Genomic DNA, 57225 nt, shown 5'->3' with positions numbered 1-57225 from the left:
GCGGCGCGTGGCCCGAGACCGCGAGGTTCGAGAACTCGGCCGTGTACCGCGGCTGGGTCGCGCTCGAGATGAGCCGGGTCGACGCCTCCGTCTCGACGTTCATCGGCGTGCAGAACGGCCTGGTCGCCGGCACGATCGGCGTCACGGGGAGCCCTGAGCAGCGCGCCGAGTGGCTGCCGCGGGTCGCCGACTGCTCGGTCGTCGGCGCGTTCGGCCTCACCGAGCCGCTGTCGGGCTCGGACTCCGCGCAGGGGCTGCGCACCACGGCGCGCCGCGAGGGCGACGAGTGGGTGCTGGACGGCGCGAAGCGCTGGATCGGGAACGCCCCGCACGCCGACATGGTGATCATCTGGGCGAAGGACGCCGACGACGGCCGCGTGCTCGGCTTCATCGTGCCGACCGGGACGCCCGGCTTCACCGCCACGACGATCGAGCGCAAGATCTCGCTCCGCATGGTGCAGAACGCCGACATCGTGCTCGAGGGCGTGCGGGTGCCCGAGGCGCAGCGGCTGCAGGGCGCGAACAGCTTCCGCGACACCGCGCGCGTGCTGCGGCTCACCCGCGCGGAGGTCGCGTGGAGCGCCGTGGGCGTGATGATGGGCGCCTACGAGGCGGCGGTGCGCTACACGACCGAGCGCGTGCAGTTCGGCAAGCCGTTGGCGGGCCACCAGCTCGTGCAGGACCTGCTCGCGAAGTCGCTCGGCCACATCACCGCGTCGATCGCGCTGTGCGTGCAGGTCTCGCGGATGCTCGACGAGGGCCGGCAGGAGGACGCCCACTCGGCGCTCGCCAAGGCCTACGCGACGAGCCGGATGCGCGAGGTCGTCTCGTGGTGCCGCGAGGTGTGCGGGGGCAACGGCATCGTCACCGACTTCGAGGTCGCGCGCTTCTTCGCCGACGCCGAGGCGCTCTACACCTACGAGGGAACGGCGCAGATGAACGCGCTCATCGTCGGCCGGGCGATCACGGGCCAGTCGGCCTTCGCCTGAGGGTCAGCGCTCCCGGACGCCTTCGGAGCGGGGCTCCGGGGGCGCTGCCTCGGCGATCGCGAGCTCTCGCGTCAGCGCCGAGATCTGGCGGTCGACCCGGCGCAGGTGGGCCGACGTCGAGAGCGTGTAGCCGATGAAGACGATGATGAGCCCGTACAGCAGCAGGTCGGCACCGCGGCCGACCCCCACGAGCGCCGCGACCGAATCGGCGAGCGACGGGAACATGATCGCGATGATGCCCACGACGAGCACGAGCAGCAGGGTCAGCCGCCGGATCGCGAGGCTCCGCGCGCCCTTCGACGGCAGCAGCAGGATGACGGCCGGTACCGCCAGGCCGATGATGAGGATGATCTGGATGACGATCTTGTCGGTTCCCATGCCTGCCGCCTACTTGAAGATGAGTTCGCTGAGGATGTTGACCGAGTTCCAGAGCGACTGGCCCTTCGAGCGCGAGTACTCCGTGTAGATGACGTGCACCGGCTCCTCCGCGTAGCGCAGCTCGAGCGAGCCCAGCTGGTCGACGAGCTCTGAGGCGTGGGCCATGCGGTTCTGCGTGATGCGGATGCGCGCGGCGGTCTCGCGCGTCATGGCACGCAGGCCGTTGTGGGCGTCGGTGAGCTTCACCCCGCTCGTGATCCGCTGGAACACCACGGCCGCCCGCAGCACCGCGCGCTTCAGCAGGCCGGGCTTCGTGCGGCCGTCGAGGAACCGCGAGCCGATCACGATGTCGAGCGGCTCGTCCCGCAGCCGTTCGACCATCCGCAGCGCGTCCTCGATGCGGTGCTGGCCGTCGGCGTCGAAGGTGACGATCCAGCGCGCGCCCGGGTCGCGGAGCGCGTACCGCAGGCCCGTCTGGAGCGCGGCGCCCTGGCCGAGATTGATCGAGTGCCGCACGACGTGCGCACCGCCGGCGCGCGCCTGCGCGGCGGAGTCGTCGGCCGAGCCGTCGTCGACGCAGACCACATTGGGGAACGTCCGACGCGCGGCCTCGATGACCTCGCGGACCACGGGCGCCTCGTTGTACAGCGGCACGACGAGCCACGTGCCGCGAGCGATCTCCGGCGTCGCGGTCGGCGTGCTCTCCGAGACGCTTGGTGCTTCCACCCCGGCAGTCTACCCGCGACCCCCGCCGTGGGTCGGGAGCACCGCCGTCCGATCGGGATCCGGGACACGGCGGTCATAGGCTGATCGGCATGAGACCGCCCTGCACCCGCGTCCGCCGCCGCGCCGCGTGAGCGCCCCGGTCTCCGCTCGCGCTGGCCTCGGAGGGGTCGCCGCCGCCACCATCTTCTCCGCGGTCTCCGGCTACCTGGTGCTGTTCATCGCGGCACGGGGCCTCGGCGCCGAGCGGTACGACCTCTTCGCCGTCTACTGGTCGGCCTTCTTCGCGCTCACCGGCATCGTCAACGGCCTGATGCACGAGTCGACGCGAGCGGTGCACGGCGGCCTCGCGTCCGGCTCGCCAGGCGGCGCTCGGCCCGCGGCCGCGGCCGTCGGGCTCGGCGCGGTGGCCGCGGTGCTCATCCTCGCGACCTCTCCCGCCTGGGCGGGCACGCTCATCCCGGAGCACTCCGCGCTCGGCGCGAGCCTGCTGGCCGTCGCCATCGCGAGCTTCGCGATGCAGGCGGCGCTGAGCGGCGCCCTCTCCGGCGCGGCCCGGTGGGGGCTCTACGGCACGTTGCTCACCGTCGATGCGGCCCTGCGGCTCGTCGTCGCGCTCGCCGCGGCACTGCTCGGCGCGCCCGAGGTCGGGCTGCTGATCGCGACGGTCTGCGGATCGATCACCTGGATGCTCCTGGTGCTCCTCTCCCCCGAGTGCCGGGCGGCGCTGCGCCTGCGCGCGGATGTCGCCCTCCGACCGTTCATCGCCCGCGTCGTGCAGGCGATGGTCGCGGCCTCGGCGACCGCCATGCTCGTCGTCGGGTTCCCGGTGCTGCTGAAGGCCACCGCCGTCGGCGAGGATCCGCGGGTGCTCGGTGGACTGATCCTCGCGGTCACGCTGACGCGCGCCCCGCTGCTCGTGCCGCTGACGTCGTTCCAGAACGCGATCGTCGTCCACTTCGCGGACCGGCGTGCCGCGGGCGTGCGCGCCCTGCTGCTGCCCGTGCTCGCGGTGCTCGGGATCGCAGCCCTCGGCGCGGCCGCCGCCTGGGTCGTCGGCCCGCCGATCCTGGCGTTCATGGGCGAGGGCTTCGACGTCCCGGGCGCCGATCTCGCGGGCCTGACGCTCGCGTCCGGCTTCACCGCTGCGCTGTTCCTCTCGGGATCCGCGGCCCTCGCGCACGAGCGCCACGGCGGGTACGTGGTGGGCTGGTGGGTCGCGACGATCGCGGCGCTCGCCCTCCTGCTGCTGCCGCTCGACCTGACCGCTCGCACCGTGGTGGCGCTCATGGCCGGCCCGCTGCTCGGGATAGGCTGGCACGCTGCGGTGATCGCACGGACCGAGAGGACAGGCTGAATGGATGCGTGGCGGACCTCGGTGCTCATGGCCGTGTACCACCGCGTACAGCCCGACCACTTCGCGCAGGCGCTCGAGAGCATGTTCACGCAGACGCTCGCCCCTGACGAGATCATCGTGGTCGAGGACGGCCCGCTGGGCGCGCCGCTGCTCGAGGTGCTGGCCGGCTTCGAGGGCAGGGACATCCCGCTCGTGCGTGTCGCGCTGCCCGAGAACCGGGGCTCCGCGATCGCGGCGCAAGCGGGGCTCGAGGTGGCCAGGCATCCCTGGATCGTCCGGATGGACGCCGACGACATCTCCGTGCCGGAGCGCCTGCAGACGCAGATGACCGTGCTGCGTGAGGGCGGCATCGACGTGATCGGCTCGGCGATGCTGGAGTTCGACGGCGACGCGACGAACGTCGTCGGCACCCGCTCGCTCCCGCTCGAGCACGACGCCATCGTCCGGTACGCCCGGATCAACAGCCCGGTGAACAACCCGAGCGCCGTGATCCGCCGCGAGCACCTCCTCGCGGTGGGCGGCTATCGGCCCGTCCCCTTCATGGAGGACTACGACGTGTTCGCACGGCTGCTTGCCCACGGCTCCCGCTTCCGCAACCTCGCCGAGCCGCTGGTGCTGTTCCGCGCCGGCGCCGCGATGTTCCAGCGCCGGGCCGCCCCCGGCATGCTGCGCGCCGAGCGGCTCATGCAGCGCAACCTCGTCTCGTACCGCCTGGTCTCCCGCCCGCGGTCGTGGGGGAACGTGCTCGTGCGCTCGGCGTTCCGGGCGCTCCCGCGCCAGGCGCTGCAGCGCACCTACCGCTCGCTGTTCTATCGACGTCGAGACCACTCAGGGGAGTCACGTCCATGAATCCGTCCGTCTCCGTCGTCCCCGCGCGGCAGCGCTGGCGGACGTTCGCGCTCACCACCGTCATCGTCTGGCTGCTGACCGCGCTGTGGTCGCAGGCGACGCCGCTCATGTCGGTGACCGACGAGCCCTCGCACACGATCAGGGCCGCGGCCGCCGTGCGCGGCGAGCTCGTCGGGACCGCCGGCGCGTTCGCCGACACCGGCCGTGCCGAGTTCCAAGTGCCCGAGGGCATCGCCGACTCGTACGACCTGACGTGCACTGCGTGGCAGGCCTTCACCCCCGGCAGCTGCCAGCCCGACGTGGCGGACGACGTCGACCCGCTGACCACCGGCACCTCGAGCGCCTGGGTGAACCTCCCCACCTACTACGTGCTGGTGGGGTGGCCCTCGCTGCTGGTCGGCGGCGAGGCCGGCATGTGGCTCATGCGGCTGTGGAGCGCCTTCGTCTTCTCCGCGCTCGTCGGCGTCGCGGCGATGCAGCTGCGAACGCTCTCCCGCCACCGGTGGGCGCTGACGGGGCTCGCCGTCGCGGCCCTTCCCACCGCGATCTACATCGGCGGCACGATGAACCCGAACGGCTGGGAGTGGGCGGGCGCCGCGGCGGTGTTCGCGACGCTGCTGGCGCTCGGCCGCACGCCCAGCACCGATCGCGAGCTCGTCGAGCGAGGGGCACTCGTGGCCGTCAGCGCCGTGCTGCTCGTGTCGGCGCGAGGCGTGACGCCGCTGTGGCTGCTGTTCGCGATCGCCGCCGCGCTGCTGGCGGCCCGCCCCGAGATCCTCGGCGGCCTGCTGCGACGATGGCAGCTCTGGGTCGCCGTCGCCGCCTCGGCGGTCGCGATGGCGCTGAGCGCGCTCTGGATCCTGCGCCCGCCGGAGATCGGCATCGGCGGCATGCCCACCACCGGTCGGGGCGAGTCCGCGGGGCAGGGCGCCCGGCTCGCGTGGGACTACCTGCCGCTGCACTGGGACCAGCTCGTCAACTGGTACGGGTGGCAGGACACCGAGGGGCCGCCGTTCAGCAGGATGGTGCTGCTCGCGGTGCTCATCGTGTTCGCGCTCGCAGGGCTCGCGCTCGCTCGCCGCGGACTCGCGATCGCGATCGCGCTGCTCATCGTCGCCTTCGTGCTGACGCCGATCGCGCTCTCGGCGATGCTCATGAACGACGCGGGATACATCTGGCTCGGCCGGTACATGCTCGCGGTCGTCCCGCTCATCACGATCGCCGCGGGCGTCGCGATCGACGACCGCGGCGTCGGCTCCTCCGCGGTGGGCGAGCGGCTGCGGTGGTGGCTGCTCGGCACCGTCGGGGTGACGCAGGTCGTCAGCTTCGTCTACATCCTGCGGCGCTTCTCGGTCGGCCAGGACGACGCGCTGCTCACCATGCTGCTGCGACCGGAGTGGCAGCCCGCCCTGCTCGTGATCCCCTCGATCGGGCTCACCGCCGTCGTCGTCGCCGCGTGCGTGCTCCTGATCGGGCGCGCTCGCGACGCATCCGTCACCCCGGAGGCGGTCCCGCCGACGGCCGAGCCCGTCGCCGCGGAGCCCGAGGCCGTAGCCGCGGCGGCTCGCTAGGCTGACGGGATGGACGAGGCACTGGACGCGGACGACCTGCAGCGGGAGCTCGACCGGCTGCGCGCCGAGCTGACGCGCCTCGAGCGCGAGCGCGCGGTCGAGCAGGGCGAGCTGCGCTCCGCCGTCGCCCGGGCCGACGCCCTGCAGGCGGCCCTCGACCGTGCTCCTGGCCCGCTGGGCGCACCGGGCTCCATCGCGCGCCGCGCGGTCTCGAAGGGACGCCGCGTCGCCCGCCGGGTCGCTCGACGGATCATCGGCCGCTAGCCGTGCGGCTCGCGAACATCGAAGGCGTCCGCCGCCTCGGGATCTTCTTCTTCTACGACGCCGACGGTCACGCGGACGAGTACGTATTCACCCTGCTCGACAGCCTGGCGCCGCACTTCAGCCACCAGGTGATCGTCGTCAACGGGCGGCTCGACGACGCGAGCCGCGCCCGCTTCGAGTCCATGTCGGGCACCGAGCTCGTCGTGCGCGCGAACGAGGGCTTCGACTCGTGGGCGTACAAGACCGCGCTCGACCACCTCGGCTGGGACGTCGTCGACGACTTCGACGAGCTCGTCATGTACAACTTCACGATCATCGGCCCGGTGGCCTCCTTCGACGACATGTTCGCGCGCATGGACGACCGCGATCTCGACTTCTGGGGCATCACCGTCCACCACGGGGCGCCCTTCGATCCCTGGGGACTGCTCGAGACGCCCACCCTGCACGAGCACCTCCAGTCGCACTTCATCGCCGCGCGCCGCTCGCTCGTCTCGTCCGCGCTCTTCCACGCGTACTGGGACGACCTGCCGCCCATCCCCGACTACGCGCACGCGGTCGCGAAGCACGAGGCCCGGTTCACGCACCACTTCTCGTCGCTCGGCTTCCGCTGGGAGCCGTTCGTCGACACCGCCGACCTGCGGCAGACCACCTTCTACCCGCTCAACTCAATGCCCGTCGAGCTCATCCGGGACCGCGGGTGCCCGATCTTCAAGCGCAAGACGCTCTTCGCCGGCATCGACTCGGTCATCGACGAGCACGCGACGGGCAACGCACGCGAGCTGTACGAGTTCCTCGCCCGCTCGGGTCGCTTCGACATGCGCATGCTCGACCGCCACCTCGCGCGGACGGCCGACCAGCGCGACATGTTCGAGACGATGCACGAGTGGCGCGTGCTGGCGCCGGCGCTCGCATCCAAGCCCTCGACCGTCGCGCTCGTCGAGGCATCCGCCGGCTGGGAGGAGCGCGTCGGCGCCGTGCGCGGCGCCGACAGGATCGTGCTCGCCGGCGCCCCCGGCACCCTCGCCGCGCTCGAGGCGCGCGACCTCGCCGGTGTCGAGCTCGTCGGCGTGCGCGTGCACCCGCTCGAGGCGCTCGCCGGCGCCGACGAGGAGCTCGCGGTGCTCGCGCTCGCCGACGGCATCCCCGCCGAGCTGCCCGGCCTCGACCGCGACGACCGGCGCTCGGACGCCCGCGAGTCGCTCGGCCTGCCCGACCGGCTGGCGGATGCGGCCGCGGCGTTCGAGGACCCCTCGGTCGGCGCGCTCGTCACCGCGCCGGCGCTGCAGCGCGGATGGTTCGGCGAGCTCGGCCACGAGGCGGCCGGCGCAACCGCTCGGCTCGAGGTGGCCGCGAGCCGCCTGGGGATCCGCGCCCGCTCGAGCGCGCCGGTCGTCGCGCAGGCCGGGTTCGCGATCCTGCGCGGCGAGATCGCCGCGTCGCTCGGCGCCCGCGTGCGCGACGCCGCGGCGGAGCTGCCGCGGCTCTCGGTCGACGAGTGGGCGCGGCTCGTCGCGCTCGCCGTGCAGGACGAGGGGATGCGGCCGCGCGTCTCGATCTCGCCGCGCCTCGCGGAGCAGCGCCTCTCGGTCATGCAGCACCAGCTGCGCGGGCTCACGGGCGCACTCGGGCGCGGCAGCGGCGAGTCCTACACGCAGCTGCTCGGCAGGGTCCGCTAGCGGGGCAGGAGCGCACGCAGCTGCGCGGCGCGGCGCCCGATGCCCCAGCCGGTGACCTTCGTGAGCGCCTCGCCCACGATCGAACCCGACATCTTCGACTCCCCCGCCTCGCGGTCGCGGAACTCGATGGGCACCTCGCTGATGACGGCGCCCGCGTCATGCGCGCGCACCGTCATGTCGATCTGGAAGCAGTAGCCGCGGCTCTCGAGCGCGTCGAGGTCGAGCCGGCGCAGCAGGTCGGTGCTGTAGACGCGGTAGCCGGCGGTCATGTCGTGCACGGGCACGTCCAGCATCAGCCGGGCGTAGAGGTTGGCGCCGCGGCTGAGCGCCTCGCGGCGCTTCGGCCAGTCGACGACGCTGCCGCCCGGCATCCAGCGCGAGCCGATCACGAGCTCGTCGCCTGCGTCGGCGCGCTCCAGCATCGCGCGCAGCCGGCCTGGGGGATGCGAGCCGTCGGCGTCGATCTCGACGACGTGCGAGTAGCCCCGCTCCATCGCGAGCGCGAACCCGTCGAGGTAGGCCGCGCCGAGACCGAGCTTCGCCGCTCGGTGCCGGACGGTGATGCGCGGGTCCGCCTCCGCCATCCGGTCGGCGAGCTCGCCCGTGCCGTCGGGACTCGCGTCGTCCAGCACCAGCACGTCGAGCTCGGGCACCGCTGCCAGCAGCCGGTCGACGAGCACCGGAAGCGACTCGATCTCGTCGTACGTCGGGATGAGCGCGAGCGCCTTCAGCATGGGTGTCCCTTCACTGCGCACCAGTGATCGAGGGGCAGTCGAGCACCAGCTCTCGATTGTATGGGGCGATGAAGAGCACGCCCGGGTCCTGGCCGCGCTCGCACGCCGCGGCCTGGCGCGCGATCTGCTCGCTCCACGGCTCGACGCCCGACCGATGCGAGCCCGCGCCCGGCGACTGCCACGCCATCGCGCCGATGAAGGCCGCGAGCCCGAGTGCGAGCACCGGGCGAGCGAGCAGGAGCCACCGGCCGGAGAGCCGCTCGACCGAGACGGCGGCGGCGATGGGGACGATCGCGGCGAGCAGCATGCCGGCCGCGCCGCCGTACCGGAGATCGACGATCGCGGTCAGCCAGTCCTCGCCCTGCATCGAGGCGTACTGGAACTGCTCGATCGGCGATGCGAGCAGCGAGCCGCCGAACGATGAGGCGGATGCGAGCAGCACGACCGCGCCCGCGAGCCGCGCGCGCCAGGAGCCCCAGACGAGCACTACGAGTGCCGCGAGCGCGAACCCGGCGAGGATCGGCGCTGCCGCGAGCGGGCCCTGGGCGGCGAACGCCTCCCGGATGCCCTGCTCCTCCGGGCGCACCGTGGGCATGACGACGTTCGCGAGCCACCCCACCACGACGTCGGGGATGCCGATCGGCACCCCCTCGTAGCCCCTCCGCGGCGCGAGCAGCCACGACAGCGCCTGCCCGGCGAGCCCCAGCAGGAAGCCGCCGATGACGGGCCACAGCAGCGGCCGTCGCACATGGATGCGCAGCAGCAGCACGGGCAGCATCAGCAGCAGCTGCACCTCCGTCATGGCGGCGAGGAGCGCCGCGACCGCGATCAGCCAAGACTCGAGTCGCGAGGCCGGCATCGAGAGCGCGATCCAGACGCCGAGCCACAGCGCGAAGGTGTGCAGATCGGCGAGGTTGCCGATGATCTCGGGCGCCATGAGCGGCACGACGACCGGCACGAGCCCGAGGGCGACGCGAGCCGGCAGCCACGGCACCGCCCAGCGCGCGAGCGGGATCGTCCCGGCGCACACGAGCGCGGCGACCACGGCGCTCACCCAGAAGACCACCGCCGCGTAGCTGCCGATCGGCGCGAGCGCCACGACGGCGCCCGCGAGCAGGCGGGGCAGCACATGCTGGTAGCCCGCGTAGGGCGCGAGCATCGAGCCGACCGGGTCGTCCAGGGCGCCGCGCAGGAAGACCGCGCCGTCCTCGGCCCACACCACGTCGTGCTCGAGCGTCGGGATGCGCACCGCCTGGAACGCGAGCGCAGCGACGAGGACGGCGGCCGCGGCCGCACACGCGGGCCATCGGCGAGCGCCGCGGGCGGCCGCCGGCTGACGGTCCGACCCCTGCTGCATCCGGCTCCGCCCCTCCCGGAGCGCTTCCGCTCCGGCCCGAGACTACGACACGGCCCTCAGGAGCACGCGTGCGAGAATCGCCTCCATGCTCGTGCGCGCCCAGAATCGGTTGCTCGCGACGTTCATCGTCCTGCAGCTCGCGTGCGGCGACCTGGTGCGGAACCTGATCGGCTGGGGGCCCTGGGGCGCGCTCAGCGGCATCACCCTGCTGTGGGCGCTCTTCGCGCTGCGGCGCTCGGGTGCAAGCTGGCACTGGCTGCCGGCGCCGCTGCTCGCCTTCGTCGGCGTCGCGGCCGCGACCCTCATCGTCACGCCGCACCCGCTCGCGACGCTGCTGGGCGTCTCGCTGCTGCTCGTCCACGTGATGCTCGCCGTGCTGCTCGCCACGCTGCCGCTCGACGCGCTGCTCGACGTGCTGCACCGCTGCCTCCAGGGCCTGCTCATCGCGTCGCTCGCCTTCGAGATCGTGGTCGCGCTCTTCGTGCAGGGGCCTGTGTACCCCGTCTGGCTCGAGCACAGCAGCGGGCTGCCGATGATCCCGTGGTCGACCGGCGGCATCTTCTGGGGCCACCGCATCCAGGGCATCACGGGCAACCCGAACCTCACGGCGATGATCGCCCTGCTCGCCCTCATCGTCGCGATCGGACGGCAGCGCGCCGGGCTCGACCGGCGGCTCTGGTGGCTCTGGACGGCGCTCCCCGTGGTCGTGCTCGCGCTGACGCGCTCCATGACGGTGCTCGCGGCCGCGGTCGTCGTGCTGCTCTCGTTCTGGCTCGTCTACACCTGGCGGCGGCGCCCGCGCGGCGCGTTCCGCCCCGCCGTCATGATCTCGGCGGCGCTGCTCGCCGTGCTCGTCGCCTGGGCGGTCGGCAACTGGGACCGCGTCGTCGAGGCGCTCGGGCGCGAGGCGTCGATGGAGGACCGCTTCCAGATCTGGGCGGGGGCGCTCGAGTGGTGGCAGGGCTCCCCGCTGCTCGGCCGCGGCTGGATGGGCTACTGGATGCCGTGGGTCGAGCCGTACGACCGACTCGGGCTGCAGGACGGCATCGTCTACCTGCAGGCGCACAGCGTCTGGGTCGATGTGCTCATGCAGGCGGGCATCCTGGGCGTGCTCGCGTGGGCGTGGCTGCTCGCGTCGACGATCCGCGGCGCCGCGCGCGACCTGGCCGAGGCGCCGCGCGGCGCGGGTCCCATCGCCGCCGTGCCGCTGATGATCCTGATCGCGGAGGCCGTGCAGGGCATCGCCGAGTCGCGGCCCCTCATCGAGCTCGGCATCGTGCTGCTCGTGGTGTTCGCCGTGCGGCAGCAGCGAGCCAGGGTCGAGCTCGGCAGGCTGCAGACGATGGCCTTCCCGCTCCCCCTGCATCCCGGCGAGTAGCATCGACGGTGATGGAGAACACCCAGACTGCCCAGCACATCCTCGTCACCGGCGCGGGCGGCTACATCGGACGGCATGTCGTCGCGGCGCTGCTCGACCGGGGCGCGCGCGTCACGGCGGTCGTGCGCCACTTCCGCGCCTACCGCATCGACGAGCGCGCGACCGTGGTCGAGGCCGACCTGCTCGATCCCGGCACCGATCTCGACGCGCTCATCGAGGACCGGCCGGATGCGGTCGTGCACCTCGCCTGGGAGGCGGGCTTCGCGCACAACTCCCCCGTGCACATGCTGCGGCTCTCCGATCACTTCCGGGTGCTGAGCCACTTCGCGAAGGCCGGCATCACCCGCCTCGCGGTGCTCGGCACGATGCACGAGATCGGGCGCTTCGAGGGCGCGATCACGGCCGACACCCCGACCGCTCCCGCATCGCTCTACGGCATCGCGAAGGACGCCCTGCGCCGCGCGGTCTTCGCGGACTTCCGCGACACCACGGTGCAGTGGCTCCGCGCGTACTACATCTACGGCGACGACCGGAACAACCAGTCGATCTTCACGAAGCTCCTCGAGGCAGCCGAGCAGGGCAAGCGCACGTTCCCGTTCACGTCCGGCAAGAACGAGTTCGACTTCATCCACGTCGACGAGCTCGGCCGCCAGATCGCCGCCGTCGCGATGCAGGACGAGCTGGCCGGCGTCATCAACGTCTGCTCGGGCGAGCCGGTCGCCCTCGGCACGCAGGTCGAGCGCTTCATCGCCGACCACGGGCTCGAGATCGAGCTCGAGTACGGCGCGTTCCCCGACCGCCCGTACGACTCGAAGGTCGTGTACGGCGATGCCACGGCCATCCGGGCCCTGATGGCGAAGCAGGCATGACGGCAGCCGGCGACGCCGACCGCATCGAGCTGCAGCAGCAGATCGACAGCCTCCGAGCGCAGCTCGAGCAGGCGGAGGCGCGCGCGGAGCGGCCCGACGCCTGGGATCCGAAGGTGTGGGCGTCGCGCGCGAGCCGCATCGGCGCGATGGGCGCTCGAGCGGTGCGACGCGCGAGGGCCGCCTCGAGCGGTCCGAAGGCGAGGCGCGCGACCGACCGCTCCCGTCCCTCCTCGTTCCCCGCGTGGCAGCGCCGGCTCGAGGGCGCGCGCTTCGTCGGCTTCCCCACGCACTGGCGGGAGCGCTCCGGGCCGACGGCGCCCGCACGCATCGCGGTCGTGGTGCACTGCCACTACGCCGAGCTGCTCGACGAGCTGCTCGCCGCCCTGCCCGCGATCGGCGAGCCGTTCGACCTCTTCGTGACGAACTCCTCGGGCGAGGCGATCTCGGGATCGCGGCTCGCCGCCGCCCGCGCCGCGCACGCCGAGGTGCTCACCGTCGACAACCACGGCCGCGACATCTGGCCGCTCGTGCAGCTCGTGAACGCAGGCATCCTCGATCCGTACGACGTCGTGCTCAAGGTGCACACGAAGCGCAGCGAGTGGCGCGAGGGCCATGCCGAGCTGGCCGGCTCGGGCGACGAGTGGCGCGCGGCGCTCGTCGGCTCGCTGCTCGGCTCGCCCGAGCGCGTCGCCGCGATCGTCGAGGCCTTCCGGCGGGATCGCTCGATCGGGATCGTCACGGCCGATGGCAGCGTCGCGGGCGCGGAGCACTGGGGCTCCAACCTGGATCTCGTGCGCGGCTTCCTCGAGCGCCTGTCGATGCCGCTCGAGCCCGACGAGCTGCGCTTCGCGGCGGGCTCGATGTACTGGATCCGGGGCTTCCTGCTGCAGGCGCTGCGGGCGCTGCGCATCGACCGCGACGACTTCGAGGCCGAGGCCGGCCAGATCGACGGCACGGCCGCGCACGCCGTCGAGCGCATCATCGGCATCGGCGCCGTCGAGGCCGGCATGGACGTGCTCGAGCTCGCCCAGCTCGACGGCCGCGCAGACCGCGCGACCGCGGAGGGCCGGGTCATCGCCTTCTACCTGCCGCAGTTCCATCGCACGGCCGAGAACGACCGCTGGTGGGGCGCCGGGTTCACGGAGTGGGCGAACGTCGCGAAGGCGAAGCCGCTCTACCCCGGGCACCAGGTGCCGCTCATGCCCGGCGAGCTGGGCTTCTACGACCTCGCGCTCGACGAGGTGCGGCAACGGCAGCGCGATCTCGCGGCCGCGCACGGCGTCGCCGGCTTCATGTACTACCACTACTGGTTCGCGGGCCGTCGCGTGCTCGGGCTGCCGCTGCAGCGGCTCGCCGACGGCGACGTCGACCAGCCGTTCTGCATCATGTGGGCGAACGAGAACTGGACCAGGCGCTGGGACGGCCGCGACGCGGACGTGCTGATCGGTCAGGACTACGACCGGGTGCCGGCGACGGAGCTCATCGAGGACATCCTGCCGATGCTGCGCGACCCGCGGTGGCTGCGGGTCGACGGGGCAGCGGTCATCGCGGTCTACAAGATCGGCACGGTGCCGGATGCCGCTGCCACGATCGCGCACTGGCGCGAGCGGGCGCGACAGGAGGGCGCGGGCGAGCTGCACGTGCTCGCGGTCGACATCGGCGAGCAGATGGGCGGGCTGCCGCGCCCGGCGCTCGCGGGGCTCGCCGACGGCACCCTGACGTTCGCGCCGCACAACCTGCCGTGGATCCCGTCCGACCGCACCGGCGAGGTCGACGATCGCTTCGCTGGCAACCTCATGCAGTACCGCGGCACCGCCGACGCGGCGATCGCGCAGCTCGCCGCCCTCGACGAGCACCACTACCCCGGCGTGATGGTGACGTTCGACAACACCGCGCGGAAGCAGTGGACCCCGATGGCGTTCACGGGAGCGAACCCCTGGACGTTCCGCCGCTGGCTCGCCGCGGCCCTCGAGGCGCAGGCGGATCGCCCCGTCGAGCGCCGCATCGTCTTCGTGAACGCGTGGAACGAGTGGGCGGAGTCGGCCGTGCTCGAGCCCACCGAGCAGTTCGGCCAGACCTACCTGCTCGCGTGCCGGCAGGTCTCCCCGCCCCGCTGACCGCACCGACGAAGGGGGCCGACGGCGATGCCGTCGGCCCCCTTCGTCGCGCTCGCTCGGGTCAGTTCGACCAGGTCGGGCCCGCCGGGATGGCGCCGATGATCGTGCGGTCGACGTCGACGATGCGGTTCCAGCCGCCCAGGCGCGTCAGCGCCTGGCCGCCGAGCCAGTGGCGCACGCCTGCCGCGACGTAGTACACGCGGCCGTCGGCACTCCGGATGAACTGCGACATCGGCGTCGTCGAGACGCGCAGCCGCTCGCACAGGCCAGCGCTCAACTGCGTGAACGATGCCGCGGGGTACGCCGCGCGCACGTCGGCCGTCATCGGCCGGAGCGAGCCGCCGACCGCCGCGTAGGCGGTGTCCCCGCACAGCAGCAGCGATGCGGGCAGCCTGCCCGGGGCCGGGAAGGCCGCGATCGCCTGGTTCGGCACGGAGCTGCTCGCGGTGGTGAGGCCCATCGACACCGCGGTGGCGAAGTCGCCGAGGTGCACCAGCTGGTCGCCGTTCGCCATCCAGACCTCGCCGCGACCGGGCGTCGTGACGAGCGACCCGGGGGTGTACGCCGGTCGGACCCAAGCGCCCTCCGGGAACCGCTGCATGAGCGATGCGGGCAGCAGCAGCCGCGGCGTCGTGTTGCCGCCCACCGCTGCGAAGGTCGCGCCGGAGTCGATGTAGCGGCGCTGGCCGGCCTCGAGCAGGTAGGTGCGGCCCGCGGCGTCGTAGACGAGCTGGGTCGCGGCCTGCGGCGCGATCGCGAGCTTCGAGCCGAGACTCGTCAAGGGCACCTCGGGGAGGCCCCACGCCGTCCGCACGGCCGCCGAGGCGAAGGGGTGCAGCTTGCCGCCCACCGCGACGTACGACGTCTGGCCGATCTGCACGACGGGGGTGTTGAGCACGCCGCGACGGCTCGCGAGACCGTTGATGATGCCCGACGAGACCTCGGTGATGGTCGACGGCAGCCCGAGCGCGCTGATGTGCTCCATGCTCGCGACGTGGATGCCGTTGCCCGCGTCCATGAGGTACACCGCGCCCGAGGGGCCTCGCACGAGCGTGCCGTCGAGGAACGACGAGCGGGTCGGCACGGGTTCGATCGCGTTGCGCGAGACCTCCCAGACCTTCGTCGGGATGTTGAAGGTGCGCGCGTACCAGTCCATGGTCGAGGCGGACACCTGCTCGGCGTAGCCGTGGGACATGAGGTACGTCGTCGAGGAGCCGAACGGGCGGGTGAAGTGCGGACCCGTCGGCGCACCGGCCGCCGCGACGGTCGCGCCGAGCGCATCCGTCACCGGCGTGAAGTACGCGGGACCGCCGTAGTGCTGCGGGTCGACGCGCATGGCGCCGTCGGTCGTGAGCACCCACGAGCCGGCGCTGTCCTGGAACCGGTCGGGCAGCGCGCCCGCCGTCGCGGGGAGCAGCGCGATCGAGCGGTCCTCGAACTTCGGCGCGTTCCAGAGGAACCTGAGGCCGATGTGCGAGGGGTGCGAGAGGTAGACGCGGCCGTCGGTCGACACGACCCGGTTCTCGAGCCAGCTGCCGGCCCGCACGACGTCGCCGGCGCCCACGATGGGGTGGCCGATCGGCAGCGACGCGATCGTCGAGCTCCCCACTTCGCTCGGGGCGGCGCGGTAGCCGAACGGCGCGACGCGCGCCGGGTCGGTGAGCTGGCGGCGGGTGCCCGACTGCACGAGCCAGAAGGAGCCGTCGTCGGTGCGCACGAGGTCGTTGAGCGCGCCCATCTTCAGCAGCCGGCTCTCCTGGCCGGGGTCGATCGTGGGCATGTCGCCGCACGTGAGCTGCCAGGCGGTCAGCTGGTTGCACGACTGGAAGTGCAGCAGCCTGCTGTCCTCCACGAGGTACACGGCGCCGTTGGAGGCGCGCACGACGCGGCCGAGATCGGGGCCGGACGGGATCGCGGCGATCTGGGCGGCGGAGCGGTCCTCCGAGGCGCCGAGCTGCGCGTACTCGGAGAGGATCGCCGTGCTGGGCACGTAGTGCTTGCGGCTGCCGCTCACGAGGTAGATGCGGCCGTTCGAGGTGTCGCGCACGAAGGCGCCGCCCGCGACCGCGGTCGGGTCGCCGAACCAGTCGGTCCACATGCGCCACGTGTTGCGGTTGCCGTAGGCGGAGCAGGTGTCGCCCGTGCCGTAGAGGTTCGCGAGCGCGGCCGCGTTCGGCTGGTAGGGCGTGTAGTTGTACAGGCCGGCGGTCGCCGTGTTGCGGATCAGCACCGGGCTCGCGCCGCACGCGACGTTCGGGTTGTAGAGCACGTTGTTGACGACGCCCGCGCGGTGGTTGTAGTTGCCGGGATGCGCGGCGTAGCGCTGGAACTGCCGGGCGCCGTAGTAGATCTGGTAGAAGAAGCCGCCCACGCTCGCGTCGCACGGTGCGGTGTCAGGGCAGCCGAAGCCTGTCGCCTTCGCGTAGCGCGTGGCGTTCGGCGTGCGGTGGGTGACGAGCGACTGCTCCTTCTCGAGCAGCACGAGGAGGTAGCGCTGCGAGATGTCGCACGCGGCGCCGACCCGGGCGATGATGCTCGCGGCCGACTCGTTCGAGCGGCCGGGCAGCGCCGAGCAGTAGGCGTCGGCGGCCATCGAGGGCGTCGCCTGGCTGTAGCGGTCGAGGCACGTGTAGCCCGCGCTGCACCCGGGGTGCTTGGCGTCGATGAACGCCTGCACCTGCGCCGCGGTCATCGCGTCGCCGTCGAAGAACTGCTCGTCGGAGATGATGAAGCCGGGATCGAAGTTCGACGCGGTGGCGGCGGATGCCTCCTCGGCGACGCCGACCGGCGTGACGACGGTGAGCAGCGAGCCGACGAGGGCCGCGAGGACCGAGGCGACGACGAGTCGGGGGCGCAGACGCATCCTTCAACCGTTCATAGAGAGTTAGGGATGCTCTCAGGGTACATGGAGAAGGTTGCCCCGAAAAGAACTTTGCCGTTCACGCCTCCGAGCGCGGCATCGTCATCGAGGCGTCCAGCACCATCGATCCGCCGGCGGCGCGGGGGTGCCCGCTCGTGACCTGGAAGCGCAGCGAGCGCTCGAGGGCGTCGAACGTGCGCGTCTTGTGGTGGTCCTTGACGTCGGCGTTCACGTCGAAGAGGTCGGGCATGAGCGCGAGCCGGTCGATCCTGATGTCGAGCGAGCCCGAGCCGACGTCGATGCTGTCGGGCACGGCGCCGGCTGCGAGGCCGTCGTAGCTCCACAGGTGCTTGCCGCCAGCGGTCGCGAGGCTCACCCCGAAGACGGGGCGCTCGACGCGCTGCTTCGCGGTGTAGCGCACCCGCAGCGCGACCGCCGAGCCGGTCGGGGCCGAATCGATCGGCTGCCCCTCCGCGTCGAGCAGGTGGATGTCGTCGATGCGGATCTCGCCGGTGCCGTAGCGCTTGCCGCCGCCGGCCGCCTCCTCGGCACCGTGGCCGACGTCGGAGTAGCGGTCGACGATGTCGGACGCGTCGCCGATGGCCTGCAGCGTGCCGTGGTCGAGCCATGCCGCCTGGTCGCAGAAGCTGCGCATCTGCTCGACGCCGTGGCTCACGACGACGACCGTGCGCCCCTCGTCGCGGAACTGCGCGAACTTGTCGAGGCACTTGTCCTGGAACTCCATGTCGCCGACCGCGAGCACCTCGTCGACGAGCAGCACGTCCGGCTCGACGTGGATCGAGACGGCGAAGCCGAGGCGCACGTACATGCCGGAGGAGTAGTTCTTCACGGGCTGGTCGATGAACGGCTCGACGCCGGAGAAGTCGACGATCTGGTCGAACTTCCGGTCGATCTCCTGCCGCGACATGCCGAGGATCGAGCCGTTGAGGTACACGTTCTCGCGGCCCGACAGCTCGGGGTGGAAGCCGGAGCCGACCTCGAGCATCGCGGCGACGCGGCCGCGCGTCGTGATCGACCCGGAGTTCGGGTTCAGGATCCGGGCCATGCACTTCAGCAGCGTCGACTTGCCGGAGCCGTTGCGGCCGAGCAGGCCGAAGGTCGTGCCCTGCGGCACGTCGAAGGTGACGTCCTTGAGCGCCTGGAACGACTCGTACTTCGCGCGGCGCCCCGACAGCACCGTCGCCTTGAGCGACTGGTTGCGGTCGGAGTAGACGCGGAAGTGCTTCGACACGTGGTCGACGTTGACGGCGGGCTCGCTCATCAGATCTCCTCGACGATGTTGCGGGCGAGCTTGCGGAAGACGAGCGAGCCGATGATGAGCGAGATCGCCGACCAGGCGATGAGCTGCAGCCAGATGTCCCACCCGGGGACGGTGAAGTCGTACAGCACGTTGCGGTACGCGGTCAGGAACCGCTCGGCCGGGTTGAGCTGAAAGAGCGTGACGAGCGGCAGCGACATGCCGCTCTCCTCCTCGAGCGCACGCTCGGCGTTGCGCACGATGTCGACCGAGAACATGACGCCGGATGCGTACATCCACACCTGCGCGAGGATCGTCCAGAGGTGCTGCAGGTCGCGGAAGTAGACGCTCGCGACCGACAGCAGCAGCGCGATGCCGAGCGCGAACACGCACGTGAGCACGAGCAGCGGGATGAGCAGCGCCGCGTACAGCAGCACGGCGGGGCCGCCGATCACCAGCATGATGACGAGCAGCACGAGCAGCTCGGTCGCGAACGTCGACGCCTTCGCGAACACCGTCGAGACGACGAGCACCCAGCGCGGGAAGTAGACCTTCGTCAGCAGCCCGGCGTTGCTCATGAGCGAGCCCATGCCCGCCGAGATGGAGCCGGAGATGAAGCCCCAGACGATGACGCCGACGCCGATCCAGGCGGGGAAGAACTCGATGCCGGAGTTGAGGCCCGGGGCGACCTCGACGCGCAGGATGAGGCCGAACACGAGCGAGTAGACGGCGATCTGCGCGAGCGGGTTGATGAGCGACCAGACACGGCCGAGCGCGGTGCGCTTGTACTCCGCCCGGATCTCGCGCAGCGTCAGGTTCTTGAGCAGGTTGAACGTGATGTCCCGCTCCGCTGCGCGCGGGCTTGGCTGTGTGTCGATCATCGTCCTCCGTAGGGCGCCCGGGAGCGCGCGCACGATGGATCAGGATAGCACCGGGCCCTCGGCCGACGGCCGAGGGCGGCGGGGGTCACGGCACGGGGCCGACGCCCGGGACGAGCGCGAGGTACCGCTCCGTCAGCACGAGCAGCACGACATCCGCGTCGATCTCGGCCGCGAGCGCGGGCGCGTCGGGCATGAGGTCGGGGCGGTCGAGCGAGTGCACGACCTGCATCGTCTCGGCGAACGTCGCGTGCAGCGACGGGCCGAGGCCGTTGCCGGTCGAGTCGCGCAGCACGAGCGCCGTGTGGTCGGTCGACGCGTCGGCCGTGCGCGTCGTCGCGGGCAGCTGCAGCATGTCGAGCTGCGCGGTGGTGTCGAGCTGCTGCGTCGACCCGTCGGCGAGCGAGGCCTCCATCGCGGACGCGGGCTCGCCGTAGGTCGGCACGGTCCAGTCCCGACCGGGCTCCCCCGTCCACCCCGCCGCGCCGTACTCGCTGTGGTCCGGCTCGAGCGTGACGTCCGTGATCGCGGGCGCCTCGACATCGGCGAACGCCGGCGAGACCTCGCGCATGCAGCCGGCGAGCGCATCGAACGCGACCCAGGCGCCGTAGTCGGTCCAGTGGCTGTTGAGCGGGCTGTAGAGCGCGTGCTCGTCGTCGGCGGCCTCCATGGCCGCCCGCACGTCGACGATCGGCAGCTCGGGATGCGCGGCGAGCAGGCCGTCGAGCACGGTCGGGCCGAGCAGGCCCTCCGTCCAGGCGGGGAGTGCCTCTGGCACGGTCTCCCACTTCGCCGGTGCGACCACCACGAGCAGCTCGCGCCCGTCGGCCTCGAGGGCCGCGCGCGTGTTCGAGAGGTAGGCGTTCCACGCGGCGACGTGGTCGTCGGTCGCCTGGAAGCGGCCGAGCGCCTGCGAGATGTTCTGCGAGTGGGGCTCGCCGAGCAGCAGGTGGCCGTCGCGGCCCTCGACGAAGTAGCCGTCGAGCTCCGCGGCGTGCTGCTGGAACACCGCCTCCGCGGCGGCCGGGTCGGTGCCCCACGGGTCGGCGGCGCCGTCGCGGTGGAACTCCGGCGTGCAGGCGTCCGGGAGGGGCTCGCCAGGGGCGGCGGTCGGCTCGGGGATCGCCACGCCGTACGGGTGCGCGGCCTGCCACACGTAGCCGCCGACGAGCGCGACGGCGGCGCCGAGGAACAGCACGAGGAGCGGGACGAGGCGGAATCGCGACCAGTGCGAGGGCTTGACCTCCTGGTCGGGCGGCAGCTCGCGGAGGGCGCTCACGCCGACACCTCCGCTCGCTTGCGCGCCGCGCGCGGCGTCGACGAGAAGCGCGGTTCCACGAGCCGGTCCGCGAGCCGGTTCCACGCCGGGTCGACCCACCGGTCGAGCACCCTCCGCAGCCATCCCGGCGTCCAGTTCTTCAGGCTCATCGCCGGCTTCTCGATCAGGTGCCAGGAGGCGAACGCGAACCCGTGCACGACGACGACGATCACGAGGTGGTAGACGAACCAGCCGAGCGTGTGCAGGCCGGCAGCCGCGCCGACCTGCATGAGCGGCCAGGCGAAGATGTAGACGCCGTAGCTGAGGTCGCCGTGCTTCTCCCAGTGCTGCAGCCTCGTCGCCCGGATCGCGAACCACATGAGGAAGTACGAGAAGGCGTGCATGCCCCAGATGTTCCAGCCGCCGAAGGCGTAGGCGGCGAGCGCGAGCCCGAGCGCCCCGAGCGCGAGCCGATCGTCGATCGGGATCACGTGCTGCCAGATGGCGAAGAGCATGCCGAAGGCGAACGGGCCGAGGAACATGAGCATGAACGGGTCCGCGAAGATCGGGAACCACGCGGCCACATCTCCCGCACCCGACCACTGGAGGGCGTTGAGCAGCAGGATCGTGGTGGCGAAGAGGGTCGTGAGCCACCGGTACGCGAGCACGCCGACGAGGCCGAGGAGGCCGACGATGATGTACGCGAAGAACTCGTACTGAAGCGTCCACGCGGAGCCGTTCCAGTCGTAGCCGCCGTGCAGCTGCGCGTACGGCAGCGTCGACCCGCCCTCCGCGATGTTGCGCTGCCCAAGCATGAGCCAGACGTTCGACAGGAAGTAGGTGAAGGGCGACTGCGTCGGCGCGTCCCAGTAGCCGTCGATCGAGCCGGTCTCGAGCACCCAAGCGACGGGACCGAACAGGAACGCGGTCGCGAGCAGCGCGGCCCAGAACGCCGGGAAGATGCGCATCGCCCGCCGCCACATGTAGCGGAAGATCGTCGACCTGCCCATCCGCGAGAGCGTGATGAGGAAGCCCGAGAAGAAGAAGAAGCCCGCCACGGCGACACCGCCGAGCGACTGCTCGTCGGAGATCTGCGAACCGAGGTCGTGGCCGCCGTAGAAGCCGCCGAGCGGTCCCGCGTGGCTGAAGATGACGGCGAACGCGAGCAGCCAGCGGAGGAAGCCGATGCTGTTCGCGCGCGGGTCGAACGACTCCTTGAGGGTGGCGGCGGTCACCGGCCGAGCACCCGTCGGGCGCCACGGCGGGCGACGCGCGCGGCGCGCAGCGGCACGAGCAGCACCCTGGCGGTCCGGGGGCTCGCGTCCGCGATCGCGCGCTTGATGCCCTCGATGCCCTTCGACCCGCGCACGTGCGCCTGCACCCACGCGATCTGCTCGATCGGCCAGCCGGGCACGCCGTCCGACATCGCGTCGAGCTTGTACTCGAGCCGCATGTAGCTGACGGCGGCGTTGCGGGCGGTCATGACGTTGCGCACCTCGAAGCCCGCGCCGAGCGCGGCGTAGCCGAAGAGCCGCTCGAGCGTGTGCGGCAGGCCGCCGTCCTCGTAGCCACCCTCGGTCGGGAAGTCCTCCCAGGCGAAGTCCGCGTCGAGCAGCAGCCGCAGCGCCTCGGGCCGTGCGATGAACATGGAGCCGTAGGGCGCGAGCGGGCTGCGGTCGTCGATCGGCACGCGGATGCCGAGCTGGGCCGCGAGGCGCGTCGCCGGCTCGCGGTTGGCGAACCAGCCGCGACCCATGGTGGGGAAGCCGCTGTGGATCATGGGCGGGAACACCATGCCGAGCGCGGGGCGCTCGACGAAGAGCCGCAGCAGGTTGCGCACGTAGCCGGGCGAGCCGAGCAGGTTCTCGAACAGGTGGGCCTTGAAGTGCGCGGCCGGGCCGGCGCCGTTCTGCGGGCTGCGCTTCGAGTGCAGCTTCACGATCAGGTCGAAGCGATCCGAGCGGAGCACGTCGCGGCAGCCGAGCAGGAACGCCGACACGTCACGCCCGCGGTTCGACTCGACGACGCGCACCTCGTCGCCGGTGCGGCCGGCGGCGTCGAGCGCCGCGACGAGCCGGTCGCGCTTGTCGTCGGTGTCGGTCGTCGCGATCAGCGTCCAGCCGGCGGGCAGCCGGCTCGCCTGCACGAGGATCTCCTCGAGCATCTCCTCGTAGTAGAGGTGCGCGAGCACGCCGATGCGCAGCCCCGACACGTCCGCGTCACCCGTGTCGACATCCGGCATGATCTCGAGCGTCGCGAGGTTGGTCGCGAGGTCCCGCGGCTTCGACGTGCGGGCCATGTCGCGGTACACCAGCTCCATGGGATAGCCCGCCGCAACCATGCGATCCTCGACGTCGCGCGGCATGACCGCGAGCCCGTCGTGGTACAGCGGGTCGTGGAAGAAGAGGCGGCGCTTCACGATCGGCAGCCCGTCGTCGATCATCCGCGTGGGCACGTCGAAGATGGGGTGCTGCGCGCCGTAGTCGGCGGCCGGGAACGCCGTCGCCGAGCGGTAGCCGCGCTCCTCGAACCAGCCGGTGAAGCGCGACTCGTGCTGGACGATCGACGCCTCGTAGGAGTCGATCACGGGCATCGTCGACCAGTACTCGCGCCACGCGTCGCTCGTGGCCATGCGGCGCCGCACCGCGATCCAGTGCGACTGGATGTGCCGCGGCATCGTCCCCGTGCCGGTGTACGGATGCGGCTGCACCGCCGCGTGGTCCGTCACGCCCCAGAAGTCGACGTCGGTCGCGTCCATGCGGGCGAACAGCTCGTCGTACGACCCGATGGGGCCGTAGAACGTGTAGTTCATCAGCACGATCTCGTCGAAGTCCGCGAGCCGGTCGCCGTGCCGCTCGAGGATGTCGCGGTAGGCGCCCACGTCGAAGCCGGTGTTCTCCCGCTCCCAGACGCTGTCGGCGACCGCCTCGAGCGCGACGCGGCTCTCCGTCGTGAGCGCGGAGTTCGAGACGATGGCGATCTCGTCGGCGTGCGGTCGCAGGGCGCGCAGATGGTGGGTGACGTGCTCCCCGACGAGACCGTCGGGGTCGTACACCAGGAAGAACACCGCTCTGCGCATGGAAGGGACCTCGCTCACCGGCGCGAATCGCTCGCGCCGGCCTCCAGGGTACCGACCGCCCTGAGCGCCTCGGGCTAGGCTGGACGCGCCCGCGGCCTGCGCTCGGGCCGGATCTCGTGGGGGTGCCGTGCCGGATCGACCGCTCGTCGTCGTGCTGCTGGCGACCCATGACGGCGCCCCGTTCCTGCGCGAGCAGATCGACTCGATCCTCGACCAGCAGGGCGTCGACGTGCGGCTCGTCGTCTCGGACGACGCGTCGACCGACGCGACGCCGACGCTGCTCGCGGAGGTCGCGGCCGACCCGCGGGTCGTGCTGCTGCCGCCCGGCGCCTACGGCTCCGCGCACGCCAACTTCCTGCGGCTCATCCGCGACGCGCCCGTCGAGGGAGCGCGCGCCATCGCATTCTCGGATCAGGACGACATCTGGAACGACGGCAGGCTCGCGAAGCAGCTCCGGCAGCTCGAGACCGCTGACGCCGTGAGCGCCAACGTCGTGGCGGTCTTCGGCGACCGCCGCGTGCTGCTCGACAAGGCCCAGCCGCAGCGCGCGCTCGACTTCGTGCTCGAGAGCGCCGGCCCCGGTTGCACGTTCGTGCTCTCACCACCCGCGTTCGCCCGGGTGCGGCACGTCGTGCGCACCGACCCGGAGGCCGACGCGGCGCCGATGCACGACTGGCTCGTCTACGCCATCGTGCGCGCGGCCGGGCTGCGCTGGCACATCGACGCCGAGCCCGTGATCGACTACCGGCAGCACGGCTCGAACGTGACGGGTGCGAACGTCGGCTGGCGCCAGGCGCGGACGCGCCTGCGACGGATGCGCTCCGGCGGCTTCCGCCGTCAGGCGGCGGTCATCGCGCGCATCGCCTCGCGCATCGCCGAGGGCGAGGAACGCGCCCGCCTGGCATCGCTCGCGGCGCTGCTCGAGCGCGGCGACGCGCGCGCGCGGCTCACGCTGCTGCGCGGCGTCGGCAGCCTGCGGCGCCGCCCCGCGGAGCGCCTCGTGCTCGCGGGACTGCTGCTGCTCGGCGTCTGGTGAGGCGCTCGAGCCGTCAGCGGCGCTCGGCGCGAGCGCGCTCGCGCTCCAGCAGCCGCATGAGGTAGCTGCCGTAGCCGCTCTTCACGAGCGGCTGCGCGAGCTGCTCGAGCTGCGCGTCGTCGATCCAGCCGGCGCGCCAGGCGATCTCCTCGATGCAGCCGATCTTGAAGCCCTGCCGGTCCTCGATCACGCGCACGTACTCGCTCGCCTGCATCATCGACTCGAAGGTGCCGGTGTCGAGCCACGCGACCCCGCGGTCGAGCACCTGCACCTGCAGCTTGCCCGCCTCGAGGTAGCGCTCGTTGACGGTCGAGATCTCGAGCTCCCCGCGCGTGGAGGGCTCGATCGTCTTGGCGATCTCGATCACGTCGTTGTCGTAGAAGTAGAGGCCGGGCACCGCGTAGTCGCTCTTGGGCCGCAGCGGCTTCTCCTCGATGGAGACGGCCTTGAAGTCGTCGTCGAACTCGACGACGCCGTAGGCGCTCGGCTCCGCGACCTGGTAGGCGAAGATGACGCCGCCGTCGACCTCGTTGTGCGCTCGCAGGCTCGAGCCGAGGCCCGTGCCGTGGAAGATGTTGTCGCCCAGCACGAGCGCCACCGACTCGTCGCCGATGAACTCCTCGCCGATGATGAAGGCCTGCGCCAGGCCGTCGGGCGAGGGCTGCACGGCGTACTGGATGTCCATGCCGAGGTCGGAGCCGTCGCCGAGCAGCGCCTGGAACTGATCGTGGTACTCCGGCGTGGTGATGACGAGCACCTCGCGCACACCGGCCATCATCAGCGTCGAGAGCGGGTAGTAGACCATCGGCTTGTCGTAGATGGGCATCAGCTGCTTCGAGATGCCCTTCGTGATCGGCCACAGCCTCGTGCCCGAGCCGCCAGCCAGGATGATGCCGCGCACGTGCCCTGCCCTCCTGCGACCCCTCGGCCGCGTCCGAGCGAGTCTAACCCGCACCTCCCGACGGGCGTCCCGCCGCTGGTCTCACCGCCTCGTGCGCGGCTGCGCGCTCAGCCCTCCCGCGAGGCCCGCAGCACGGCGAAGTCCGCGCAGATGCGCGCGACGTCGTCGGGCTCGAGCGACCTCGCCAGCTGCCGGTCGTTCTCGCGGCCCGCGACGTTCAGCCGGTAGAGCCCGGTCGCCTGCGTCGCGGGCACGAACGGGAAGTTGCGAGCCTGCTCCTCGACCTGCGCGGTGCGGACGCCCATGCCGACCGCGGTCGCGTTGATCCAGATGTCGTCGGCGTGGGGGGCCCGCTCCAGGAACGCCGTGCCGCGCTCGTGGAGCCGGTCCAGCAGGGCGGTCGGCAGGATCTGACCGGAGACGCCGGTGCCGAAGTGCGCGAAGCTCGGCGCCGTGCCGGAGGCGGGCATCCACAGGTGGTACGGCCGGATCGCTCCGTCCTCGCACTGCATCTCGTGCACGCGGAACCCGTGCACGAGCTCCGGGCGCGCCCGGTGCGCATCGACGAGCACGCGCAACCAGCGGCGCGGGTAGACCATGTCGTCGTCGCCGACCGCGAGCGGCAGCTCGTGACGGGCGGTCGAGGCGACGTGCGGCCAGTACTTCGCGTGCACGCGCAGCCCCGGCTCCGCGGGGAGGATCTCGAGCCCTCGACGCTGCAGCCGGCGAAGCGGCGCGGGCAGCGGTCGAGCGAGCTCGGGCGTGTCGAGGAAGAGCACGAGGCGGCGCGGCAGCCGCTCGCCGCGCGCGATCGACTCGAGCGCGACCCAGACGAGGCGGATGCGCTCGCCGTGCGTCGTCATGGTCACGACGGTCTCGCCCGCGGGGTCCGAGACCGCCCTCCGCGACGTCAGGTTCGCGAGCCGCAACCGCGCGATCTCGCGGACGAGCGCACCGCTCGGGCGGTCGTCCTGCGCCGCCGTCGGATGCTCGTCGAGCGGCACGCCGATCGCTCGGGCCGCCGCGCGCCGGGTGGCCGAGCGCCACCGCTTGCGAGCGCCTCTGAGCGCCGATTCGAGCATGCCACCACGATAGCCATGCCGTGACCGGTACTTGACAGAGCAGGAAAAATTCCGAGAGGGTTGCCAGGTTGCCCTCAGCGTGTCACGAACGAAAAGAGCCCAACGTGCGCTATGCCCTTGCCACCTTCGCCATGATCGGACTGGTGGCGTCGACGCTGCTGGGCCCTGCCCCCGCCGCCGAAGCGGCCTCCCTCCGGATCGACGGCGATGACCGCTTCGAGACGAGCGTGCTCGCTTCGAAGCAGCTGCCCGCAGGTCGCACGGTCTTCCTCGCCTCGGGCACGGCCTTCCCCGATGCGCTGGCGGCGGCCCCCGTCGCGGCAGCCGAGGGTGCCCACCTCCTGCTCGTCCGGTCCGACAGCGTCCCCGACAGCGTCACGGCCCAGATCCGCAGCCTCGCGCCGAGCGAGGTCGTGCTGGTCGGCTCGGAGGCCTCCCTCTCGGCAGGCGTCGCCGCCGAGGCCGCGCGCGCAGCCGCGCCCGGCGCGCGCATCACGCGCATCGGCGGCACGGACCGCGTCGACACCTCGATGCGACTGCTCGACCGCATGCGCGCGATGGGCTCCGCCGTCACCGACGTCTGGGTGGCGAGCGGCTTCGACTTCCCCGACGCGCTCGCGGCGGGCGCCGTTGCGGCGCGCGAGGGCCACGCCCTCATCCTCACCACCGGCGCGAGCACGGCGTTCACGCAGCAGATCGGTGCCCGGCTCGGCGGCGTGCAGCGCTTCCACATCCCGGGCAGCACCAGCAGCGTGAGCTCCGACGTGCAGTCGATGCTCGCGGGCACCGGCCGGACGGTCGACCGCTTCCCCGGCTCCGACCGGTACGAGACGGCCGTGAAGATCAACCAGGCGTTCACTCGCTCGGGCAGCGGCGGCCAGCTCGTGCTCACGAGCGGCACCGACTTCCCGGACGGCCTCGTCGGCGCGGTCTACGCGGGCATCCGCGGCGAGGCGCTCTACCTCACCGATCCGAACTGCGCGTCGAGCGGCTCCGTCGCCTCGGAGCAGCGACGGATCGCGGCGACCGGCATCACGGTGCTCGGCGGCCTCTCCACCGTCTCCGCCGCCGCAGCGGCGCTCCAGCCGTGCGCCTCGCTCAGCGCATCCCCCGCCCAGCTGCTCGACCGCATCAACGACGAGCGCACGAACGCGGGGCTCCGGCCGCTCGCGACGGACGGCTGCCTTTCGACCATGGCGAGCGGTTGGGCGCGCGCCATGGCCGCCGGCGGCATGACCGGCGCGGCGCACAACCCCTCGCTCACGGCGGAGGCGCGCGCCTGCTCGCTGCGCGGCTGGGGCGAGAACGTGGGCCGCACCTGGGGCTCGGGCGCTGACACCGGCAAGATCACGGCCGCGTGGATGGCGTCCGAGGGGCACCGCAACAACATTCTCAGGTCGTCGTTCACGCACATCGGCATCGGCGTCGAGCGGGGATCGAACGGCTACTGGTACTACGTGCTCGACTTCGGCACGCGCTGAACGGGCGGGGTCCCGTCGGCGGCTAGACTCGGCCGGACGTGACCCCGACCGTTAGGCCAGTCCCCTCGTGAAGATCCTCGTGACCGGCGGTGCCGGCTTCATCGGCTCGAACTTCGTGCGGATGGCGCTCGAGGACCGACTGCCCGGTCTCGAGGGCGCCTCCGTCACCGTGCTGGACGCCGTCACGTACTCCGGCAACCCGGCGAACCTCGCATCCGTCTCCGGGCACCCGCACTTCGCGTTCGTGCACGGCGACATCCGCGACATCGGCCTGCTCGACCGCATCATGCCGGGCATCGACGCGGTCGTGCACCTCGCCGCCGAGAGCCACGTCGACCGGTCGGTGCGCGACGCGTCGGTGTTCGTCGAGACCAACGTGGTCGGCACGCAGCGCCTGCTCGACGCGGCGCTGCGCCACGACGTGCGCCGGTTCGTGCACGTCTCCACCGATGAGGTGTACGGCTCGATCGACGAGGGCTCGTGGAGCGAGCACAGCCCGCTCGAGCCGAACAGCCCGTACTCCGCGTCGAAGGCCGGCAGCGACCTGCTCGCGCGCTCCTACCACCGCACGCACGGCCTCGACGTGCGCATCACGCGCTGCTCGAACAACTACGGGCCCTTCCACTTCCCCGAGAAGCTCGTGCCGCTGTTCGTCACGAACCTCATCGACGGGCTCGGTGTGCCGCTCTACGGCGACGGCGAGCACGTGCGCGACTGGCTGCACGTCGACGACCACTGCCGGGGCATCGCGCTCGTGCTCACCGGCGGCCGCCCCGGCGAGGTCTACAACATCGGCGGCGGCACCGAGCTGTCCAACCGGCGGCTGACCGAGCTGCTGCTCGAGGCCACCGGGCGCGACTGGTCGGCGGTCGAGCCGGTCGCCGACCGCAAGGGCCACGACCGCCGGTACTCCGTCGACATCGCGAAGATCTCGGACGAGCTCGGCTACGCGCCGCAGGTGCCGTTCGAGCAGGGCCTCGCCGAGGTCGTGCAGTGGTACCGCGACCACCGCAGCTGGTGGGAGCCGCTCAAGGAGCGGGCGGCGCTGTGAGCGGCAGGCTCACGGTCGTGCTCGACGAGGTCGGCGAGCGCAGCCCCACGACGGTCGGCCGCTACTCGGCAGCGCTCGCGCACGCCCTCACGACCACCGCGCCGGCGGGCTTCGACGTCGCCGCGATGTCGGCGAGCGTCAGCGACAGCCGCGCGGAGCGCATCCGCGACCTGCTCCCGGGCATCGCCGAGCTGCGCCAGACCGCGATGCCCGCGCGCGAGCTGCGGCAGGCATGGCTGCACTCGCTCACGACCCTGCCGGTGCACGGCCTCGTGCACGCGACGAGCCTGCTCGCACCGCTCGCGCGGGAGCGGGAGCAGGGCGACCAGGTGACGGTCACGGTGCACGGCCTGCAGTCGCTCTCCGACCGCTCCGAGCGCAAGCAGCGCTGGTTCGACCGAGCGCTCCGGCGCGCGCTGCGCCGCGCCGACGGCATCGTCGCGCCGACCACGGCCGTCGCCGAGGACCTCCAGCTGCTGCACGACGTCGGCGACCGCGTGCGGGTCGTGCACCCCGCGCCCGTGGCCGCCTTCTCCCTCCCCGCCGACGAGGGCGCCACGAGCACGCTCGCGCTGCCCGACGAGTACGTGCTCGCGATCACCGCGCCTGGGGCGCGCGCGCAGGCGGAGGCGCTCATCGAGACGGTCGCGAGCCCGTCGATGCCGGATGTCCGCGTCGTCGTCGCCGGTCCCGTGCAGTGGGGCGAGGCCACGCTCGCCGCGATGGCCGTCGAGGCGGGGCTGCGTCCCGGGCGGCTCGTCATGCTGGGCGACCTCGACGAGACGGACCTCGCGGTCGCGCACCGGCGGGCGCTCGCGCACCTGCACGTGGCCGAGCAGGACGCGCTCGGCCTCAGCCTGCTCGACGCCGCCGCCCTCGGCACCGTCACCGTGCATCCGGGGACGCGGTCGCTGCGCGAGATCGCCGGCGACTCGAGCGTGCCGGTCGAGGGCGGCCCGCGCGAGCTCGCCGCGGCGCTCGCCGAGCTGCTGGGCGACGACGCGGAGCGCGCCCGGCTGGGCCTGCACGCGCAGGACCGCGCGCGGGCCTTTACGTGGGAGGCGGCCGCCCAGCAGGTGTGGCGGCTGCACGCGGAGCTGTGACCGTGCGGGTCGCCGTCGCGCTGTGCACGCACCAGGGCGAGCGGTGGATCGAGGAGCAGCTGCGCAGCATCCTCGCGCAGACCGTGCCGGTCGCCGAGATCGTCGTCGGCGATGACGCCTCCACCGACCGCACGCTCGAGATCGTGCGGTCGGTCGCGGGCGAGACCGACGTGCCCATCCGCATCCGCCGCCACGACGTCGCGCTCGGCGTCGCCGGCAACTTCGCCGATGCGATCGCCGCGACGAGCGGCGACGTCGTCGCGCTGTCGGACCAGGACGACGTGTGGCACCCCGACCGGCTCGAGCGCCTGCTGCCGCACCTCGAGGGCGTCGCGCTCGTGCACTCCGACGCCCGGCTCGTCGACGACTCGGGGCGGCCCCTCGGCGCCACGCTCGCCGACTCGCTCGAGATGAGCGCGTGGGAGCGCGCGGCCATGGCCGACGGCCATGCCGTCGAGGCGCTGCTGCGGCGCAACCTCGTCACCGGCGCGACCGCCATCATGTGGCGCGATGCCGCCGTCGCCGCGCTGCCCATCCCCTCGGGCTGGATCCACGACGAGTGGATCGCGATGCACGCCGCGCTCGGCGGCGGCGTGCGCTTCGTGCCGGAGCCGACCATCGACTACCGGCAGCACAGCAGCAACCAGATCGGCGTGCGCCGGCTGGGCGTCGCCGACAAGGTGCGCCGGCTGCTGGAGGCGGACTCCGGCAAGCACGCCCTCAAGGCGGAACGGGCGACGTCGCTCGCGACCGAGGCGGTCAGGCGCGGGCTCGCGAGCGGCGACCGGCTCGACGCGCTCGTCGAGAAGGCCAGGCACGAGCGCGAGCGCGCCCGGCTCCCCCGCCCGCGCCTGCTGCGGGTGCCGCGCGTGCTGCGCGGCATCGCCGCGGGGCGCTACCGCCGCTACTCCAGGGGCGCCCTCGACATCGCCCGCGACCTGCTCGAGCGGCACGGCGGCTGAGCGAGCGCGAGCTCGCGCAGGGCAGCGCCTGCCGCACCGATCGGCGGGTCCGCGCCGCGCGCATCCGCAGCTCGGTACCGGAACCCGCGCGGCCCTGGGAAGCCCGTACCGATCTGCGGGTGCGCTCGAGCCACATCCGCATATCGCTACCGGAACGGCCGCGCGCGGCTCCCCCGCCTGCGCCCGCTGCCCCCGCGACCTGCTCGAGCGGCACGGCGGCTGAGCCAGGGCGAGCTCGCGCAGAGCGGGGTCTCCCGCACCGATCTGCGGGTGCGCGGTGCGCGCATCCGCAGCTCGGTACCGGAACCCGCGCGACCCTGCGGAAGCCCGTACCGATCTGCGGGTCCGCTCGAGCACCATCCGCATATCGGTACCGGAACGGGTGCGCGCCGCGCGCATCCGCAATTCGATACCGGAACCCGCGCGACCGTGCCGCGCCGCGGCATCCGGCGGTCGTCCTAGGGCTCGGGCGTCTCCGTCGGCGGCGCGAGGCCATCGGCCTCCGCGAGCGCGGCCTGCACCATCGCGTGGATCTGCTCGAAGTCCGGATCGCCCGTGGTGACGCCCGAGTCGGGCACGAGCTCGAGGTTCGTGATCGGCAGCTGCCTCGTCTGCAGCGCGAGCTCCGACAGCGAGCCGATCATCGCCTGCGGCACGTCGGTCTGCACCATGTCCTGGCCGGCGGACGAGAGCTCGGAGTACTTCGTCAGCAGCGTCTGCGGCGTGAACTGCGAGACGACCGCCTCCTGCACCTGCCGCTGCCGCGCCATGCGCGCGTAGTCGGAGGAGCCGGCGCGGCTGCGCGCGTACCAGAGCGCGTGGTAGCCGTCCATGCGCTGCACGCCCGGCTCGATCCACTCCTCGACCGGCCCGCCTTCGATCGCGATCGGCACGCGCTCGGTGACCTCCAGCTCGACGCCGCCGAGCGCATCCACGAGGTCCTCGAAGCCGTGCATGTCGACCAGCACGAAGAACTGCAGCTCGAGGCCCGTCACGCCCTCCACCGCATCCCTCGTCGCCTCGATGCCGGGGCTCGACCCGTTCCGGATCGCGTCGGGGTAGAGCTCGGGGTGCGCTTCGCCGTAGGTGTAGGTGCCGTTGAGCAGGCAGTCGCTCGACTCGCAGTCGAAGCCGTTCGGCCACGGCCCCCACAGCGGCGAGTCGGCGGAGAAGGGGGCGTTGCGCAGGTTGCGCGGCACGCCGATCATGGTCGCGGCGCCGGTCTCGGCGTTGACGGTCACGACGGTCATCGAGTCGGCGCGCATGCCCTCGCGGTCCTCGCCCGCGTCGCCGCCGAGCAGCAGGAAGGTGTAGCGGCCGTCGATCGGCTGGACGGCGGGCCTCGCGAAGTCGAACAGACCGGAGACGAGGCCGCGGGATGCGTCGACGAGCGTGGCGCCGTAGCCCGCGAGCGCCGCGGGCGCGACGGTCGCGAGGATTGCGACGGCGGCGATCCCGGCCTTGGCGCGGCCCTCCATCTTCGGCACCCGCGCGAGCCGGAGGGTGTCGAGGCCGAGCACGAGCCACAGGATCGCGTAGCCGATCAGCAGCGCCTCGACCACGAGCAGGCCGATGGAGTTCGCGACCACGGTGAGGAGCGCGGCGCGCCACGCGAACCAGCCGATGGCGGCGAGCAGCAGCAGCACGAGCAGCACGATGGTCGCGGCGATGCCGAAGCGGCCGAGCCGCCGGTTGCCGGCGAGCACCTGGGCGCTACCGGGCAGGAGGAAGCCGAGCAGCACGAGCCACCAGCCTCGGCGCTGCATCACCTCGGGCCGACCTGGCTCGGGATGACGGATGGGCGTGCGGGCCTCCAGCAGCGTCATGCGCCCGCGTCCACGCGGTCGCGCAGCGCTCGCGCCTTGGCGTCGACCTGCTGCTCGAGGCCGGCCGCGAAGGCGTCGAGGCGCGACGCGACGTCGACGTCGCTCGTGCCCAGGATGCGTGCGGCGAGGATCCCCGCGTTGCGCGCGCCGCCGATCGAGACGGTGGCGACGGGGATGCCCGCGGGCATCTGCACGATGGAGAGGAGGCTGTCGAGGCCGTCGAGCCGCTCGAGCGGCACGGGCACGCCGATGACGGGCAGCCGTGTCATGGACGCGACCATGCCGGGCAGGTGAGCGGCGCCGCCGGCGCCGGCGATGATGACCCGCACGCCGCGGTCGGCCGCGCCGCGCGCGAAGTCGACCATCTTCTGGGGCGTCCGGTGGGCGGACACGACGTCGACCTCGGTCGCGATGCCGAGCTCATCGAGCGCGGCCTTCGCCGCCTCCATGACTCGCCAGTCGGAGTCCGATCCCATGATGATGCTGACCTGCGCAGGCATGCGCACCAGGGTACGCGCGCCAGCCATGTGCCCCCGACCGCCTCGCCGCCCGCCCGAGGGGGCGGATCAGGCGTCGAAGTGGGCAGCCGCCGCCCTCGCGCGGTAGGCGACCTCGTCCATGTCGTCGCCGATCGCGGTCACGTGGCCGACCTTGCGGCCCGGCCGAGTGGCCTTCTCGTAGGAGTGCACCTTCACGTCGGGGTGCGAGGCGAGCGCCGACGTGTAGCGGTCGGCCATCGCGCCGGACGCGGGCCCGCCGATGACGTTCACCATGACGCTCGCCGGCGCGAGGATGGCGGTCGAGCCGAGAGGCAGGTCGAGCACCGCCCGCAGGTGCTGCTCGAACTGGCTCGTCATCGAGCCGTCGATCGTCCAGTGGCCGGAGTTGTGCGGGCGCATCGCGAGCTCGTTGACGAGCACGCGACCGTCGTCGGTCTCGAACAGCTCCACGGCGAGCACGCCCGTCACGCCGAGCCCCTCCGCGATCGCGCGCGCGATGTCATCGACCACCGGCGCGATCGCCGCGGCGTGGGGCGCGGGCGCGAGCACCTCGGCGCAGATCGAGTCGCGCTGCACGGTCTGCACGAGCGGCCACACCACGGCGTCGCCGGACGGCCGCCGGGCGACGAGCTGCGCGAGCTCGCGACGGAACGGCACGAGCTCCTCGACCAGCAGCCGCGGCCCTCCCGCGGCTGCGCCGACGAGCCAGTCCTCGGCCTCGGCCGCGTCGCGCACGACGCGCACGCCCTTGCCGTCGTAGCCGCCGGTCGCGGTCTTCACGACCCCGACCCCGCCGTGGTCGGCGAGGAAGCGCTCGAGGTCGGCTGCGCTGTCGACCGGCGCCCAGTCGGGCTGGGGCGCGCCGAGCTCCGCCATCCGCTCGCGCATCGCGCGCTTGTCCTGCGCGAAGCGCAGGGCGTCCGGCCCCGGGTGCACCGCGTGCCCCGCCTCCACGAGCGCCCGCAGCACGTCCTGCGGCACGTGCTCGTGGTCGAACGTGACGACGTCGACCCCGGCCGCGAACGCGAGCACGGTGTCGACGTCGCGGTAGTCGCCGACCGACGTCGCCGCGAGCGCGGCCGACATGCCCTCCGCCTCCGCGAGCACGCGCAGCTCGATGCCGAGCCCGACCGCGGCAGGGATCATCATCCTGGCCAGCTGTCCGCCACCCACCACGCCGACGATCATGCTGCCTCCACCTCCGGCCGGCCGAGGCCGACGACCTTGAATCCTGCCGCGGACCAGCGTGCCGCGTCCAGCGTGTTGCGGCCGTCGACGACGACCCGCGCATCCGTCTGCGTCGCGACCACGACGGGGTCGAGGTCGCGGAACTCCTGCCACTCGGTGCCGAGCGCCAGCACGTCGGCGCCCCGCACCGCGTCGACCACCGAACCGACGATCTCGAGCGACGGCATGCTGCGGCCGGCCGTCGCCTGCGCCTGCGGGTCGTACGCCCGCACGACGCGGCCTCCCTGCTCGAGGATGCGGCACACGTCGAGCGCCGGCGAGTCGCGCACATCGTCGCTGTTCGGCTTGAACGCGAGGCCGAGCATCGCGACCCGGTCGCCGCCGACGCGTGCGAGCTCGGTGTCGACGAGCTGTGCCATCCGGTCGCGACGGCGCAGGTTGATCTTGTCGACCTCGCGCAGGAAGCCGAGCGAGTCCCCGTGGCCCAGCTCCTCGGCGCGCGCCTGGAACGCGCGGATGTCCTTCGGGAGGCAGCCGCCGCCGAAGCCGAGGCCGGCGTTGAGGAAGCGCCGGCCGATGCGGGCGTCGAGGCCGATGGCGTCGGCGAGCTGCGTGACGTCGGCGCCCACCGTCTCGGAGAGCTCCGCCATGGCGTTGATGAACGAGATCTTCGTGGCGAGGAACGCGTTCGCGCTCACCTTCACGAGCTCGGCGGTCGCGAAGCTCATGACGAGCCGCTCGGTGCCTCGCGCGAGCACCGACGCGTAGACCGCGTCGAGCGCCGCGACGGCTGCGTCGTCGCCGTCGGCGACGCCGTAGACGAGCCGGTCGGGGGCGAGCGTGTCCTGCACGGCGAAGCCCTCGCGGAGGAACTCGGGGTTCCACGAGAGCCGCGCACCGGTGGGCGCAATGACGTCGGCGAGGCGCTGCGCTGTGCCGACCGGCACGGTCGACTTGCCGGCGACCAGCGTGCGCTCATCGATGTGCGGCAGCAGCGACGCGATGGCGGCGTCGAGGTACGTGAGGTCGGCGGCATCCGAGCCGGGGAGCTGCGGCGTGCCGACCGCGAGGAAGACGACGTCGCTGCCAGCGGCCTCCGCGACGTCGGTCGTGAACCGGAGCGAGCCGTCGTCGATGCCCGCGCGCAGCAGCGCCGGCAGCCCCGGCTCGAAGAACGGCGGCTCGCCGCGGCGCAGCCGCTCGATCTTGGCCGCATCGACGTCGACGCCGACGGTCTGATAGCCGAGCGACGCCATCGCGGCGGCGTGCACGGCGCCCAGGTACCCGCATCCGATCACGGCGATCCTCATGAAGCTCCTCTCGGCGGGCATCAGCCGCGCGCGATGGTGGTTGCGCCGTCGCCGGCGTCGGGGAAGTCGATGCCGCGCGCGCCCAGCTGCTCCGAGAGCATGCGCTGCACGAGCGAGGCGCTGGGCACGTCGGCGAGGATGACCGCTCGCTCGCCGCCGGTCGACAGCAGCACGTCGCCGGCGCCGAAGAGCGCCTGCAGCCCGCGTCGCCGCACCGTGACGTCGTGCACGCGCGAGAGCATCGTCTCGCGTCGCGTGCCGCCGAAGCTGCCTCGGATGACGACGCGCTCGGTCGTGAAGACGAAGCCGCGCGACAGCCAGGCGAGCGTGGGCACGAGCGTGAGCAGTCCCACGACGAGCCCGGCGACGGTGAGCACGGCGGTGTTCCACAGCGGCCAGTCGACCCGGTCGAGCAGCAGCGCCACGAGGAAGGCGCAGCCCCACAGCACCAGCACGGGCACGATCAGCACGCGCGCGTGGGGTCGCATGCGCGCGATCACGCGCTCCTCGCCGGTGGACACCCGACGATTCTCTCGCATCAGCGCACGTGGACCACGTCGCCTGCCCGCACGTCGACGATTCCGTCGTCGGTCTCGACCTGCAGCTCGCCGTGGGGGCCCAGCCCGACCGCGCGCCCGACGAGCTCGCCGGCGGGCATCGCGACGCGCACGTCGCGGCCGATGGTGGTGAGCTCTGCGGCGATCGCGGCCCGCAGCGGCTCGGTCCCGAGGGCGGGCAGCAGCACGTCGATCGAGCGCAGCACGTGGCACAGGATGGCGTCGGCGAGCACGGGCGCGGTGCCCTCCGCTCCCTCGAGCGTGAGCGAGGTCGCGTGCGGCGTGGGCAGCTCGGCCTCGGTGAGCGTGAGGTTCACGCCGAAGCCGACCGCGACGCCCGTCTTCCGCCGCTCGCAGAGGATGCCGGCGACCTTGCGGCCGTCGACGAGCACGTCGTTCGGCCATTTGAGCGATGCGCGGTCGGCGACGAGCGGGTCGAGCGCGTCGGCGAGCGCGAGTCCCGCGGCGAGCGGCAGCCACCCGATCGCGTCCTCGCGCAACCGCTTCGTGCGGACGAGCACGGTCGCCGCGAGGCACTTGCCTGCCGGCGACACCCATTCACGGCCGAGCCGCCCGCGGCCGGCGCGCTGGTCGAGCGTCGCCCAGGTGGTGAGGTGGTCGGCGCGCTCGTCGACCGCGTCGAAGGTGGAGCCGACGGTGCCGAGCTCGAAGACGGTGCCGGCGCTCGACGCGCCCGGGAAGAGCATGGCTCCACCCTAGGCGGCCCGGTCGACGCGGCCTGCCGCAGATGTCGACGATCGCCACCGAGATGCGGTCGGACGCTGTGGGAGTCCACAAAGGCCGGGCATGGGGCGCCGTCTAGAGTGGCATCCGTGACCGACGACACCACTCCCGCTGCGCCCATGTCGACGACGGCCGAGCGGATCGACGATCTGCGCACCCGCCACCGCGAGGCGGTGACCGACAAGGAGTCGAAGGCCAAGGAGCGGCAGGGCGCGAAGGGCAAGAAGACGGCCCGCGAGCGCGTCGAGCAGTTCGTCGACAAGGGCTCGTTCGTCGAGTTCGACGCCTACGTGCGCCACCGCACGACCGCGTTCGGCATGGAGGGCAACCGCCCCTACGGGGATGCGGTCGTCACGGGCATCGGCACGGTCCACGGCCGGCGCGTGGCGGTCTACGCGCAGGACTTCACGACCTTCGGCGGCTCGCTCGGCGAGGTCGCGGGCGAGAAGATCATCAAGATCCAGGACTACGCGATGAAGGTCGGCGTGCCGATCGTCGGCATGCTCGACTCCGGTGGCGCGCGCATCCAGGAGGGCGTCGTCGCGCTCGGCAAGTACGGCGAGATCTTCAAGCGCAACACGGCCGCGTCCGGCGTCATCCCGCAGATCTCCATCGTCATGGGACCCGCGGCCGGCGGCGCCGTCTACTCCCCCGCGCTTACCGACTTCGTGATCATGGTGGACAAGTCGAGCCACATGTTCGTGACCGGCCCGGATGTCATCAAGACCGTCACGGGCGAGGAGGTCGGCTTCGAGGACCTCGGCGGCGGCCGCACCCACAACACCGTCTCGGGCGTGAGCCACTACCTCGCCGCCGACGAGGACGACGCGCTCGACTACGTGCGTGCGCTGCTCGCGTACCTCCCCGACAACAACCAGTCCGAGGTCCCGGCCTACGACCACACCGCCGAGCGCGTCGTCAATGACAGCGACCGCCGGCTCAACACGCTCATCCCCGACTCGCCGAACCAGCCCTACGACGTGCTGACCATCATCGAGACGCTCATGGATGACCGCGAGTTCCTCGAGGTGCAGCCGCTCTACGCGCCGAACATCGTCGTCGGCTTCGGCCGGCTCGAGGGCCGGACGGTCGGCGTGATCGCGAACCAGCCGAAGCAGATGGCGGGCACGCTCAACATCGAGGCGGGCGAGAAGGCCGCGCGGTTCGTGCGCTTCTGCGACGCGTTCTCGATCCCGATCCTCACGGTCGTCGACGTGCCCGGCTACCTGCCCGGCACCGACCAGGAGTGGTCCGGCGTCATCCGCCGCGGCGCGAAGCTGCTCTACGCGTACGCCGAGGCGACCGTGCCGATGGTGACGGTCATCACCCGCAAGGCCTACGGCGGCGCCTACATCGTCATGGGCTCGAAGCAGCTCGGCGCCGACATCAACGTCGCTTGGCCGTCGGCCGAGATCGCGGTGATGGGCGGTCAGGGCGCGGTGAACATCCTCTACCGCAACGAGATCCGCGAGGCGGAGGCGGCCGGGCACGACGTGGCGGAGGTGCGCAAGCGCCTCGCGAGCGAGTACACCTACAACGTGGCCTCCCCGTTCCTCGCCGCCGAGCGCGGCGAGCTCGACGGCATCATCGAGCCCGCCGAGACGCGCGTCATGATCACGCGCGCCTTCCGAGCGCTCCGCACCAAGCGCGTGCAGCGGCCGGAGAAGAAGCACGGGAACATCCCGCTGTGAGCGATTCGAGCGAGCCGAGCGACGCAACCGAGCCCATCATGACCGTCGTCGGCGGCTCGCCCACCGCTGAGGAGCGGGCCGCCGTCGAGGCGGTGCTGCTCGGCATGGCGGGCGAGTGGGCCGAGACGAAGCACCGGCGCGTGCTCGACACCGAGAGCGAGTGGCAGGCGAAGTCGCGCAACCCGATCGGGCACCGCTGGAAGCGCGACTGAGCCCAGCTGTCCCCCGCTAGCATCGCCGCATGGTGAGGCAGGTGAGGCTGCGCAGGGCGCAACCGAGGGCGGATGCGGGCATCCGCCGGCGCAGGGCGGGGCGCGGCTGGTCGTACCGGCACGACGACGGCCGCAGGGCGACCGCCGAGGAGCGGGAGCGCGCGGAGTCGCTCGCCGTGCCGCCGGCCTGGACGGACGTGTGGATCGCAGCCGATCCGCTCGCGCACATCCAGGCGATCGGCGTCGACGACGCGGGCCGCACCCAGTACCGCTATCACCCGCACTGGCGCGAGCGTCGCGACCGCGCGAAGCACGAGCGCGCCCTCAGCCTCGCCGAGGCGCTGCCGGCGATGCGCAGGCGGGTCACGCTCGATCTCGAGCGCGAAGGACTGCCGAGAGAGCGCGTGCTCGCGGCGGCGCTGCGCATGCTCGACACCGTGGCGATCCGCGCGGGCGGCGATACCTACGCGGAGGAGCGCGGCTCGCGCGGCCTCATGACGCTGCTGTGCCGGCACGCGACCGTCACGGGCGACTCGGTCCGGCTGCGCTTCCCGGCGAAGTCGGGGCAGCGCTTCGACGTCACGATCGAGGATCCGGCGCTCGCGCGCTGCGTCGAGGAGCTGATGGCGGGCCGCTCCCGCACCTCCCGGCTGCTCGCCTTCCGCGACGCCGACGGCATGCACCCGCTGCGCGACGTCGACCTCAACGACGCCGTGCGGGAGGCGACCGGCGGCGAGTTCACGGCGAAGGACTTCCGCACCCTGCACGGCACGATCGTCGCGGCGGTCGCGCTCGCCCGCGCGCGGGACATCGGCACCAAGACCGCCCGTGCGCGCGCCGTGCGCGCCGCGATCCTCGAGGTCTCGCAGGCGCTCGGCAACACGCCCGCGGTCGCGAAGTCGAGCTACATCGACCCGGAGGTGTTCGCCCGCTTCGAGGCGGGCGCGACGATCGGCCTGCAGGGCTCGCGCGAGCGCGCGCTGCTCGACCTGCTGCGCTAGTCGTTCAGCTGCGGCGCGAGCGCGTCGGCGACGACCTGCTTGCGCATGACCGCCGCGGCAGCGCCCATGTGCGTGCGGTCCACCCAGGTGGGCGCGCCCTGCACGACGCTCGGGCACGTCATCGCGTCGACGTCGCAGAACCACGAGATGGTGTCGACGACGGCGACACCGCCCGCCTCGAGCTCGTCGCCCAGCGCGACGTGCCGCCGCACCTGCGCCTCCTGCAGCGGGAACGCGCACGCGTCGGGCGCCGTGCCCGCGGCATGCGCCTCCAGGCAGTCGGCGGGCTCGGCCGCGGGCTCGATGGCGGGAGGCGGGCTGTCGAGCCAGAGGGTGCGGATGCCGAGCGCGTGCAGGCGCTCGGCGTACGCGAGCGTGCCGGCGGCGAGCTGCTCGCCCGTGTCGTCGGCGCGGTCCTCGTAGCCCTCCCCCACCCACCAGGCGCCGTAGCTGATGACGACGAGCTCGGGCCGGCGCTCCTCGGCGAGCTCGAGCACGGTCTCGGCGTGCGCATCGCAGACGCGCGTGAAGCCGCCGATCTGCCGCTCGACGGCCGGGCCGCTCGAGAACGGGCACATCTGCCGGCCGAGCAGCTGCACATCCGCGGAGCCGCCGAGCGCGCCGCGCACCGCCGGCGCCCAGGTGACGGCCTGCGAGTCGCCGACGATCCACACCTCGCGGTCGCTCGGGGAGTCGTCGAAGCGGCACTGTGCGTGCTCGTCGGGTCCGACGGTCAAGCAGCCGTCGATCAGCCACTCGGCCGAGCGGGCGTCCGGGCCGACGACCGCGCCGGGCGCGGGTGCGGAGGGCACTGCGGCCGCGTCGGCGACCCACCCGGCCAGCTCCGCCGCATCCGCCGCCACCGGATGCATCGCGGCGGCCTCGGCGATCGCGGCGCGCTGCACGAAGGGAGCGACGACGACACCGATCGCGCTGATCGCGGCGAGCACCGGCAGCGCGTACGCGAGCACCGGCCGCCCGCGGCGGCCGGGCTGCGGAGCCACCTCGGCGGGCTCCGCCGCAGGCGTCGGCGCCGCGGCGCCGCGCCGGGCGCGCGGCCGGTGCAGCAGCGCGATGAGCCGGTACGAGCCGTAGGAGAGGCCGATGGAGAGCGCGAGGATGAGCGCGCCCTCGAGCAGGTCGACCTCGACCCCGGCGTTCGGGAAGAACGAGACGAACCCCTTCAGCACCGGCCAGTGCCACAGGTAGAGCCCGTACGAGATGCCGCCGACCCAGACGAGCGGCTTGATGCGCAGGAGCCTCGTGACGGGCGCCCGCTGGTCGCCCTCGCCCGCGAGCAGGATGAGCAGTGCGCCGGCGACCGGGTACAGCGTCACCCAGCCCGGCTGCTGCCACTCGGGCGGCAGCAGCCCGGCGGTCAGCACGAGCGCGAGGCCGACGAGCCCCATGACGACGCGCGCGATGCGGTGCAGCGGGATGCGCGTGAGGATGAGCGCCGCGAAGCCGCCGAGCGCGAGCTCCCACGCCCTGGCGAACGTGTCGTAGTAGGTGGGGACGGGGCCGACCGACAGCCGCACGAGCGCGAACACGAACGAGGCGACGGCCGCGACGCCGAGCACGATGCCGAACCCGAGCCGGGCGTCGCGCAACCGCAGCGCCTTGAACGCGAGGCCGAAGAGCCCGGCGGCGATGATGCACAGCGCCGTGAACTGACCCTGCGCACCCATGGCCCAGAAGTGCTGGAACGCCGACTTGTCGTGCCCGGCCGCCACGTAGTCGGTCGCGTCGGCCGCGAGCCGCCAGTTCTCCCAGTAGGTGGCCGACGCGAAGATGTCGGTCATGACGCGGTCCATGCCGAGCGTGCCGGAGGCGATCAGCGCGACGGAGCCGACGACGACGAGCACGAGCAGTGCCATCGGGAACAGCCGCTGCGCGGTGCGCCACAGCGCCTTCGGCACGTGCACGCCGCCGCTGCGCTCGACCTCGCGCATCAGGCTCATCGCCAGCAGATAGCCGCCGATGGCGAAGAAGACGTCGACGCCGCCCGAGACGTTGCCGAACCAGATGTGGTAGCTGGCGACGAGCAGGGAGGCGATCGCACGGAGGCCCTGGATGTCGAGCCTGCGGTCCTTCGTCTGCGCTGCCATGGCCCCTTGGCGATCGGTGGTGGATGCGGTCGCGCCGAAGCGCCAACCACCCATCGTACCGCCGATCGGCGGCGGGCTCCCTGCCGAGTGTGAGCGGTGAGGGGTACGGTCAGCAGATGCACGCGATCGTCTCCGGCGCCGGTGTCGCCGGGCTCGCGCTGGCGGGCAGGCTGGCGCTCGACGGCTGGACCGTCGACGTCATCGAGCGCGCCCGCGCGCCCCGCGCCTCCGGGTACCTCATCGACTTCTTCGGACCGGGCTTCGAGGCGGCGGAGCGGCTCGGGCTGCTGCCGGCGCTGCGGGCGCGCGCGGAGTCGTACGGCGAGCTGCGCTCGGTCGACGCCGAGGGCCGCGTGCGCGGGCGGCTGCCGATCTCGCTCGTCGAGCAGGCGGTCGCGGGGCGCTACCTGACGATCCTGCGGCCGCGGATCGTCGAGGCGCTGCAGGCGTCGCTGCCGGAGGGCGTGCGGATCCGCTGGGGCGCGCAGGTGGAGACGGCGCACGACGACGGCGCCCGCGTGCAGGTGCTGCTGTCGGACGGCGAGCGGCTCGAGGGCGACGTGCTCGTGGGGGCGGACGGCGTCGGCTCGCGGGTACGGCAGCTGCTGTGGGGACCGCACGGCCAGTTCGTGCGGCCGCTCGCCGACCTGCTCGCCGTGGCATGGACCGGCGACGACCCGGAGCTCGCCGCCGACCTCGGCGGCCGCGTTGCCATGCAGGTCGAGCTCGACCGGCAGCTGCTGGTCGCGCCGCTGGAGGGATCGGGCGTCACGGGCTTCGCGGTGCTCCGCGGCATCCCGCCTGCACGGGCGCGCGCGGCGATCGCCGGGATGGGCGCGCTCGGCCGCCGCGCGGTGCGAGGCATCCGCGAGCCCTACGTCGACCATGTCGCCCAGACGGTCGTCGAGCCCTGGGTGCGAGGACGGGTCGTGCTGCTCGGCGACGCCTGCGCCGCGGTCTCGCTCGTCGCCGGACAAGGCGCCTCGCTCGCGATCGCCGGGGCCGAGAAGCTCGCGGAGGAGCTCGCGTGGGCGCGGCACCCGCACGACGTCACGGTGGGCCTGGCCGCCTTCGAGCGCGACTGGCGGCCCACCGTCGAGCGGGAGCAGGCGCGCGGTCGCCGGGCGGCCGCCGCCTTCGCGCCGCACACGCGCCTCGAGCTCGAGGCGAACCGCGCGCTCTGGCGGGCGGCGGCCATCCCCGGCGTCGCGCACCTCGTCGCGCGGGCGGCCGGCGGGGTGACGAAGGCGAGCTGAGCGGTCAGCGCCGGAAGGACGCCACGGCTTCGATGTGGTGCGTGTGCGCGCTGGAGCTGAGGGCGGAGGCCCTTTCGGGCCTCCGCCGCGACGCCAGCGCCGACGCCGGTCCCCGGCGTCGGGAGCGGTCAGCGCCGGAAGCTGGCCACCGCTTCGATGTGGTGCGTGTGCGGGAACAGGTCGAACGCCTCGAGCGAGTCCACCTGCCAGCCGGCCTCCGCCAGCAGCTTCGCGTCGCGCGCAAGCGCGACCGGGTCGCACGCGACGTAGACGATCTGGGCCGGCTCGAGCCCGACGACCTGCTCGATCACGTCGCGGCCGGCCCCGGCGCGGGGCGGGTCGAGCACGACGAGCCCGCGCGACAGCCGCTCACGCTCGGCGCGGCTCGCGCGCTTGCCGAGCTCGCGCAGCCAGCGGTCGACCCTGCCGGTCTCGGCGCTCGCGCCCAGCCACTCCGCGAGGTTCTCGCTCGCGTGGTCGGTCGCGACCTCGTCGGCCTCGACGCTCGTCACGCGGGTCCGCTCCCCCAGCGCCTCGGCGATCGTGGCCGCGAAGAGGCCGACGCCGCCGTACAGATCGAGGCTCCAGCCCGCCGCGTCGACGCGGTCGACGTCGATCGCGCGACGCACCGCATCCGTCAGCAGCGCGGGCGCCTCGCGGTGCACCTGCCAGAAGCCGGAGCGGTCGAGCTGGAACTCGCGCCCGTTGACCGTCTCGACGATCGTGTCGGTGCGACCGCGCTCGGGCTCGCCCTCCATCGCGATGACGTCGACCTCGCCCTCGCTCCACTCGACGTAGTCGACGGCGGTGACGCGCGGCAGCGGCTGGTCGAGCTGCGCGGAGCGCTGGATGCCCTCGGTGGCGAGCGGCAGGCTCGTGACGGGCACGACCTCGTGGCTGCGGGGCGCGAACGGCCCCTGGCGGCCGCGGTCGTCGACGTGCAGTCGCACGCGAGTGCGCCAGGCCAGGCCACCGCGAGCGTCGTCGCCGGGTGCTGCGGCGACGGGCACCTCGCGGGTCATGCCGCCGGTGCGCTCGAGGGCGTCCTCGATCACGCGCTGCTTCAGCTGCCGCTGCCGGGGCAGCGCGATGTGGCCGAACTCGGCGCCGCCCGCGCGCTCCGCCGGGAGGCGGTCGATGGATGCCTCGGCCCACACGTGCGGCACCCGGTCGGGGCTCGCCTCGACGACGTCGAGCGCGACGGCGGTCGCGAACGACTTCTTCACGTCGACGACCTGGGCGCGCACCGTCTCGCCGGGGATCGTGTCGGGCACGAACACGACGCGCCCCTCGTGCCGGCCGACGAAGCGGCCGCCGTGGGCGACGTTGTCGATCGTGAGCTCGACGATCTGACCGGGCTGGATCTGGCCTCGGGGCGTGTGGGGTGCGGACATGCCTCCATCCTCCCATCGACGCCCCTCCTCGGGCTCCGGCCGAGCGGCCCCGCGGCGCTCAGAGCACGAACGACCACAGCAGCACGGCGACGCAGATGACGAGCATGCCGGTCGCGTTGACGAAGAGGTTGCGGCCGAGGTCGCGCGCGCGGACGTGCATCGCGATGGCGACGACGAAGTAGGCCACGAGGCAGGCGCTCGTCACGAGTCCGAGCCACGGGATCCAGATGCCAGCGAGGAGGCCGAGCGTCGCCGCGACCTTGATCGGCGCGAGGATCGGCCACCAGCGGCGAGGGAAGCGCACGTCGTCCCAGCAGTCGGCGACGAATCGCGCCGGCTTCCAGCTGATCACCGCGTCGAAGGCGCTGATGGCCGCGAGCACGACGACCGGCCACACGGGATCCGGCAGGCTGTCCACGACGTCACCATACCGTACGGTATGGTACGTCGACAAGACGAGAGGACGACGATGCCGAGCAGGAACGACTGGGTCGCGGCCGGGCTCGAGGCACTGGCCGCCGGCGGGGAGCGCGCCATCCGGGTGGATCCGCTCGCGACGGTCCTCGGTGTCACGAAGGGCTCCTTCCACCATCACTTCCGCGGAGCGGGCGACCTGCGGCGCGCAGTGCTCTCCGCCCACGAGCGGACGCAGCTCGAGCTCGTCGACGCCGTGCGCGCCGAGGTGGTCGATCTCGACGCGACCGCCGCGCTCGACCGCCTGGGCGCGCTCATCGGCCGGCTTCCCGACGACCGGCTGGAGCGCGCCGTGCGCTCGTGGTCGGCAGTGGACGACGCCGCCGGCGCCGCGCAGGAGCGCATCGATGCGGCTCGGCTCTCGGCGATCGAGTCGCTCTGGCTGCGGGTGGTGCCGGCCCCGCACGCGCGCACCGCGGCGCTCGTGCCGCTGCTCGCGGTGATCGGGGCGAGCGCCTCGGGTGTCGCCACCCGCGACGACCTCGACGCCGTGCTGCGCATGCTCGCCGCGCTCGCGCCCCACGTGCCGTCGGTGGTCGCCGGGCGATGAGGATCGGGATGCGAGGATCGTCGCGTGCAGCTGATCCTCGCCTCCGCCTCGCCCGCCCGGCTCGCGCTGCTGCGCCAGGCCGGCATCGAGCCGATCGTCGCGCCGACCGACCTCGACGAGGACCTGCTGGTCGCCGCGCACGAGGCCGACCACGGCCCGCTCGCGCCCGCGGACTACGTGCTGCTGCTGGCCCGCGCGAAGGCCGAGGCGCTGCTCGACCAGGACCCGCTCACGGGCTTCGACGGGCTCGTGCTCGGCGGCGACTCGTCGCTCGAGCTCGACGGCGCCATGCTCGGCAAGCCGCACACGCCGGAGCGTGCGCGGGAGCGCTGGCTCGCACAGCGCGGGCGGTCGGCGACGCTGCACTCCGGCCACTGGATGCTGCGGGTGCGGCAGGGCCGCATCGACGACTCCGCGGGTGTGTCGACCGCGACCCGCCTCGACTTCTCCCCCGACATCGACGACGCCGAGATCGACGCCTACGTCGCGACCGGCGAGCCGCTCGAGGTCGCGGGCGCGTTCACGATCGACGGCCGCGGCGCCGCGTTCATCGACCGCATCGACGGCGACCCCTCGACGGTGATCGGCATGAGCATCCCCGCGGTGCGCCGCCTGGCCAGAGAGCTCGGCGTCTCCTGGCCGACGCTCGCCGGCTGAGGCGCAACCGTCGGGTCCCAAGCGCAAACTTTCCGCTTCTGCCACTAGCCTGACCCGCACGCCCGCGACCGACCGGGCACGGACGACCGGGAGGCAGTGCCATGGCGAGTTCCGCTCGAGCGATGTGGGTGTGGGTGCACGACGCCGCGCCGCCGGACCCCGCGGCCGTCGCGGCGTTCGCCGCGCAGCAGCGGATCACCGAGGCGTTCGTGAGCGTGCCGTGGGGCGGCCCGACCGCGGTCACGCACCAGTGCGTCGCGGCGCTCCGGGGCAAGGGCCTGCGCGTGTCGGCGCTCGGCGGCGACCCGTCGTGGACCACGGGCACGGATGCGGTCACCTGGATGCAGCGGGCGACGGCCGCCTGGCTCTTCGACGGCATCCACCTCGACATCGAGCCGTGGACCCGACGCGACTGGCCGGGCCGCGAGCTCGAGCTGCTCGCGGGGCTCGAGCGCACGGTGAAGGACGTCGCGGGGCGCACGACGCTGCCCGTCGAGGTCGACCTCTCGCCCTGGGTGGCAGACCGGTACCCGGCCGCGTTCGCCGGCATCGTGCGCCGCGCCGACGCCGTCGGCCTGATGGCGTACCGAGATCGGGCAGCCGACGTGCTGGCCGTGAGCGCCACCGCGCGGCGCCTGATCGGCGAGGCGCGGAAGCCCTACCGGATGGGCGTCGACACGTTCCCGGTGCCGGAGCCCCGCGAGACGTTCGCCGACGACGGCAGCGCCGTGCTCGAGCGCGAGCTCGCCGCCGTCGCGGCCCAGCTCGCGGGCGACCCGCGGTTCGCCGGCGTCGCCATCCACGACTTCGAGCACTGGAGCGCGCTGCCCGGTTGAGGGCTGCGCCTGACCTACGTCGACTGCTGCGTCGAGACGCTGCCCGTGTGGTCGGCGAGCGAATCGTCGAGCTCCATGTCGACGGCAGCCTGCTCGAACTGCGCGTTGAGCAGCCGCCAGTAGGCGCCCCTCGCTGCCACGAGCTGCTCGTGCGAGCCCTGCTCGACGATGCGTCCCTGCTCCATCACGAGGATGAGGTCGGCGTCGCGGATCGTCGACAGCCGGTGGGCGATCACGAACGACGTGCGGTCGGTGCGGAGCGCCGCCATCGCGTGCTGCAGCAGCAGCTCGGTGCGGGTGTCGACCGAGGAGGTCGCCTCGTCGAGGATGAGCACGCTCGGCCGCGCGAGGAACGCGCGAGCGATCGTGACGAGCTGCTTCTCGCCCGCCGACAGGTTCGTCGCGTCCTCGTCGATCACGGTGTCGTAGCCGTCGGGCAGGGCGTGCACGAAGCGGTCGACGTAGGTCGCCTGCGCGGCCTCCAGGATCTCGGCCTCGGTCGCATCCGGGCGGCCGTACGCGATGTTCTCGCGGATGGTGCCGCCGAACAGCCACGTGTCCTGCAGCACCATGCCGGTCTGCGAGCGCAGCGCATCGCGCGTCATCGTCGCCGTGTCGACGCCGTCGAGCGTGATGCGGCCGCCGTCGATCTCGTAGAAGCGCATGAGCAGGTTGACGAGCGTCGTCTTGCCGGCGCCGGTCGGGCCGACGATCGCGACCGTCTGTCCCGGCTCCACCTCGAGCGAGAGGTCGTCGATGAGGGGACGGTCGGGCGAGTAGGCGAAGCGCACGTGCTCGAACGTGACGCGGCCCGAGCCCTCCGCGGGCGTCGCGCCGCCCGCATCCGACTCCTCCTCGTCGGCGTCGAGCAGCTCGAACACGCGCTCGGCGCTCGCGACGCCCGACTGCACCATCGTGACGGTCTGGCCGATCTGCCCCAGGTTCTGGGAGAACTGCTGCGAGTACTGGATGAACGCCTGCACGTCGCCGACCAGGATCTGGCCCGCGGCGACGAAGAGGCCGCCCGCGACGGCGACGAGCACGTAGCCGATGTTGCCGACGAAGGTCATGAGCGGGAACACGAGGCCCGAGAGGAACTGCGCCTTGAACGACGCGGCGTAGACGCCGTCGTTCTCGGCGGCGAAGCGTGCTCGCACCGCCTCCTCGCGGCCGAAGACCTTGACGAGGGCGTGGCCGGTGAAGGCCTCCTCGACGATCGCGTTCACGCGACCGGTGCGGCGCCACTGCTCCTTGAACAGTCCTTGCGCCGGACCCATCACGAGGCCGAGGATCATGCCCGTGAGCGGCACCGCGATCAGGGCGATGAGCGCGAGCCAGACGTTGATCGACAGCATCATGACCAGCACGCCGATCACGGTGAGCAGGCCGGTGACGATCTGCGACATGGTCTGCGAGACGGTCTGCGAGACGTTGTCGAGGTCGTTCGTCACGCGCGAGAGCAGCTCGCCGCGCTGCGTGCGGTCGTAGTACGACAGCGGCAGGCGGTGGATCTTCTCCTCGACGTCGCGGCGGAGGCCCTGCACGGTGCGCTGGACGACGCGGTTCACGACGTAGCCCTGCAGCCACTGGAAGAGCGCGCCGATCGCGTAGACGCCGAGGACGAGCAAGAGGATGCCGCCGAGGGCCTCGAAGTCGATGCCCTGACCGGGCTGCAGGCCCTCCATGCGCTCGAGGATGTTGGCGAGCTCGTCCTGGCCCGCCTGGCGGAGGCCGTCGACGACCTGCTGCTGGGTCGCGCCGGCCGGCAGGTCGCGCTGGACGAGCCCCTCGACGATGACGTTCGTCGCCTGGCCGAGCAGCTTCGGCCCGAGCACGACGAGCACGACGCCCACCGCGCCGAGCGCGAACACCAGCGCCAGCAGCCAGCGGTACGGGTGCATGAGGCCGAGCAGCCGCTTCGCGGACGCGCCGAACGACTTCGCCTTCCCGGGCGGGGGCTCCCAGTCGCCTGCGCCGATGCGCGCGGCCTCGGCCTGCTCGGCCTCGAGCCGCTCCTCCTCGGTGAGCTCGGGCTCGGGCTTCACGGCGCGCGCCTTCCGTGCTCGCGTCCGCTGCTCGCGGGACTGCTGCTCGCGTGCCATCTCAGGCCTCCACTGCCATCTGCGACTCGACGATCTGTCGGTAGGTGTCGCTGCTCTCGAGCAGCTCCTCGTGCGTGCCCGTGCCGACCACCCGGCCGGCCTCGAGCACCACGATGCGGTCGGCGTCGACGATCGTCGACACACGCTGGGCGACGACGATCTGCGTCGTCGCGCCCACCGCCTCGGTCAGCGCGGCTCGCAGCCGCGCATCCGTCGTCAGGTCGAGCGCCGAGAACGAGTCGTCGAAGACCAGCACGTCGGGCTCGGCCACGAGGGCCCGCGCGATCGACAGCCGCTGGCGCTGGCCGCCCGAGACGTTCGTGCCGCCCTGCGAGATACGGGCGTCGAGCTGCTTGTCCATCTGCTGCACGAAGCCGGCCGCCTGGGCGATCTCGAGCGCGCGCCACAGCTCCTCGTCGGTCGCCTCCTCGTTGCCGTAGCGGAGGTTGGAGGCGACCGTGCCGGCGAACAGGTAGGGCCGCTGCGGCACGATCGCGATGCCGCGCCACAGCGTCTCGGCGTCGACGTCCCTCACGTCGGCGCCGCCGACGAGCACGCTGCCGCCCGTGGCGTCGAACAGCCGCGGGATGAGGTTGACGAGCGTCGTCTTGCCGGCGCCGGTCGAGCCGATGATCGCGACCGTCTCGCCGGGCTCGGCCTTGAGCGAGACGCCGTCGAGCACCGGGGTGTCGGCGCCCGGGTAGTGGAAGCTCACGTCGCGCAGCTCGACCGTGCCGGGCGTCGGCATCCGGTCGCCGACCGCGACGCGCACGATCGACGACTCGGTCTCGAGCACCTCGCCGATGCGCTTCGCCGAGACCGCGGCCCTCGGGATCATGATCGTCATGAACGTGGCCATGAGCACGCCCATGAGGATCTGCATGAGGTACTGCAGGAACGCCATCATCGTGCCGATCTCGAGCTCGCCCGAGTTCACGAGGCCCGCGCCGAACCACAGCACCGAGACGCTCGAGACCTCGACGATGAGCATGATGATGGGGAACATCAGCACGAAGATGTTGCCGGTGCGGAGCATGGCGTCGGTGACGCCGTCGTTCGCGACCGCGAAGCGCGCCTTCTCGCGCCGCTCCTGCACGAACGCGCGGATGACGCGGATGCCCGTGAGCTGCTCGCGCAGCACCTTGTTGATGCGGTCGATGCGCTCCTGCAGCTGGCGGAAGATCGGCACGAGCTTCCAGACCAGGAAGCCGAGCACCACGAGCATGAGCGGCACCGCCACCGCGATCAGCCACGAGAGCGTCGCGTCGGCGCGGACCGCCATGATGACGCCGCCGATCGCGAGCATCGGCGCCGACAGCAGCATCGTGCACGACATCAGGATGAGCATCTGCACCTGCTGCACGTCGTTCGTGTTGCGGGTGATGAGGCTGGCCGCGCCGAAGCGCTGCACGTCCTGCTCGCTGAAGTCGCCGACCTTGCCGAAGATGTCGGCACGCAGGTCGCGCCCGGCGCGCATGGCGAGGCGGGCGCCGAACAGGATCGCGAGGATGTTGGCGGCGACCTGACCCAGGCTGAGGCCCAGCATCAGGAAGCCGAGCCGCCAGATGGTGTCGGTGTCGCCGCGCAGCACGCCCTCGTCGATGATGTCGGCGTTGATGGTCGGCAGCATGAGCGACAGCACCGACTGCGCGAACTGGAACAGCACGACGAGGATGAGCGCCGGCCACGAGGGCCTGACGTAGCGGACGATGAGCTTCCAGAGCATGTCAGACCTTCTGGGTCTCGAGGGCGGATGCGGTGGCCGGCGTGCCGGCGGAGGGGTCGCGGTCGTCGCTGCTGACGATGCCGTGGAGGAGCACCTGGATGATGTCATGGGCCGATGACACGGGCTCGGCCTCGCCCCAGCCGGCGGCGGCGGCCCAGGCGAGCGAGCGCACGAGCTCCGCGGCGACGAGCGGTGTGACGCGCAGCTGCGACTCGAAGGGCTGGAAGTGCGCGGCGATCCAGAACTTCGACTGCTCGAACTCCTCGCGGCGCTCCTCCGCGACCCGCTGGGCGATCGGACCGAGCGCCATGGCGAGCTGGAACATGAACCGCATGCGCTCCACGAGCACGGACACGAGGGTCGTGACCAGCTCGTCGAGCGAGTCGCTCTCGAACGATGCCGCCGCGTCGGCGTCGGTCATGTGCTGCTCGGCGAGCGCGGTCAGCAGCGACTCCTTGTCGCCGAATGCCTTGAAGAGCGTGCCCTCCGCGACGCCGGCCGCCTCGGCGAGCTGGCGCGAGGTGATCGCGCTGCCGTGCTCGAGCACCGCCGGTGTGACCGCCGCGATGATCTGCGCGCGACGGTCGTCGGCGCTGAGGCGCGGGATCGGGTTCACGAGTTCGAGCATAGGTGAGTGAGCACTCACTCACCAACCCGGATCTCGTCGGCGGGTCGCTGCCTCAGCCGCAGGACTCGTACCTGGCCGGCGACGGGCCGAGGGTCGGCTCGCCGCCCAGCAGGATGATCCGGTCGGGCTGGAGGGACTCGAGCGCGGCCAGCGTCGAGCTCGGCATGCAGGCCTGCCGCGCGAGCAGCATCGCCGCGCCCCGCGCACCCGCGGCCGCGCCGCCAGCGATCGCATCCTCGAAGCGCTCCCCGCTCACGATGTACACCGTGTCGGCCGCGGAGAGGACCTCCAGCAGCGCCACCGCGGTGGCGAAGCGGTCCGGGCCGGCGAACCGGCGCACGTCGAGCTCCGCATCGAGGTCGTCGAGGATCCCCCTCGACACGGCGTCCTCGCCGCCCACGACGCCGGCCCACGCCACCCCGAGCGACTCGAGCGTCGCCTCCGTCGCCGCATCGAGCGACGCCCGGCCGCCGTCGACGAGCAGCACCGGGCCGGAGCGCGCCGCCGCCGCCGGTGCGGCCGCGAGGGCGTCCGGGAACCGGAGTCCCGTCGCGATGAAGGCCGAGGACGCCGACTCGAAGGCGCGCTCGGCGACCATGCGGCTGGTCTCGAACCGGTCCGCGCCCGCGACGCGCACCACCGACATGCCGGGGTCGACCGCTCGAACCTCGGCCTCGACTCCGGCGGAGAGCGACGGCGTGCCGCCCACGATCACCACGGTCGTCGGGTCGAGGCGCGCGAGCTCCGAGGCCGTCGCCGGCGGCAGGCTCGCCCGCGTCGACAGCAGCACGGGGCCGCCCTCCTGCGCCGCGGCGGCACCGGCCGAGAGCCCGTCGGCGAAGATCTCGCCGCTGACGAGGTAGGCGGTGTCGGCGCCGCTCGGGAACGCGTGCTCGGAGACGACCGCCGCGGTCTGGTAGCGATCGGTGTTGAAGAGGCGCTCCGACGGCGGCAGCGCCTGCGCGGCGGCGGGCGCCGCGCCCGCCGCGAGCATCGCTGCAGCCAAGGCTGCGGCCGCGATCGCTCGAACGCGTCGTCGGGTGCTGATGACCTTGCGACCGTCCACGGTGGCCTCCTCGTCGCTTCGGCGCAGACGATAGACCCCTCGAGCGCCGTGCGGAACCCCCCGGATGCCGCCCGGACGGCTCACGCCTGAGGTCGGCGCCTCCGCTGCCGTTCCCCTCGCTGCCAGGCCTCGGCAGACCTCGCGATCGCGAGCTGCGCGGTCTGCACGAGCTCCTGCGCGAGCTCGCTCCAGTCCCCCGGCTCGGACGATCCGGGACCGCGACCGGCGGCGCGAAGGGCGTCGTGCTCGGCCGCCTCGAACGCGTGCGTCGCTCGGCGCACCGCGTCTCGATAGGCGGCGAACTCGGCGGGCGCCATGCGGGCGTCCACGCTCGCGGGGCGCAGCTGCAGCGCCTGCTGCTGCTCCCGCAGGAACGCCTGCAGCGCCGGCGACGACGAGTCGCTCATCGCCGGGACATCGATCGCCTTCGCGGGATCGGTCTCGTAGGCGATCCACCGGGTGGTCAGCTCGTCGTGCTCCGCGCGCAGCCGCGCGAGGGGCATCGATTCGCGCGGCGCCCTGCTCGCGGGCATGGTCGCTCGCGCGGCCCGCACGAACGCGCGCCGCGCGCGCAGGTCCGCGACGGCCGCCTTCGCCGCCCGCTCGGCGAGCTGCACTCGCCGCTTCGCGTCGCTGACGGCGCCGACGGGCGCGATCGAGGCGGATCGCTCCGCCTCGGCGCGCAGCACCTCCGCCCGGGCGAGCTTGACCCGCGCGCGGGCCCGCGTGACGGCATCCTGCGCGTGGCGCACGTCGTGCAGCGCGGCCTCGAGCTCGAGCCGACGCGCCGACGGCCCGCGACGGCGCAGTCCGACCACGCCCAGGGCACCCGCGCCCGCACCGGCGGGAGCGATCCACCACCACTCCGCCAGGAGCACCAGCACCGGTTCCACGGTTCCATGCTAGGCGGCGGGACGGCGCCGCGGGCAGGAGGATGCGCGACGATCATCCGCCGGCGACGGCCGTCCGACTGTGGGAATCGGCAATCGATCCGGCCATCCCTGTGTGCGGTGTGCACGCATCCGCCATGCCCGCACGCCTAGGCTCTAGAACCATGCGCCGCATCAGCAAGGTCCTCATCGCCAACCGCGGCGAGATCGCCGTCCGCATCATCCGCGCCGCGCGCGACGCCGGGATCGGGTCGGTCGCCGTCTACGCCGAGCCGGACCGCGACGCCCAGCACGTGCAGCTCGCCGACGAGGCGTACTCGCTGCTGGGGGCGACGAGCGCCGAGAGCTACCTCGTGATCGAGAAGATCCTCTCGGTCGCACGCCGCTCGGGCGCCGACGCCGTGCACCCGGGCTACGGCTTCCTGGCCGAGAACGCCGACTTCGCTCGCGCCGTGATCGACGCCGGCCTCATCTGGATCGGGCCGAGCCCCACCGCGATCGAGCAGCTCGGTGACAAGGTCTCCGCCCGCCGGATCGCCGAGTCGGTCGGCGCCCCGCTCGCGCCGGGCACGATCAACCCGGTCTCGGGCGCCGCGGAGGTGCTCGAGTTCGTCGACCAGCACGGGCTGCCCGTCGCCATCAAGGCGGCGTTCGGCGGCGGCGGCCGCGGGCTCAAGGTCGCCCGCACCCGCGAGGAGGTCGAGCAGCAGTTCGATTCCGCCACCCGCGAGGCCGTCGCGGCGTTCGGCCGCGGCGAGTGCTTCGTCGAGAAGTACCTCGACAAGCCGCGCCACGTCGAGACGCAGTGCCTCGCCGACGCGCACGGCAACGTCGTGGTCGTGTCGACGCGCGACTGCTCGCTGCAGCGCCGCCACCAGAAGCTCGTCGAGGAGGCGCCCGCGCCGTTCATCTCGGCGGAGCAGGACGCCGAGCTGCGGCGCGCATCGAAGGAGATCCTGCGCGCGACGTCGTACGTCGGCGCCGGCACGTGCGAGTTCCTCATCGGCGCCGACGGCACGATCTCGTTCCTCGAGGTGAACACGCGGCTGCAGGTCGAGCACCCGGTCTCAGAGGAGGTCACCGGCATCGACCTCGTGCGCGAGCAGTTCCGCATCGCCGAGGGCGAGGAGCTCGGCTACGACGACCCCGAGGTGCGCGGGCACTCGATCGAGTTCCGCATCAACGGCGAGGACGCCGGCAGCGGCTTCATGCCCCAGCCCGGTCCCGTGCGCATCTTCCGGGCTCCGTCGGGCCCCGGCATCCGCGTCGACTCCGGCGTCGTCGCGGGCGACGTCATCGGCGGCAACTTCGACTCGATGCTCGCCAAGCTCATCGTCACGGGCCGCGACCGCGCCGACGCGCTCGCTCGCGCACGCCGCGCGCTCGCCGAGTTCGAGATCGATGGGCTGCCGACCGTGCTGCCCTTCCACCGGCGGATCGTCGACCACCCCGCGTTCGCGCCGGCCGGCGACGCGCCGTTCTCGGTCTACACCTCATGGATCGAGACGGAGTTCGAGAACGACATCCCGGCGTGGACCGGCGAGCAGGGCGAGCTCGCCGGGCCGGAGCCGCGCCGCACCGTCGTGGTCGAGGCAGACGGCAAGCGCATCGCCGTCTCGATGCCGAAGAGCCTGTTCTCAGACACGAAGGACGCGAAGGGGCCGGCGCCGCGTCGCACGCGAGCTGCGCTCGCCGGCGGCATCGGCTCGGGCGCCATCATCTCGCCCATGCAGGCGACGGTCGTGAAGGCCGCCGTCGCCGAGGGCGACCGCGTCGTGGCCGGCGACCTGCTCGTCGTGCTCGAGGCGATGAAGATGGAGCAGCCGCTCTCCTCCCCCATCGACGGCACCGTGAGCGCGATCGACGCCCCGGTCGGCAAGACGATCCCCTCCGGGCACACGCTCGTGACGATCACGCCCGACGGCGCCTGACGGCGACACTGCGCCTGACGGTGGGACGGCGCCTCGAGGGGCGGGTCAGGCCTCGACGCGGTGCATCGCCCTCGCGGCGTCGGCGATCGAGACCGTGAGCGACGGGAAGACCGTGAAGACGCGCGCGAGGTCGTCGACGGTGAGGCGGTGCTCCATCGCCATCGTCACCGGGAAGATGAGCTCCGACGCCTTCGGGGCGACGATGACGCCGCCGATGACGGTGCCGGAGCCGGTGCGGGCGAAGAGCTTCACGAAGCCGTCCTCGATGCCCATCATCTTCGCGCGCGCGTTCGTCGACAGGTCGATGCGGTAGACCTCGCCCTGCGCGATGCCCTCCTCGATCTCGCGCTGCGACCAGCCGACCGTCGCGATCTCGGGCTGCGTGAAGATGTTCGACGCGACCGTGCGCATCGAGATGGGGTCGACGGCGTCGCCGAGCGCGTGGAACATGGCCGTGCGCCCCTGCATGGAGGCGACGGATGCGAGCGGCAGGGCGTCGGCGCAGTCGCCGACCGCGTAGACGTTCGGCAGGTTCGTGCGGGCGACGCGGTTCACGAGGATCGTGCCGGAGTCGGACATCTCGATCCCGGCCTCCTCGAGGCCGATCCCGGCGGTGTTCGGGATGGAGCCGACGGCCATGAGGCAGTGCGAGCCCTCGACCGTGCGGCCGTCGGTGAGCGTGACCCGGACGCCGTGCTCGGTGCGCTCGACCTGCTGCGCGCGCGACTTCGAGAGCACGTGCATGCCCTGGCGCAGGAAGACGTCCTCGATGACGCGCGCGGCGTCGGTGTCCTCGCCGGGCAGCACCTGCTCACGGCTGGAGACGAGCGTGACCTCCGCGCCGATCAGGCTGTAGGCGCTCGCGAACTCGGCGCCCGTGACGCCGGAGCCGACGACGATGAGGTGCTCGGGCACCTCCTCGAGGCTGTAGAGCTGCGTCCAGGTGAGGATGCGCTCGCCGTCGGGCATCGCCGACGCCAGCTGCCGCGGGCGCGCGCCGACCGAGACGACGATCGTGTCGGCCTCGAACTCGTCGAAGTCGGCGCCCTGCTTTCCGGTCGACACGACCACGCGACCGGGCCCGTCGAGCCTGCCCTCGCCCTGCACGATCGTGACGCCCGCCCGCTCGAGGTCTGCCTTCATGTCGAGCGACTGCTTCGCCGCGAGCGAGAGCAGGCGGCGGTTGACGGCGCGGAGGTTCACCGCGACGTCGGGCCTGCGCGGCCTGCCCGCGTCGCCGCGCACCGAGAACTGCACACCCAGCTGGCTCGCGTCGCGGATCGCGGCCGCCGACTCGGCCGTCGCGATGAGCGACTTCGAGGGCACGACGTCGGTGAGGATGGCGCTGCCGCCTACGCCCGTCCGCT

The 57225-nt window shown here is 72.7% G+C and carries 49 protein-coding genes (2 of these 49 running past the window's edge); 22 read left to right on the top strand and 27 right to left on the bottom strand.

What is annotated here, in order from left to right:
- Nucleotides 1–989, top strand: partial view of an acyl-CoA dehydrogenase family protein gene (locus tag ACLQ21_RS07990; protein WP_425662720.1) — the 3' portion only. The gene continues 190 nt to the left of window position 1, outside the view; the window shows 989 of its 1179 coding nt (coding positions 191–1179); its start codon lies beyond the left edge, outside the window; its stop codon occupies nt 987–989.
- Between the two features lie 3 nt (nt 990–992).
- Here the strand turns inward: ACLQ21_RS07990 and ACLQ21_RS07985 are convergent, their stop codons facing one another.
- Nucleotides 993–1367: a DUF2304 domain-containing protein gene (locus ACLQ21_RS07985; protein ID WP_425662719.1), complete on the bottom strand. Its 375-nt coding sequence runs from the start codon at nt 1365–1367 to the stop codon at nt 993–995.
- Between the two features lie 9 nt (nt 1368–1376).
- Entirely contained in the window at nt 1377–2093 is a 717-nt protein-coding gene (locus tag ACLQ21_RS07980; RefSeq protein ID WP_425662718.1) for a glycosyltransferase family 2 protein, read from the bottom strand.
- A 127-nt stretch (nt 2094–2220) separates the two neighbouring features.
- Here ACLQ21_RS07980 and ACLQ21_RS07975 point away from each other — a divergent pair, with 127 nt between their 5' ends.
- The 5 genes from ACLQ21_RS07975 to ACLQ21_RS07955 are packed head-to-tail and all read left to right on the top strand — an operon-like array spanning nt 2221 to nt 7807.
- On the top strand, nt 2221–3447 hold the full coding sequence (locus ACLQ21_RS07975; protein WP_425662717.1) for a hypothetical protein: 1227 nt from the start codon (nt 2221–2223) through the stop codon (nt 3445–3447).
- Nucleotides 3448–4296: a glycosyltransferase gene (locus ACLQ21_RS07970; RefSeq protein WP_425662716.1), complete on the top strand. Its 849-nt coding sequence runs from the start codon at nt 3448–3450 to the stop codon at nt 4294–4296.
- A complete protein-coding gene (locus ACLQ21_RS07965) occupies nt 4293–5867 on the top strand; it encodes a DUF2142 domain-containing protein (protein WP_425662715.1) in 1575 nt (524 codons plus the stop codon). Before ACLQ21_RS07970 ends, ACLQ21_RS07965 begins: the two co-directional genes overlap by 4 nt.
- A 9-nt stretch (nt 5868–5876) precedes the next feature.
- Entirely contained in the window at nt 5877–6131 is a 255-nt protein-coding gene (locus tag ACLQ21_RS07960; protein ID WP_425662714.1) for a hypothetical protein, read from the top strand.
- 2 nt (nt 6132–6133) lie between these two features.
- Nucleotides 6134–7807, top strand: a complete 1674-nt coding sequence (locus ACLQ21_RS07955) for a rhamnan synthesis F family protein (protein ID WP_425662713.1) — start codon at nt 6134–6136, stop codon at nt 7805–7807.
- Here ACLQ21_RS07955 and ACLQ21_RS07950 read toward each other — a convergent pair.
- The gene (locus ACLQ21_RS07950) at nt 7804–8541 is read right to left on the bottom strand and encodes a polyprenol monophosphomannose synthase (protein ID WP_425662712.1); all 738 of its coding nucleotides are present in this window, start codon (nt 8539–8541) and stop codon (nt 7804–7806) included. The two genes, ACLQ21_RS07955 and ACLQ21_RS07950, sit on opposite strands and share 4 nt — an antisense overlap.
- 10 nt (nt 8542–8551) lie before the next feature.
- Nucleotides 8552–9898, bottom strand: a complete 1347-nt coding sequence (locus tag ACLQ21_RS07945) for a hypothetical protein (RefSeq protein WP_425662711.1) — start codon at nt 9896–9898, stop codon at nt 8552–8554.
- A gap of 85 nt (nt 9899–9983) precedes the next feature.
- On the opposite strand from ACLQ21_RS07945, the gene ACLQ21_RS07940 reads away from it, so the two are divergent.
- From ACLQ21_RS07940 to ACLQ21_RS07930, 3 genes are read left to right on the top strand one after another with little or no spacing between them, the layout of a single operon-like run.
- Nucleotides 9984–11276, top strand: a complete 1293-nt coding sequence (locus ACLQ21_RS07940; RefSeq protein ID WP_425662710.1) for an O-antigen ligase family protein — start codon at nt 9984–9986, stop codon at nt 11274–11276.
- 11 nt (nt 11277–11287) lie between these two features.
- Nucleotides 11288–12145 (top strand): NAD-dependent epimerase/dehydratase family protein, encoded by an 858-nt coding sequence (locus ACLQ21_RS07935; RefSeq protein ID WP_425662709.1) that lies wholly within the window; start codon nt 11288–11290, stop codon nt 12143–12145.
- Nucleotides 12142–14262, top strand: a complete 2121-nt coding sequence (locus ACLQ21_RS07930) for a glycoside hydrolase family 99-like domain-containing protein (protein ID WP_425662708.1) — start codon at nt 12142–12144, stop codon at nt 14260–14262. Before ACLQ21_RS07935 ends, ACLQ21_RS07930 begins: the two co-directional genes overlap by 4 nt.
- A gap of 61 nt (nt 14263–14323) precedes the next feature.
- Here the strand turns inward: ACLQ21_RS07930 and ACLQ21_RS07925 are convergent, their stop codons facing one another.
- The 6 genes from ACLQ21_RS07925 to ACLQ21_RS07900 form a co-directional block, all read right to left on the bottom strand.
- Nucleotides 14324–17125 carry a hypothetical protein gene (locus ACLQ21_RS07925; protein WP_425662707.1) on the bottom strand — a complete coding sequence of 934 codons (2802 nt, stop codon included), beginning with the start codon at nt 17123–17125 and terminating at the stop codon, nt 14324–14326.
- A gap of 76 nt (nt 17126–17201) precedes the next feature.
- A complete protein-coding gene (locus ACLQ21_RS07920) occupies nt 17202–18404 on the bottom strand; it encodes an ABC transporter ATP-binding protein (RefSeq protein WP_425662706.1) in 1203 nt (400 codons plus the stop codon).
- Nucleotides 18404–19261: an ABC transporter permease gene (locus ACLQ21_RS07915; RefSeq protein WP_425662705.1), complete on the bottom strand. Its 858-nt coding sequence runs from the start codon at nt 19259–19261 to the stop codon at nt 18404–18406. The genes ACLQ21_RS07920 and ACLQ21_RS07915 overlap by 1 nt, the downstream gene beginning before the upstream one ends.
- A gap of 85 nt (nt 19262–19346) precedes the next feature.
- Nucleotides 19347–20537: an alginate O-acetyltransferase AlgX-related protein gene (locus tag ACLQ21_RS07910; protein WP_425662704.1), complete on the bottom strand. Its 1191-nt coding sequence runs from the start codon at nt 20535–20537 to the stop codon at nt 19347–19349.
- Nucleotides 20534–21751, bottom strand: coding sequence for an acyltransferase family protein (locus tag ACLQ21_RS07905; RefSeq protein ID WP_425662703.1), 1218 nt, complete (start codon nt 21749–21751; stop codon nt 20534–20536). Before ACLQ21_RS07905 ends, ACLQ21_RS07910 begins: the two co-directional genes overlap by 4 nt.
- Nucleotides 21748–23595 (bottom strand): rhamnan synthesis F family protein, encoded by a 1848-nt coding sequence (locus ACLQ21_RS07900; RefSeq protein ID WP_425662702.1) that lies wholly within the window; start codon nt 23593–23595, stop codon nt 21748–21750. Before ACLQ21_RS07900 ends, ACLQ21_RS07905 begins: the two co-directional genes overlap by 4 nt.
- A 127-nt stretch (nt 23596–23722) precedes the next feature.
- Here ACLQ21_RS07900 and ACLQ21_RS07895 point away from each other — a divergent pair, with 127 nt between their 5' ends.
- Entirely contained in the window at nt 23723–24631 is a 909-nt protein-coding gene (locus ACLQ21_RS07895; protein WP_425662701.1) for a glycosyltransferase, read from the top strand.
- Nucleotides 24632–24644: 13 nt separating this feature from the next.
- Here ACLQ21_RS07895 and rfbA read toward each other — a convergent pair whose 3' ends face one another.
- Together rfbA and ACLQ21_RS07885 are read right to left on the bottom strand one after the other, a co-directional pair.
- A complete protein-coding gene (rfbA, locus tag ACLQ21_RS07890; RefSeq protein ID WP_425662700.1) occupies nt 24645–25532 on the bottom strand; it encodes a glucose-1-phosphate thymidylyltransferase RfbA in 888 nt (295 codons plus the stop codon).
- 107 nt (nt 25533–25639) lie between these two features.
- Complete coding sequence (locus ACLQ21_RS07885) at nt 25640–26614, bottom strand: hypothetical protein (RefSeq protein WP_425662699.1); 975 nt, start codon at nt 26612–26614, stop codon at nt 25640–25642.
- Nucleotides 26615–26718: 104 nt separating this feature from the next.
- Between ACLQ21_RS07885 and ACLQ21_RS07880 the strand changes: the two genes are divergently transcribed.
- The 4 genes from ACLQ21_RS07880 (at nt 26719) to ACLQ21_RS07865 (ending at nt 31211) form a co-directional block, all read left to right on the top strand.
- On the top strand, nt 26719–28095 hold the full coding sequence (locus ACLQ21_RS07880) for a cell wall-binding repeat-containing protein (protein ID WP_425662698.1): 1377 nt from the start codon (nt 26719–26721) through the stop codon (nt 28093–28095).
- Between the two features lie 67 nt (nt 28096–28162).
- Nucleotides 28163–29146 carry a dTDP-glucose 4,6-dehydratase gene (gene rfbB / locus ACLQ21_RS07875; RefSeq protein ID WP_425662697.1) on the top strand — a complete coding sequence of 328 codons (984 nt, stop codon included), beginning with the start codon at nt 28163–28165 and terminating at the stop codon, nt 29144–29146.
- On the top strand, nt 29143–30249 hold the full coding sequence (locus tag ACLQ21_RS07870; protein ID WP_425662696.1) for a glycosyltransferase: 1107 nt from the start codon (nt 29143–29145) through the stop codon (nt 30247–30249). The genes rfbB and ACLQ21_RS07870 overlap by 4 nt, the downstream gene beginning before the upstream one ends.
- Nucleotides 30246–31211, top strand: a complete 966-nt coding sequence (locus ACLQ21_RS07865; RefSeq protein ID WP_425662695.1) for a glycosyltransferase family 2 protein — start codon at nt 30246–30248, stop codon at nt 31209–31211. Before ACLQ21_RS07870 ends, ACLQ21_RS07865 begins: the two co-directional genes overlap by 4 nt.
- A 458-nt stretch (nt 31212–31669) precedes the next feature.
- Here ACLQ21_RS07865 and ACLQ21_RS07860 read toward each other — a convergent pair whose 3' ends face one another.
- The 6 genes from ACLQ21_RS07860 to ACLQ21_RS07835 form a co-directional block, all read right to left on the bottom strand.
- On the bottom strand, nt 31670–33037 hold the full coding sequence (locus tag ACLQ21_RS07860; RefSeq protein ID WP_425662694.1) for an LCP family protein: 1368 nt from the start codon (nt 33035–33037) through the stop codon (nt 31670–31672).
- Entirely contained in the window at nt 33034–33537 is a 504-nt protein-coding gene (purE, locus tag ACLQ21_RS07855) for a 5-(carboxyamino)imidazole ribonucleotide mutase (protein ID WP_425662693.1), read from the bottom strand. Before purE ends, ACLQ21_RS07860 begins: the two co-directional genes overlap by 4 nt.
- A gap of 66 nt (nt 33538–33603) precedes the next feature.
- Nucleotides 33604–34725, bottom strand: coding sequence for a 5-(carboxyamino)imidazole ribonucleotide synthase (locus ACLQ21_RS07850; protein WP_425662692.1), 1122 nt, complete (start codon nt 34723–34725; stop codon nt 33604–33606).
- A complete protein-coding gene (locus ACLQ21_RS07845; RefSeq protein ID WP_425662691.1) occupies nt 34722–36035 on the bottom strand; it encodes a UDP-glucose dehydrogenase family protein in 1314 nt (437 codons plus the stop codon). Before ACLQ21_RS07845 ends, ACLQ21_RS07850 begins: the two co-directional genes overlap by 4 nt.
- 20 nt (nt 36036–36055) lie before the next feature.
- A complete protein-coding gene (locus tag ACLQ21_RS07840) occupies nt 36056–36556 on the bottom strand; it encodes a PH domain-containing protein (RefSeq protein ID WP_425662690.1) in 501 nt (166 codons plus the stop codon).
- A gap of 17 nt (nt 36557–36573) precedes the next feature.
- Nucleotides 36574–37299: a biotin--[acetyl-CoA-carboxylase] ligase gene (locus tag ACLQ21_RS07835; RefSeq protein WP_425662689.1), complete on the bottom strand. Its 726-nt coding sequence runs from the start codon at nt 37297–37299 to the stop codon at nt 36574–36576.
- Nucleotides 37300–37455: 156 nt separating this feature from the next.
- On the opposite strand from ACLQ21_RS07835, the gene ACLQ21_RS07830 reads away from it, so the two are divergent.
- Genes ACLQ21_RS07830 through ACLQ21_RS07820 form a run of 3 tightly spaced genes read left to right on the top strand, consistent with a single transcriptional unit; the run spans nt 37456 to nt 40240 of the window.
- The gene (locus ACLQ21_RS07830) at nt 37456–39027 is read left to right on the top strand and encodes an acyl-CoA carboxylase subunit beta (protein ID WP_425662908.1); all 1572 of its coding nucleotides are present in this window, start codon (nt 37456–37458) and stop codon (nt 39025–39027) included.
- The gene (locus ACLQ21_RS07825) at nt 39024–39239 is read left to right on the top strand and encodes an acyl-CoA carboxylase subunit epsilon (RefSeq protein ID WP_425662688.1); all 216 of its coding nucleotides are present in this window, start codon (nt 39024–39026) and stop codon (nt 39237–39239) included. Before ACLQ21_RS07830 ends, ACLQ21_RS07825 begins: the two co-directional genes overlap by 4 nt.
- 29 nt (nt 39240–39268) lie before the next feature.
- Nucleotides 39269–40240: a DNA topoisomerase IB gene (locus ACLQ21_RS07820; protein WP_425662687.1), complete on the top strand. Its 972-nt coding sequence runs from the start codon at nt 39269–39271 to the stop codon at nt 40238–40240.
- On the opposite strand, the gene ACLQ21_RS07815 is transcribed toward ACLQ21_RS07820, so the two are convergent.
- Nucleotides 40237–42348: an acyltransferase family protein gene (locus ACLQ21_RS07815; RefSeq protein ID WP_425662686.1), complete on the bottom strand. Its 2112-nt coding sequence runs from the start codon at nt 42346–42348 to the stop codon at nt 40237–40239. The genes ACLQ21_RS07820 and ACLQ21_RS07815 overlap by 4 nt on opposite strands.
- A 116-nt stretch (nt 42349–42464) precedes the next feature.
- Between ACLQ21_RS07815 and ACLQ21_RS07810 the strand changes: the two genes are divergently transcribed.
- A complete protein-coding gene (locus tag ACLQ21_RS07810; protein ID WP_425662685.1) occupies nt 42465–43604 on the top strand; it encodes an FAD-dependent monooxygenase in 1140 nt (379 codons plus the stop codon).
- 128 nt (nt 43605–43732) lie between these two features.
- On the opposite strand, the gene ACLQ21_RS07805 is transcribed toward ACLQ21_RS07810, so the two are convergent.
- Nucleotides 43733–44998 (bottom strand): class I SAM-dependent RNA methyltransferase, encoded by a 1266-nt coding sequence (locus tag ACLQ21_RS07805; protein WP_425662684.1) that lies wholly within the window; start codon nt 44996–44998, stop codon nt 43733–43735.
- 58 nt (nt 44999–45056) lie between these two features.
- Nucleotides 45057–45416, bottom strand: coding sequence for a DoxX family protein (locus ACLQ21_RS07800; RefSeq protein WP_425662683.1), 360 nt, complete (start codon nt 45414–45416; stop codon nt 45057–45059).
- Nucleotides 45417–45467: 51 nt separating this feature from the next.
- On the opposite strand from ACLQ21_RS07800, the gene ACLQ21_RS07795 reads away from it, so the two are divergent.
- From ACLQ21_RS07795 to ACLQ21_RS07785, 3 genes are all read left to right on the top strand, one after another.
- Nucleotides 45468–46022 carry a hypothetical protein gene (locus ACLQ21_RS07795; protein ID WP_425662682.1) on the top strand — a complete coding sequence of 185 codons (555 nt, stop codon included), beginning with the start codon at nt 45468–45470 and terminating at the stop codon, nt 46020–46022.
- A gap of 24 nt (nt 46023–46046) precedes the next feature.
- Nucleotides 46047–46679 (top strand): Maf family protein, encoded by a 633-nt coding sequence (locus ACLQ21_RS07790; RefSeq protein ID WP_425662681.1) that lies wholly within the window; start codon nt 46047–46049, stop codon nt 46677–46679.
- A gap of 101 nt (nt 46680–46780) precedes the next feature.
- Nucleotides 46781–47515 (top strand): hypothetical protein, encoded by a 735-nt coding sequence (locus ACLQ21_RS07785; protein WP_425662680.1) that lies wholly within the window; start codon nt 46781–46783, stop codon nt 47513–47515.
- 14 nt (nt 47516–47529) lie between these two features.
- Here the strand turns inward: ACLQ21_RS07785 and ACLQ21_RS07780 are convergent, their stop codons facing one another.
- The 5 genes from ACLQ21_RS07780 to ACLQ21_RS07760 form a co-directional block, all read right to left on the bottom strand.
- Entirely contained in the window at nt 47530–49617 is a 2088-nt protein-coding gene (locus ACLQ21_RS07780; protein ID WP_425662679.1) for an ABC transporter ATP-binding protein, read from the bottom strand.
- Between the two features lies 1 nt (nt 49618).
- Entirely contained in the window at nt 49619–51343 is a 1725-nt protein-coding gene (locus tag ACLQ21_RS07775) for an ABC transporter ATP-binding protein (protein WP_425662678.1), read from the bottom strand.
- 1 nt (nt 51344) lies between these two features.
- Nucleotides 51345–51959, bottom strand: coding sequence for a TetR/AcrR family transcriptional regulator (locus ACLQ21_RS07770; RefSeq protein WP_425662677.1), 615 nt, complete (start codon nt 51957–51959; stop codon nt 51345–51347).
- Nucleotides 51960–52023: 64 nt separating this feature from the next.
- Nucleotides 52024–53037 (bottom strand): cell wall-binding repeat-containing protein, encoded by a 1014-nt coding sequence (locus ACLQ21_RS07765; protein ID WP_425662676.1) that lies wholly within the window; start codon nt 53035–53037, stop codon nt 52024–52026.
- 80 nt (nt 53038–53117) lie between these two features.
- Nucleotides 53118–53930, bottom strand: a complete 813-nt coding sequence (locus tag ACLQ21_RS07760; RefSeq protein WP_425662675.1) for a hypothetical protein — start codon at nt 53928–53930, stop codon at nt 53118–53120.
- Between the two features lie 161 nt (nt 53931–54091).
- Here ACLQ21_RS07760 and ACLQ21_RS07755 point away from each other — a divergent pair, with 161 nt between their 5' ends.
- Nucleotides 54092–55858, top strand: coding sequence for an acetyl/propionyl/methylcrotonyl-CoA carboxylase subunit alpha (locus tag ACLQ21_RS07755; RefSeq protein ID WP_425662674.1), 1767 nt, complete (start codon nt 54092–54094; stop codon nt 55856–55858).
- A gap of 45 nt (nt 55859–55903) precedes the next feature.
- Here the strand turns inward: ACLQ21_RS07755 and ACLQ21_RS07750 are convergent, their stop codons facing one another.
- Nucleotides 55904–57225: the 3' portion of an NAD(P)H-quinone dehydrogenase gene (locus ACLQ21_RS07750; RefSeq protein WP_425662907.1), read on the bottom strand. It continues 118 nt past the right edge of the window; 1322 of the gene's 1440 nt are visible here — the last part of the coding sequence; its start codon lies beyond the right edge, outside the window — the gene reads right to left on this strand; its stop codon occupies nt 55904–55906.

This window comes from Agrococcus sp. DT81.2 (assembly GCF_049844935.1).
GTDB lineage: Bacteria > Actinomycetota > Actinomycetes > Actinomycetales > Microbacteriaceae > Agrococcus.
Note: the sequence above shows the minus strand (reverse complement) of the source record. Positions and strands in the feature narration are given on the sequence as shown.

Coding starts and splice junctions, on each gene's coding strand:
- ACLQ21_RS07935 (WP_425662709.1), top strand. CDS start 11,288: ATGGAGAACACCCAGACTGCCCAGCACATCCTCGTCACCGGCGCGGGC.
- ACLQ21_RS07835 (WP_425662689.1), bottom strand. CDS start 37,299: ATGCTCTTCCCGGGCGCGTCGAGCGCCGGCACCGTCTTCGAGCTCGGC.
- ACLQ21_RS07915 (WP_425662705.1), bottom strand. CDS start 19,261: ATGATCGACACACAGCCAAGCCCGCGCGCAGCGGAGCGGGACATCACG.
- ACLQ21_RS07780 (WP_425662679.1), bottom strand. CDS start 49,617: ATGGCACGCGAGCAGCAGTCCCGCGAGCAGCGGACGCGAGCACGGAAG.
- ACLQ21_RS07930 (WP_425662708.1), top strand. CDS start 12,142: ATGACGGCAGCCGGCGACGCCGACCGCATCGAGCTGCAGCAGCAGATC.
- ACLQ21_RS07845 (WP_425662691.1), bottom strand. CDS start 36,035: ATGAGGATCGCCGTGATCGGATGCGGGTACCTGGGCGCCGTGCACGCC.
- ACLQ21_RS07820 (WP_425662687.1), top strand. CDS start 39,269: ATGGTGAGGCAGGTGAGGCTGCGCAGGGCGCAACCGAGGGCGGATGCG.
- ACLQ21_RS07900 (WP_425662702.1), bottom strand. CDS start 23,595: ATGCGCAGAGCGGTGTTCTTCCTGGTGTACGACCCCGACGGTCTCGTC.
- ACLQ21_RS07945 (WP_425662711.1), bottom strand. CDS start 9,898: ATGCAGCAGGGGTCGGACCGTCAGCCGGCGGCCGCCCGCGGCGCTCGC.
- ACLQ21_RS07805 (WP_425662684.1), bottom strand. CDS start 44,998: ATGTCCGCACCCCACACGCCCCGAGGCCAGATCCAGCCCGGTCAGATC.
- ACLQ21_RS07755 (WP_425662674.1), top strand. CDS start 54,092: ATGCGCCGCATCAGCAAGGTCCTCATCGCCAACCGCGGCGAGATCGCC.
- ACLQ21_RS07985 (WP_425662719.1), bottom strand. CDS start 1,367: ATGGGAACCGACAAGATCGTCATCCAGATCATCCTCATCATCGGCCTG.
- ACLQ21_RS07950 (WP_425662712.1), bottom strand. CDS start 8,541: ATGCTGAAGGCGCTCGCGCTCATCCCGACGTACGACGAGATCGAGTCG.
- ACLQ21_RS07850 (WP_425662692.1), bottom strand. CDS start 34,725: ATGATCGTCGGCGTGGTGGGTGGCGGACAGCTGGCCAGGATGATGATC.
- ACLQ21_RS07815 (WP_425662686.1), bottom strand. CDS start 42,348: ATGGCAGCGCAGACGAAGGACCGCAGGCTCGACATCCAGGGCCTCCGT.
- ACLQ21_RS07785 (WP_425662680.1), top strand. CDS start 46,781: ATGGCGAGTTCCGCTCGAGCGATGTGGGTGTGGGTGCACGACGCCGCG.
- ACLQ21_RS07920 (WP_425662706.1), bottom strand. CDS start 18,404: ATGAGCGAGCCCGCCGTCAACGTCGACCACGTGTCGAAGCACTTCCGC.
- ACLQ21_RS07860 (WP_425662694.1), bottom strand. CDS start 33,037: ATGACGCTGCTGGAGGCCCGCACGCCCATCCGTCATCCCGAGCCAGGT.
- ACLQ21_RS07970 (WP_425662716.1), top strand. CDS start 3,448: ATGGATGCGTGGCGGACCTCGGTGCTCATGGCCGTGTACCACCGCGTA.
- ACLQ21_RS07775 (WP_425662678.1), bottom strand. CDS start 51,343: ATGCTCTGGAAGCTCATCGTCCGCTACGTCAGGCCCTCGTGGCCGGCG.
- ACLQ21_RS07960 (WP_425662714.1), top strand. CDS start 5,877: ATGGACGAGGCACTGGACGCGGACGACCTGCAGCGGGAGCTCGACCGG.
- ACLQ21_RS07810 (WP_425662685.1), top strand. CDS start 42,465: ATGCACGCGATCGTCTCCGGCGCCGGTGTCGCCGGGCTCGCGCTGGCG.
- purE (WP_425662693.1), bottom strand. CDS start 33,537: ATGCCTGCGCAGGTCAGCATCATCATGGGATCGGACTCCGACTGGCGA.
- ACLQ21_RS07925 (WP_425662707.1), bottom strand. CDS start 17,125: ATGCGTCTGCGCCCCCGACTCGTCGTCGCCTCGGTCCTCGCGGCCCTC.
- ACLQ21_RS07885 (WP_425662699.1), bottom strand. CDS start 26,614: ATGCTCGAATCGGCGCTCAGAGGCGCTCGCAAGCGGTGGCGCTCGGCC.
- ACLQ21_RS07795 (WP_425662682.1), top strand. CDS start 45,468: ATGCCGAGCAGGAACGACTGGGTCGCGGCCGGGCTCGAGGCACTGGCC.
- ACLQ21_RS07940 (WP_425662710.1), top strand. CDS start 9,984: ATGCTCGTGCGCGCCCAGAATCGGTTGCTCGCGACGTTCATCGTCCTG.
- ACLQ21_RS07965 (WP_425662715.1), top strand. CDS start 4,293: ATGAATCCGTCCGTCTCCGTCGTCCCCGCGCGGCAGCGCTGGCGGACG.
- ACLQ21_RS07830 (WP_425662908.1), top strand. CDS start 37,456: ATGTCGACGACGGCCGAGCGGATCGACGATCTGCGCACCCGCCACCGC.